Annotated in this window: 47 protein-coding genes, 2 tRNA genes, 2 rRNA genes, 5 pseudogenes and 1 riboswitch (2 of these 57 running past the window's edge); of the genes and pseudogenes, 26 read left to right on the forward strand and 30 right to left on the reverse strand. The window is 64.8% G+C overall.

All coding sequences use genetic code 11. The annotated features are described in order from the left end of the window. The 4 genes from ABIF91_RS12130 to ABIF91_RS12145 form a co-directional block, all read right to left on the reverse strand. A 23S ribosomal RNA gene (locus tag ABIF91_RS12130) occupies positions 1-197 on the reverse strand (it extends 2,649 nt beyond the left edge of the window). Positions 198-600: 403 nt separating this feature from the next. Next, positions 601-676, reverse strand: a tRNA-Ala gene (locus ABIF91_RS12135). Positions 677-709: 33 nt separating this feature from the next. After that, positions 710-786, reverse strand: a tRNA-Ile gene (locus tag ABIF91_RS12140). A 187-nt stretch (positions 787-973) separates the two neighbouring features. Next, positions 974-2,462: ribosomal RNA gene (locus ABIF91_RS12145) — 16S ribosomal RNA — on the reverse strand. Together the 16S and 23S rRNA genes with 2 tRNA genes alongside form the textbook arrangement of a ribosomal RNA operon. 991 nt (positions 2,463-3,453) lie before the next feature. Here ABIF91_RS12145 and ABIF91_RS12150 point away from each other — a divergent pair. From ABIF91_RS12150 to ABIF91_RS12160, 3 genes are all read left to right on the forward strand, one after another. After that, positions 3,454-5,517, forward strand: coding sequence for a M23 family metallopeptidase (locus ABIF91_RS12150; RefSeq protein WP_028178877.1), 2,064 nt, complete (start codon positions 3,454-3,456; stop codon positions 5,515-5,517). Positions 5,518-5,666: 149 nt separating this feature from the next. Next, the gene (locus ABIF91_RS12155) at positions 5,667-7,292 is read left to right on the forward strand and encodes an SMP-30/gluconolactonase/LRE family protein (protein WP_028178878.1); all 1,626 of its coding nucleotides are present in this window, start codon (positions 5,667-5,669) and stop codon (positions 7,290-7,292) included. Between the two features lie 85 nt (positions 7,293-7,377). Continuing rightward, a complete protein-coding gene (locus ABIF91_RS12160) occupies positions 7,378-7,644 on the forward strand; it encodes a hypothetical protein (protein WP_028178879.1) in 267 nt (88 codons plus the stop codon). Between the two features lie 201 nt (positions 7,645-7,845). Here the strand turns inward: ABIF91_RS12160 and clpB are convergent, their stop codons facing one another. Next, the gene (gene clpB, locus ABIF91_RS12165; protein ID WP_028178880.1) at positions 7,846-10,485 is read right to left on the reverse strand and encodes an ATP-dependent chaperone ClpB; all 2,640 of its coding nucleotides are present in this window, start codon (positions 10,483-10,485) and stop codon (positions 7,846-7,848) included. 240 nt (positions 10,486-10,725) lie between these two features. Between clpB and ABIF91_RS12170 the strand changes: the two genes are divergently transcribed. Continuing rightward, entirely contained in the window at positions 10,726-11,547 is an 822-nt protein-coding gene (locus tag ABIF91_RS12170) for an MOSC domain-containing protein (protein ID WP_050994933.1), read from the forward strand. A 91-nt stretch (positions 11,548-11,638) separates the two neighbouring features. Here ABIF91_RS12170 and ABIF91_RS12175 read toward each other — a convergent pair whose 3' ends face one another. After that, on the reverse strand, positions 11,639-12,319 hold the full coding sequence (locus ABIF91_RS12175) for a TIGR02594 family protein (protein ID WP_028178881.1): 681 nt from the start codon (positions 12,317-12,319) through the stop codon (positions 11,639-11,641). 215 nt (positions 12,320-12,534) lie between these two features. On the opposite strand from ABIF91_RS12175, the gene ABIF91_RS12180 reads away from it, so the two are divergent. Next, entirely contained in the window at positions 12,535-13,389 is an 855-nt protein-coding gene (locus ABIF91_RS12180; RefSeq protein WP_424579171.1) for an alpha/beta fold hydrolase, read from the forward strand. A gap of 114 nt (positions 13,390-13,503) precedes the next feature. Here ABIF91_RS12180 and metW read toward each other — a convergent pair whose 3' ends face one another. Further along, positions 13,504-14,166, reverse strand: a complete 663-nt coding sequence (gene metW / locus ABIF91_RS12185) for a methionine biosynthesis protein MetW (RefSeq protein ID WP_028178883.1) — start codon at positions 14,164-14,166, stop codon at positions 13,504-13,506. Positions 14,167-14,168: 2 nt separating this feature from the next. Further along, positions 14,169-15,371: a homoserine O-acetyltransferase MetX gene (gene metX / locus ABIF91_RS12190; protein WP_028178884.1), complete on the reverse strand. Its 1,203-nt coding sequence runs from the start codon at positions 15,369-15,371 to the stop codon at positions 14,169-14,171. 85 nt (positions 15,372-15,456) lie between these two features. Beyond that, positions 15,457-15,536, reverse strand: a riboswitch (SAM riboswitch). 236 nt (positions 15,537-15,772) lie between these two features. Between metX and ABIF91_RS12195 the strand changes: the two genes are divergently transcribed. From ABIF91_RS12195 to ABIF91_RS12205, 3 genes are read left to right on the forward strand one after another with little or no spacing between them, the layout of a single operon-like run. After that, complete coding sequence (locus ABIF91_RS12195) at positions 15,773-16,621, forward strand: chorismate mutase (RefSeq protein ID WP_028178885.1); 849 nt, start codon at positions 15,773-15,775, stop codon at positions 16,619-16,621. Positions 16,622-16,651: 30 nt separating this feature from the next. Beyond that, positions 16,652-17,749, forward strand: a complete 1,098-nt coding sequence (hisC, locus tag ABIF91_RS12200; RefSeq protein WP_028178886.1) for a histidinol-phosphate transaminase — start codon at positions 16,652-16,654, stop codon at positions 17,747-17,749. Continuing rightward, positions 17,746-18,681, forward strand: a complete 936-nt coding sequence (locus tag ABIF91_RS12205; RefSeq protein WP_028178887.1) for a prephenate/arogenate dehydrogenase family protein — start codon at positions 17,746-17,748, stop codon at positions 18,679-18,681. The genes hisC and ABIF91_RS12205 overlap by 4 nt, the downstream gene beginning before the upstream one ends. A gap of 121 nt (positions 18,682-18,802) precedes the next feature. Here ABIF91_RS12205 and ABIF91_RS12210 read toward each other — a convergent pair. Further along, positions 18,803-19,989, reverse strand: a pseudogene (locus ABIF91_RS12210) (DUF2125 domain-containing protein). Positions 19,990-20,099: 110 nt separating this feature from the next. On the opposite strand from ABIF91_RS12210, the gene ABIF91_RS12215 reads away from it, so the two are divergent. Continuing rightward, positions 20,100-20,702 carry a gamma-glutamylcyclotransferase gene (locus ABIF91_RS12215; protein ID WP_028178889.1) on the forward strand — a complete coding sequence of 201 codons (603 nt, stop codon included), beginning with the start codon at positions 20,100-20,102 and terminating at the stop codon, positions 20,700-20,702. Here the strand turns inward: ABIF91_RS12215 and ABIF91_RS12220 are convergent. The 4 genes from ABIF91_RS12220 to ftsE all read right to left on the reverse strand — a co-directional run bounded on the left by ABIF91_RS12220 (position 20,699) and on the right by ftsE (position 23,929). Then, positions 20,699-21,472 (reverse strand): lysophospholipid acyltransferase family protein, encoded by a 774-nt coding sequence (locus ABIF91_RS12220; RefSeq protein ID WP_028178890.1) that lies wholly within the window; start codon positions 21,470-21,472, stop codon positions 20,699-20,701. The two genes, ABIF91_RS12215 and ABIF91_RS12220, sit on opposite strands and share 4 nt — an antisense overlap. 11 nt (positions 21,473-21,483) lie before the next feature. Then, a complete protein-coding gene (locus tag ABIF91_RS12225) occupies positions 21,484-22,188 on the reverse strand; it encodes a YdcF family protein (RefSeq protein WP_028178891.1) in 705 nt (234 codons plus the stop codon). Positions 22,189-22,308: 120 nt separating this feature from the next. Beyond that, the gene (locus tag ABIF91_RS12230; protein WP_424579172.1) at positions 22,309-23,277 is read right to left on the reverse strand and encodes a cell division protein FtsX; all 969 of its coding nucleotides are present in this window, start codon (positions 23,275-23,277) and stop codon (positions 22,309-22,311) included. Continuing rightward, positions 23,270-23,929 carry a cell division ATP-binding protein FtsE gene (ftsE, locus tag ABIF91_RS12235; RefSeq protein WP_028178893.1) on the reverse strand — a complete coding sequence of 220 codons (660 nt, stop codon included), beginning with the start codon at positions 23,927-23,929 and terminating at the stop codon, positions 23,270-23,272. Before ftsE ends, ABIF91_RS12230 begins: the two co-directional genes overlap by 8 nt. A 203-nt stretch (positions 23,930-24,132) precedes the next feature. Here ftsE and ABIF91_RS12240 point away from each other — a divergent pair, with 203 nt between their 5' ends. After that, positions 24,133-25,011, forward strand: a complete 879-nt coding sequence (locus ABIF91_RS12240; protein WP_028178894.1) for an MJ0042-type zinc finger domain-containing protein — start codon at positions 24,133-24,135, stop codon at positions 25,009-25,011. A 106-nt stretch (positions 25,012-25,117) separates the two neighbouring features. Continuing rightward, entirely contained in the window at positions 25,118-25,492 is a 375-nt protein-coding gene (locus tag ABIF91_RS12245; RefSeq protein WP_424579173.1) for a response regulator, read from the forward strand. Between the two features lie 149 nt (positions 25,493-25,641). Here ABIF91_RS12245 and ABIF91_RS12250 read toward each other — a convergent pair whose 3' ends face one another. Beyond that, entirely contained in the window at positions 25,642-28,320 is a 2,679-nt protein-coding gene (locus tag ABIF91_RS12250) for a TIGR02302 family protein (RefSeq protein WP_028178896.1), read from the reverse strand. A gap of 169 nt (positions 28,321-28,489) precedes the next feature. Between ABIF91_RS12250 and ABIF91_RS12255 the strand changes: the two genes are divergently transcribed. Then, on the forward strand, positions 28,490-28,873 hold the full coding sequence (locus ABIF91_RS12255) for a carboxymuconolactone decarboxylase family protein (protein WP_028178897.1): 384 nt from the start codon (positions 28,490-28,492) through the stop codon (positions 28,871-28,873). A gap of 351 nt (positions 28,874-29,224) precedes the next feature. Here ABIF91_RS12255 and ABIF91_RS12260 read toward each other — a convergent pair. From ABIF91_RS12260 to ABIF91_RS12270, 3 genes and pseudogenes are all read right to left on the reverse strand, one after another. Further along, positions 29,225-30,070 (reverse strand): annotated as a pseudogene (locus ABIF91_RS12260) (IS110 family transposase); the annotation flags it as partial. A 9-nt stretch (positions 30,071-30,079) separates the two neighbouring features. Further along, positions 30,080-31,144 (reverse strand): IS630-like element ISRj1 family transposase, encoded by a 1,065-nt coding sequence (locus ABIF91_RS12265; RefSeq protein ID WP_026192128.1) that lies wholly within the window; start codon positions 31,142-31,144, stop codon positions 30,080-30,082. Between the two features lie 43 nt (positions 31,145-31,187). Further along, positions 31,188-31,391, reverse strand: a pseudogene (locus ABIF91_RS12270) (IS110 family transposase); the annotation flags it as partial. 228 nt (positions 31,392-31,619) lie between these two features. On the opposite strand from ABIF91_RS12270, the gene ABIF91_RS12275 reads away from it, so the two are divergent. Continuing rightward, entirely contained in the window at positions 31,620-32,528 is a 909-nt protein-coding gene (locus tag ABIF91_RS12275; protein WP_028182118.1) for an NAD(P)-dependent oxidoreductase, read from the forward strand. Positions 32,529-32,580: 52 nt separating this feature from the next. Here the strand turns inward: ABIF91_RS12275 and lysA are convergent, their stop codons facing one another. The 3 genes and pseudogenes from lysA to argH all read right to left on the reverse strand — a co-directional run bounded on the left by lysA (position 32,581) and on the right by argH (position 35,653). Beyond that, positions 32,581-33,846: a diaminopimelate decarboxylase gene (gene lysA / locus ABIF91_RS12280; RefSeq protein ID WP_028182117.1), complete on the reverse strand. Its 1,266-nt coding sequence runs from the start codon at positions 33,844-33,846 to the stop codon at positions 32,581-32,583. Continuing rightward, positions 33,843-34,163 (reverse strand): LPS translocon maturation chaperone LptM, encoded by a 321-nt coding sequence (gene lptM / locus ABIF91_RS12285; RefSeq protein ID WP_424579174.1) that lies wholly within the window; start codon positions 34,161-34,163, stop codon positions 33,843-33,845. Before lptM ends, lysA begins: the two co-directional genes overlap by 4 nt. 91 nt (positions 34,164-34,254) lie before the next feature. Beyond that, positions 34,255-35,653: pseudogene (argH, locus tag ABIF91_RS12290) on the reverse strand (argininosuccinate lyase). A 105-nt stretch (positions 35,654-35,758) separates the two neighbouring features. Here argH and tlpA point away from each other — a divergent pair. Continuing rightward, positions 35,759-36,424: a thiol:disulfide interchange protein TlpA gene (gene tlpA, locus ABIF91_RS12295; protein WP_028182114.1), complete on the forward strand. Its 666-nt coding sequence runs from the start codon at positions 35,759-35,761 to the stop codon at positions 36,422-36,424. 4 nt (positions 36,425-36,428) lie between these two features. On the opposite strand, the gene ABIF91_RS12300 is transcribed toward tlpA, so the two are convergent. The 6 genes from ABIF91_RS12300 to ABIF91_RS12325 all read right to left on the reverse strand — a co-directional run bounded on the left by ABIF91_RS12300 (position 36,429) and on the right by ABIF91_RS12325 (position 40,358). Then, on the reverse strand, positions 36,429-36,623 hold the full coding sequence (locus ABIF91_RS12300) for a hypothetical protein (protein ID WP_028182113.1): 195 nt from the start codon (positions 36,621-36,623) through the stop codon (positions 36,429-36,431). Between the two features lie 71 nt (positions 36,624-36,694). Continuing rightward, positions 36,695-37,576 (reverse strand): 3-hydroxybutyryl-CoA dehydrogenase, encoded by an 882-nt coding sequence (locus ABIF91_RS12305; protein WP_028178516.1) that lies wholly within the window; start codon positions 37,574-37,576, stop codon positions 36,695-36,697. A gap of 194 nt (positions 37,577-37,770) precedes the next feature. Then, a complete protein-coding gene (locus ABIF91_RS12310) occupies positions 37,771-38,715 on the reverse strand; it encodes an electron transfer flavoprotein subunit alpha/FixB family protein (protein WP_028178515.1) in 945 nt (314 codons plus the stop codon). Next, positions 38,715-39,464, reverse strand: coding sequence for an electron transfer flavoprotein subunit beta/FixA family protein (locus ABIF91_RS12315; protein WP_028178514.1), 750 nt, complete (start codon positions 39,462-39,464; stop codon positions 38,715-38,717). The genes ABIF91_RS12310 and ABIF91_RS12315 overlap by 1 nt, the downstream gene beginning before the upstream one ends. Positions 39,465-39,590: 126 nt before the next feature. Continuing rightward, positions 39,591-40,163 (reverse strand): cob(I)yrinic acid a,c-diamide adenosyltransferase, encoded by a 573-nt coding sequence (locus tag ABIF91_RS12320; protein WP_028178513.1) that lies wholly within the window; start codon positions 40,161-40,163, stop codon positions 39,591-39,593. Beyond that, the gene (locus ABIF91_RS12325; RefSeq protein WP_028178512.1) at positions 40,164-40,358 is read right to left on the reverse strand and encodes a twin transmembrane helix small protein; all 195 of its coding nucleotides are present in this window, start codon (positions 40,356-40,358) and stop codon (positions 40,164-40,166) included. Positions 40,359-40,667: 309 nt separating this feature from the next. On the opposite strand from ABIF91_RS12325, the gene ABIF91_RS12330 reads away from it, so the two are divergent. Further along, positions 40,668-41,561: a YihY/virulence factor BrkB family protein gene (locus ABIF91_RS12330; RefSeq protein ID WP_028178511.1), complete on the forward strand. Its 894-nt coding sequence runs from the start codon at positions 40,668-40,670 to the stop codon at positions 41,559-41,561. On the opposite strand, the gene ABIF91_RS12335 is transcribed toward ABIF91_RS12330, so the two are convergent. Next, positions 41,488-42,756, reverse strand: coding sequence for an ATP-binding protein (locus ABIF91_RS12335; RefSeq protein ID WP_028178510.1), 1,269 nt, complete (start codon positions 42,754-42,756; stop codon positions 41,488-41,490). The two genes, ABIF91_RS12330 and ABIF91_RS12335, sit on opposite strands and share 74 nt — an antisense overlap. A 101-nt stretch (positions 42,757-42,857) precedes the next feature. After that, the gene (gene gluQRS, locus ABIF91_RS12340; RefSeq protein WP_028178509.1) at positions 42,858-43,727 is read right to left on the reverse strand and encodes a tRNA glutamyl-Q(34) synthetase GluQRS; all 870 of its coding nucleotides are present in this window, start codon (positions 43,725-43,727) and stop codon (positions 42,858-42,860) included. A gap of 190 nt (positions 43,728-43,917) precedes the next feature. On the opposite strand from gluQRS, the gene ABIF91_RS12345 reads away from it, so the two are divergent. Then, positions 43,918-44,571 (forward strand): DNA-3-methyladenine glycosylase family protein, encoded by a 654-nt coding sequence (locus ABIF91_RS12345; RefSeq protein ID WP_028178508.1) that lies wholly within the window; start codon positions 43,918-43,920, stop codon positions 44,569-44,571. A 232-nt stretch (positions 44,572-44,803) separates the two neighbouring features. On the opposite strand, the gene ABIF91_RS12350 is transcribed toward ABIF91_RS12345, so the two are convergent. Then, positions 44,804-45,691: a LysR family transcriptional regulator gene (locus tag ABIF91_RS12350; RefSeq protein ID WP_424579175.1), complete on the reverse strand. Its 888-nt coding sequence runs from the start codon at positions 45,689-45,691 to the stop codon at positions 44,804-44,806. Positions 45,692-45,870: 179 nt separating this feature from the next. On the opposite strand from ABIF91_RS12350, the gene ABIF91_RS12355 reads away from it, so the two are divergent. The 6 genes and pseudogenes from ABIF91_RS12355 to ABIF91_RS12380 all read left to right on the forward strand — a co-directional run bounded on the left by ABIF91_RS12355 (position 45,871) and on the right by ABIF91_RS12380 (position 53,388). Then, complete coding sequence (locus tag ABIF91_RS12355; protein ID WP_424579362.1) at positions 45,871-46,845, forward strand: NAD(P)H-dependent flavin oxidoreductase; 975 nt, start codon at positions 45,871-45,873, stop codon at positions 46,843-46,845. Positions 46,846-46,876: 31 nt separating this feature from the next. Next, complete coding sequence (locus tag ABIF91_RS12360; RefSeq protein ID WP_424579176.1) at positions 46,877-48,055, forward strand: ABC transporter substrate-binding protein; 1,179 nt, start codon at positions 46,877-46,879, stop codon at positions 48,053-48,055. Between the two features lie 22 nt (positions 48,056-48,077). Continuing rightward, positions 48,078-49,604: an acyl-CoA synthetase gene (locus tag ABIF91_RS12365; protein ID WP_424579177.1), complete on the forward strand. Its 1,527-nt coding sequence runs from the start codon at positions 48,078-48,080 to the stop codon at positions 49,602-49,604. 160 nt (positions 49,605-49,764) lie between these two features. After that, a complete protein-coding gene (locus tag ABIF91_RS12370) occupies positions 49,765-51,597 on the forward strand; it encodes a flavin-containing monooxygenase (RefSeq protein ID WP_424579363.1) in 1,833 nt (610 codons plus the stop codon). A gap of 54 nt (positions 51,598-51,651) precedes the next feature. Then, a pseudogene (locus ABIF91_RS12375) lies at positions 51,652-52,627 on the forward strand (peptidyl-alpha-hydroxyglycine alpha-amidating lyase family protein). 203 nt (positions 52,628-52,830) lie between these two features. Then, complete coding sequence (locus ABIF91_RS12380) at positions 52,831-53,388, forward strand: HNH endonuclease (protein WP_028134115.1); 558 nt, start codon at positions 52,831-52,833, stop codon at positions 53,386-53,388. A gap of 17 nt (positions 53,389-53,405) precedes the next feature. Here the strand turns inward: ABIF91_RS12380 and ABIF91_RS12385 are convergent, their stop codons facing one another. Continuing rightward, a complete protein-coding gene (locus ABIF91_RS12385; protein ID WP_028178501.1) occupies positions 53,406-54,287 on the reverse strand; it encodes a DMT family transporter in 882 nt (293 codons plus the stop codon). 147 nt (positions 54,288-54,434) lie between these two features. Between ABIF91_RS12385 and ABIF91_RS12390 the strand changes: the two genes are divergently transcribed. The 4 genes from ABIF91_RS12390 to ABIF91_RS12405 form a co-directional block, all read left to right on the forward strand. Then, positions 54,435-54,656 carry a dodecin gene (locus ABIF91_RS12390; RefSeq protein WP_028178500.1) on the forward strand — a complete coding sequence of 74 codons (222 nt, stop codon included), beginning with the start codon at positions 54,435-54,437 and terminating at the stop codon, positions 54,654-54,656. A 31-nt stretch (positions 54,657-54,687) separates the two neighbouring features. Then, positions 54,688-55,143: a hypothetical protein gene (locus ABIF91_RS12395; protein WP_028178499.1), complete on the forward strand. Its 456-nt coding sequence runs from the start codon at positions 54,688-54,690 to the stop codon at positions 55,141-55,143. 45 nt (positions 55,144-55,188) lie between these two features. Next, positions 55,189-55,353, forward strand: a complete 165-nt coding sequence (locus ABIF91_RS12400; protein ID WP_424579364.1) for a hypothetical protein — start codon at positions 55,189-55,191, stop codon at positions 55,351-55,353. Between the two features lie 313 nt (positions 55,354-55,666). Further along, positions 55,667-55,986, forward strand: partial view of a TRAP transporter substrate-binding protein gene (locus ABIF91_RS12405; protein ID WP_028178498.1) — the 5' end (the start) only. The gene runs 808 nt beyond the window's last position; 320 of the gene's 1,128 nt are visible here — the first part of the coding sequence; it begins with the start codon at positions 55,667-55,669; the stop codon falls past the right edge of the window.

Below are 55,986 nucleotides of genomic sequence, written 5' to 3' on the forward strand. Positions count from 1 at the left end.
TCATGGTCCCGATCATTTCTGGTCAAACCCCAAAACCTAAGGTCTTGGAGTTCCGGCTATCGAAGGTGGGTTTCCCCATTCGGAAATCCGCGGATCAAAGCTTCTTCGCAGCTCCCCACGGCTTATCGCAGCGTAGCACGTCCTTCATCGCCTCTCAGCGCCAAGGCATCCACCGAACACCCTTAAGGCACTTGATTGCTCTCATTATCAATGTCCACACACTCGGCAGAATGTTGTCTGCAGAATTGCCTTGCGGCACGCGCCCTCGATGAACGCTATCTGCAACCGGACATTGACTAGAAAGACCAGCTTGCTTCGTAAGATCGTTCCGATAGCGAGGCGGCCAAGCTTCGCTAAAAGGATCATTCACAACTCACATGTCTTTCAGGCGCAGCCTTGTGAGCTACACTGAAAGGCGCGCGAGCGCCGAAATGATCCGGAGATAATGAAGTCTCGCGCGGATATTCTCCGCACGATCCAACTCGGATCGATCTCCTCTTTACGATGTCAGAAATCACGCAGCTTGCTGTCCATCCGGACTAGCAAGCGCGAAGTGATGTTTCGCGGACGACGGCACAGGATCTCGGTGATCAAACCATCTGGTGGAGCCAGACGGGATCGAACCGACGACCTCATGCTTGCAAAGCACGCGCTCTCCCAGCTGAGCTATGGCCCCGTAACCAGAAGACGAATGCACACTCGATGAAAGTGGTGGGCCTGGGAAGACTTGAACTTCCGACCTCACGCTTATCAAGCGCGCGCTCTAACCAACTGAGCTACAAGCCCCTAACGCATATCCAGTCAAGGACCAGGGATCTGCAAGCCTGCAGCCCCAGCGCGTGTTCGTCCGCGAAGAAAGAGAAACGAAGACGGCGAAATCCCGCCAATGCAGCTCAACGATCTGGCGATCTGTTGGCCACTGATGTTTCTAAAACGGTTCGATAGAAGCAAGCTTCTGAAGAACCATCCTTAGAAAGGAGGTGATCCAGCCGCAGGTTCCCCTACGGCTACCTTGTTACGACTTCACCCCAGTCGCTGACCCTACCGTGGCCGGCTGCCTCCCTTGCGGGTTAGCGCACCGTCTTCAGGTAAAACCAACTCCCATGGTGTGACGGGCGGTGTGTACAAGGCCCGGGAACGTATTCACCGTGGCGTGCTGATCCACGATTACTAGCGATTCCAACTTCATGGGCTCGAGTTGCAGAGCCCAATCCGAACTGAGACGGCTTTTTGAGATTTGCGAAGGGTCGCCCCTTAGCATCCCATTGTCACCGCCATTGTAGCACGTGTGTAGCCCAGCCCGTAAGGGCCATGAGGACTTGACGTCATCCCCACCTTCCTCGCGGCTTATCACCGGCAGTCTCCTTAGAGTGCTCAACTAAATGGTAGCAACTAAGGACGGGGGTTGCGCTCGTTGCGGGACTTAACCCAACATCTCACGACACGAGCTGACGACAGCCATGCAGCACCTGTGTTCCAGGCTCCGAAGAGAGGGTCACATCTCTGCGACCGGTCCTGGACATGTCAAGGGCTGGTAAGGTTCTGCGCGTTGCGTCGAATTAAACCACATGCTCCACCGCTTGTGCGGGCCCCCGTCAATTCCTTTGAGTTTTAATCTTGCGACCGTACTCCCCAGGCGGAATGCTTAAAGCGTTAGCTGCGCCACTAGTGAGTAAACCCACTAACGGCTGGCATTCATCGTTTACGGCGTGGACTACCAGGGTATCTAATCCTGTTTGCTCCCCACGCTTTCGTGCCTCAGCGTCAGTATCGGGCCAGTGAGCCGCCTTCGCCACTGGTGTTCTTGCGAATATCTACGAATTTCACCTCTACACTCGCAGTTCCACTCACCTCTCCCGAACTCAAGATCTTCAGTATCAAAGGCAGTTCTGGAGTTGAGCTCCAGGATTTCACCCCTGACTTAAAGACCCGCCTACGCACCCTTTACGCCCAGTGATTCCGAGCAACGCTAGCCCCCTTCGTATTACCGCGGCTGCTGGCACGAAGTTAGCCGGGGCTTATTCTTGCGGTACCGTCATTATCTTCCCGCACAAAAGAGCTTTACAACCCTAGGGCCTTCATCACTCACGCGGCATGGCTGGATCAGGGTTGCCCCCATTGTCCAATATTCCCCACTGCTGCCTCCCGTAGGAGTTTGGGCCGTGTCTCAGTCCCAATGTGGCTGATCATCCTCTCAGACCAGCTACTGATCGTCGCCTTGGTGAGCCATTACCTCACCAACTAGCTAATCAGACGCGGGCCGATCTTTCGGCGATAAATCTTTCCCCGTAAGGGCTTATCCGGTATTAGCACAAGTTTCCCTGTGTTGTTCCGAACCAAAAGGTACGTTCCCACGCGTTACTCACCCGTCTGCCGCTGACGTATTGCTACGCCCGCTCGACTTGCATGTGTTAAGCCTGCCGCCAGCGTTCGCTCTGAGCCAGGATCAAACTCTCAAGTTGGACTTGAACTTTGAACCGGCTGATCACAACGTTTGACGAGGTCCCACCATTTTTCGCCGACCGAAGTCGACGAGCTGCCCGCGATTCACATCGCTGGCAACGATGGTGTAACCTTTAAACGTGTACCGCCGAAGTCTTTCGTCCGGTCTCGATCAGAAAAGCCGAGGCTTTTCAGAAGCGAGACCCGCAAGGACTCCGCCGTCCACGTTTCTCTTTCTTCATCTTCACTTGTCAAACAGCCCGGGACCGCGGAGGCCCCAACCTTCCAGAGTGGAAGGGTTCCGATACCCTTACCGACGAAAAATGACTCCAACCGACTGGTGTCGATTGTTGTGTCACTCAACAAGGTGAGGAGCATCAGTGGCGCGTTCGCTCGCCTTGGTCAGTGACCCGGCGGCGCCGCGCTCAGTGGTTGGGGTTATAGTCCCCACCGATCGGGATTGTCAACGCCCATCGTCAACAAATCGTCGCACAGTGGATCGTCGGAAAAAATCACACGATTCCAGGCCCTTAGAGGGGCACAGGGCGAGCGAGCCGGCCCCGTGCGAAGAAAAAACTGAAAAAAAGTTTGCATCCCTAGGGGCTCCGGAGGGGCTCCAAAGGCGGCTTGCAGCGCCGCTCCGGGGAGGCCCCTCGCGCCGGCTTCTTGAGGAAGTTTTTTCCATATTTGGCGCCGTACTTGAGCCACAATCCCGCGGCGTTCTGGTAAGAGACGAGCTTGAATCGCGGGGATGCCTATGGGGGCTGCCGGCGATTTTCATGGGGTCAGGGGAAGGCATCTTGCAGATGACGCAACCTTCCTTCGACGTTCGAAAGACATCGAGAGAGTTTCATCCGTCCAGTTGTTCGTAATTTCGGCCAGCCCTGTTCCGGGGCTTTCTGAGCGCGGGCGCCTGTGCGGCTTGCCTTTTCCGGCGATCCCCGTTCAAGAGGGCCGCCAGGGACAAGGTTCGAAGCGGGCTTTCTTGGGTCGTTGATTGGGGGACTTGGGTTGAACCACAGGACGTCACGCGGCACCTACGGGCGTGAGACCGGGATCATCGATCTCGGCCACGAGCCGCCGCTGTCCGTCGATGGTTCTGAAGCCGCGGTGATCGACCGCCGCCGCGTCTCGGTGCAATGGTTCAGCGGGACAATTCTGACCGGACTCTGCGGCGCGGCCCTGATCGGCGGCGCCGTTTTCGCATCGCTCGACGGCGAGATGACCTTCGCCAAGGTGCCGGAGCGGGTCGAAGGCGCCTTGCGCGGCGCGTTCGGCGCCGCCGATCGCGCCGCCACGCTGCACAAGAGCGACCGGCTGCCGCCGCCGAGCGAATCCACCGCCTCGCGCAACATCATGCGCGTCTCGACGGTCGCCCGCGTCGGCAACCGTGACGTGATGCGGGTGCGCCCCTTCGTCCGGATCGCCGGCAACCTCTCGATGACGACGAGCGACCTGTCGGCGAAGATCCCGCCGTTCAACGCCCAGCGCCTGCTCACCGATGTCGGCTCCGATCCGAAGACGGCGTCCGACGATCCCAACAATCCGGAAGCCGTCGAGCCCGACGCGGAGGTGTCCTTCGTCACCAAGGATCTGTCGTCGGTGCTGCCGAAGGCCAAGATTTCCGCGGTGGTGGCGCTCGACGACATCCTGATGCGGGTCCGCGATGCCGCCAACTGGCGCGGCAATGGCGGGGTGCGCTACGCCTCGCTCGCCAATGCCACGGCCGACGTCTCCGGCACGACCGGCCCGTCCGACATCAAGATGGCCTACGCCGCCGAGGCGTCGTCCTCCGATCCCTATGCCGGTTTCGAGACGCGCGTGGTGCCGGAGAACGTCACGCTGCTGCCCAAGACCAAGGAGCAGATCACCGGAGGCAATCCCAATGGCGAGCGCGTCCATCTGGTCAGGAAGGGCGACAGCGTCGGCTCGGTGCTGCGCGATCTCGGCGCGACGGCTGACGAGATCAAGGCGATCACCGCAACGCTCGGGCCGCGCGGCCGTGACGGCGGCCTCAAGGAAGGCGAGAAACTCCGCATCCTGATGGCGCCCTCAAGCCCCGGCGCCCGGCTCCAGCCCTATCGCGTCGTGGTTGCAAACGACACCATGGTGGAGGCGATCGCGGCGCTGTCCGATCTCGGCAAATACGTCGCCGTCGACGTCTCCAGCATGAACACCGTCGCCGACGCCGCGGCCAACGCCAACAGCGAAGACGATGACGAGGATGACGGCAGCGGCGTGCGGCTGTACCAGAGCATCTACGAGACGGCGATGCGCAACAAGGTCCCGATGCCCGTCATCGAGGACATGATCAAGATCTACTCCTACGACGTCGATTTCCAGCGCAAGGTGCAGCCCGGGGATTCCTTCGACGTGTTCTACGCCGGCGAGGACGAAGGCGTGACGTCGAGCGAGAAGAACGAGGTGCTGTTCGCCTCCCTCACCGTCGGCGGCGAGACCAAGAAATACTACCGCTACCAGAGCCCCGACGACGGCGTCGTCGACTACTACGACGAGACCGGCAAGAGCGCGAAGAAGTTCCTGGTCAGAAAGCCCGTCAACAACGCCATCATGCGCTCTGGCTTCGGCGGCCGCCGCCACCCGATCCTGGGCTACGTGAAGATGCATACCGGCGTCGACTGGTCCACCGCCTACGGCACGCCGATCTTCGCCTCCGGCAACGGCATGATCGAGAAGGCCGGCCCCGAGGGCGGCTACGGCAAGTACATCCGCATCAAGCACGCCAACGGCTACGAGACCGCCTACGGCCATATGTCGGCCTTCGCCAAGGGCATGGAGCCCGGCAAGAAGGTGCGGCAGGGCCAGGTGATCGGCTTCGTCGGCTCGTCGGGCCTGTCGACCGGCCCGCACGTCCACTACGAGATCCTTGTCAACGGCCGCTTCGTCGACCCGATGCGCGTGAAGCTGCCGCGCGGCCGTTCGCTGGAAGGCCCGATGCTGGCCAGCTTCGAGAAGGAGCGCGACCGGCTCGACGGCATGATGAGCGGCCGCGGCGGCGCCATCGCCCGCATGTCGGACGCCACCGGCGGACCGCTGCAGGTCACCAACCGCTAAGTCGGGAATCGGCCGCCCCGGCGGACATCTCCAAACACGATCCGAATTCGACGTCGTCGCGAGGCCGCTTTGCGGCGTCACAACGTCAAGTTTTGTTTGCCAAAGCGGCATGAGGAGCGAATACTTCCCAAAAAACGGGAGGTCTCGCCATGAACAACAGGCTTGCCTGCGCAGCCTTGGTCGCTGCGCTGTTATCCGCCACGAGCCTGTCGGCTGAGACCTTGCCGGCAGCCTGGGAAGTCACCAAGCTCGTGCCGGGCTCGGCGTTCCACGGCGTGCACGGGCTCGCTGTCGACAAGGCCGGCCATCTGTTTGCCGGCAGCGTCGCAGGCGCGACGCTCTACGAGGTTGCGGGCAGTAGCGCCAAGGTTGCAATCCCGGCACCGGTCGGAATGGCCGATGACATCGCGTTCGCGCCCGACGGCACCATGGCCTGGACCGGATTCCTCGCAGGCGATCTCTATGCGCGCAAGGGCGACGGCCCGATCAAGAAGCTTGCTTCCGGCCTTCCCGGCATCAACTCGCTCGCCTTCCGCAAGGACGGCAGGCTGTACGCCACCACCGTCTTCCTCGGCGACGCGCTCTACGAGATCGATGTCGAGGGCGTCAAACCGCCGCGCCAGATCATGGAGAAGATGGGCGGCCTCAACGGCTTCGAGTTCGGTCCCGACGACAAGCTCTACGGTCCGCTCTGGTTCAAGGGCCAGGTCGCAAGGGTCGACGTCGACAAGGCCGAGCTGACCGTCGTTGCCGACGGCTTCAAGGTCCCGGCCGCCGTGAACTTCGATTCCAAGGGCAATCTCTTCGTGGTCGACACCGCGCTCGGCCAGCTCGTCCGGGTCGATCCGAAATCGGGCGCCAAGACCATGGTCGCGCAGCTGAAGCCATCGCTGGACAATCTCGCCATCGACGACAAGGACCGCATCTACGTCTCCAACATGGCCGACAACGGCATCCAGGAGGTCGATCCCGCGACCGGCCAGGCCAAGCAGATCATCATCGGCAAGCTCGCGCTGCCCGGCGGCATCGGTGTCACCTCGGAGAGCGGCAAGGATACGATCCACGTCGCCGACGTGTTCGCCTATCGCACGGTGAATGGAGCGACCGGCGAGGTCACCGAAAAGGCGCGCATGCACGCGGCCGGCGTCACGCTCGAATATCCGATGAGCGCGACGGCGAAGGGCAACGACGTGGTCCTGTCGAGCTGGTTCACCGGCACCGTGCAGGTGATCGACGGCAAGACCGGCGCGACGCGCGACATGCTGCACGACTTCAAGGCGCCGCATGACGCGGTGGTGCTTGCCGACGGCAGCATCCTGGTGGCCGAGCTCGGCTCCAAATCGCTGGTCAAGGTGAGCGGTGCGCACGGCAAGGATCGCACCACGCTGATCGGCGACCTCGAGGGCCCGGTCGGGCTCGTCGGTGGACCAGGCGGTGAGATCTATGTCACCGAAGCCTTTGCCGGCGCCGTCTCCCGGATCGACACAAACGGCGAAAAGACCGTGGTCGCCAAGGACCTGAAAATGCCCGAAGGCATCGCACGGGGCCCCTCCGGCCAGCTGATCGTGGCCGAGGTCGGCGCCAAACGGCTGATCGAGATCGCGCCGGACAGCGGCAGGGTCACCGAGATCGCCGCCAACCTCCCGATCGGCCTGACAGGCGCGCCCGGCGGCCTGCCGACGCACATTCCGACTGGCGTCGCGGTCGGTGCAACGGGCGTGATCTACTTCAGCTCGGACGTCGAGAACGCGATCTACAAGGCGGTGAAGAAGTAGCGTCCGCCGGCCAAGGCCTGGCCGCGGAACCCGCAGGCGGATTTTCGGTTAGCTGACGGAAGCCGACCAGCAGGAGGATCGCCCCATGACGCGCCTCTCACGCGACGATGTCGTCAAGGCCGTGGACCGGGCCGACGACGTCACCATTGCCCAGATCATCGGAACCGGCGCGACGGTCGAGGAACTCGCCGAAGCCCAGGCCTGGCTCGCCAATGACGAGCCCATGATCAACGACTTGCGCCCGCTGGCGCAGGGACGGGTGCGCGAGCTGGTGGACATCCTGTCCGAGCTGGAAGAGGACGACGAGGAGGTTGGACCGGCCGAACCGGGCTCCGGGTCTGCTGTCGGTTAGAGCGGGCTGGGTTCAGGTTTGAGGCGGTTGAGACGATGCGGGACCCATTTGACCACTCCCGCTTGCGGGAAAGGTCGGCGCACGCGCCGGGTGAGGCCCCTCTCGTCATCGCACTCCAACGCGCAAACCGACATAGCAAAGCGCCCCGGAGAGATTGCTCTCTCCGGGGCGCTTATCGTTTCAGGCGACGAGCGCCAGCGCTCAGTTCAATTTCCGCTTCGTCACCGGCGCCTCGAACTGGGTGATCTCGGCGGTTCGCGGCGCCTTGCCGTTGAAGGTCAGCACGTTGCCTTCGGACGAGATCGCAACCGTGTCGCCGTCCTTGACGTCGCCGGCGAGGATCATCTCGGCGAGCGGGTCCTGGAGGTGGCGCTGGATCACCCGCTTCAGCGGCCTTGCGCCATAGGCGGGATCCCAGCCCTTGGCAGCGAGCCAGTCGCGACCGGCAGTATCGAGCGTCAGCACGATCTTGCGATCGGTCAGCAGCTTCTGGAGCCGCGTGAACTGGATCTCGACGATCCGGCCCATCTCGCTCTTCTGCAAGCGGTGGAACAGGATGATCTCGTCGACGCGGTTGAGGAATTCGGGGCGGAAGTGCGCCCTCACCATTCCCATCACCTGCTCGCGCACGGCCGAGGTGTCCTCGCCCTCCGGCTGGTTCACCAAGAACTCCGAACCGAGATTCGAGGTCATGATGATCAGCGTGTTGCGGAAGTCGACGGTGCGGCCCTGACCGTCGGTCAGGCGGCCGTCGTCGAGCACCTGCAACAGGACGTTGAAGACGTCGGGATGCGCCTTCTCGATCTCGTCGAACAGCACGACTTGATATGGCCGGCGCCGCACCGCTTCGGTGAGCGCACCGCCCTCGTCATAGCCGACATAACCCGGAGGCGCGCCGATCAGCCGCGAGACCGAGTGCTTCTCCATGTATTCGGACATGTCGAGGCGGACCATCGCGGTCTCGTCGTTGAACAGGTACTCCGCCAGCGCCTTGGTCAGCTCGGTCTTGCCGACGCCGGTGGGCCCTAGGAACATGAACGAGCCGGTCGGCCGGTTCGGGTCCTGCAACCCTGCGCGCGAGCGGCGCACGGCGGTCGCGACCGCACGCACGGCCTCGGCCTGCCCGACGACACGCTTGCCGAGCTGCTCCTCCATCTTGAGGAGCTTCTCCTTCTCACCTTCCAGCATCTTGTCGACGGGCACGCCGGTCCAGCGCGAGACCACCTGCGCGATGTGGTTGGCGGTGACCGCCTCCTCCATCATCTCGCCGGAGTTCTCCTTGGCCTCGATGTCCGCGAGCTTCTTCTCGAGCTCCGGGATCCGGCCGTAGGCCAGCTCGCCTGCCTTCTGGAATTCGCCGCGCCGCTGCGCGTTGGCGAGCTCGACACGCAAGCCGTCGAGCTCGGCCTTCAGCTTCTGCGCATCGGAGAGCTTGTTCTTCTCCGCGCTCCAGCGCGCCGTCAGCCCAGCAGACTTCTCCTCGAGGTCCGCAAGATCCTTCTCCAGGGTCTGGAGCCGGGTCTTGGAGCCGGGATCGCTTTCCTTCTTCAGCGCCTCCTGCTCGATCTTGAGCCGGATGATCTCGCGGTCGAGCGAATCCAGCTCTTCCGGCTTGGAATCGACCTGCATCTTCAGCCGCGCCGCGGCCTCGTCCATGAGGTCGATCGCCTTGTCAGGCAGGAAGCGGTCGGTGATGTAGCGATTGGACAGCGTCGTGGCGGCGACGAGCGCGGAATCGGTGATCCGCACGCCATGGTGCTGCTCGTATTTGTCCTTCAGGCCGCGCAGGATCGAAATGGTGTCCTCGACCGAGGGCTCGCTGACGAAGATCGGCTGGAAGCGCCGCGCCAGCGCGGCGTCCTTCTCGACGTGCTTCTGGTACTCGTCGAGCGTGGTCGCGCCGATGCAGTGCAGCTCGCCGCGGGCGAGCGCCGGCTTGAGCAGGTTGGAGGCGTCCATCGCGCCGTCGCCCTTGCCGGCGCCGATCAGCGTGTGCATCTCGTCGATGAACAGGATGAAGCTGCCTTCGCTCCCCGTCACCTCCTGCAGCACGGCCTTCAGCCGCTCCTCGAACTCGCCGCGGTATTTTGCACCGGCGATCAGTGCGCCCAGATCGAGCGAGAGCAGCTTCTTGTCCTTGAGGCTCTCCGGCACGTCGCCGTTGACGATGCGCAGCGCCAACCCTTCCGCGATCGCGGTCTTGCCGACACCGGGCTCGCCGATCAGAACGGGGTTGTTCTTGGTCCGGCGCGAGAGCACCTGGATGGTACGACGGATCTCCTCGTCGCGGCCGATCACCGGATCGAGCTTGCCGTCGCGCGCGGCCTGGGTCAGGTCGCGGGCATATTTCTTCAGCGCGTCATACGCGTTCTCGGCGGTCGCCGAATCCGCGGTCCGCCCCTTGCGCAGCGCCTCGATCGCCGCATTGAGGTTCTGCGGGGTGACGCCGCCCTTGTTGAGGATCGTGCCGGCCTCGCTGGTCTTCTCCAGCGTGAGGCCGAGCAGCAGCCGCTCTACGGTGACGAAACTGTCGCCGGCCTTCTCGCCGGCCTTTTCGGCGGCATCGAAGGTGCGGGCGAGCTCGGGTGCGAGGTAGATCTGGCCGGCGCCGCCGCCGGAAACCTTCGGCACCTTGCCGAGGGCGTCCTCGGTCGCCTTCAGGATTGCACGGGAATTGCCGCCAGCGCGGTCCATCAGGCCGGCAGCGAGCCCCTCATTGTCGTCCAGGAGGACTTTCAGGAGATGCAGGGTGGAAAACTGCTGGTGCCCCTCGCGCATCGCGAGCGACTGCGCAGACTGGATGAAGCCCCTGGAGCGTTCGGTATACTTTTCGATGTTCATCTTTCTGTCCCTCGGCCTGCCCTTGGGGCCCTCTCAGGCACCCCAATACGGCATCTTCATTGGGTTTCCGCTCACCGCATTGAGGTTTCTCAAGCGGGAACGGTCGTGTTTTTGCCGACGTTGCCGCCAGCTTGAGGCAGATGTGGGAAGCGGGTTGCGGATGCGAAAGAGGCGAGTTCACAAATTCGTGCGCTCCTGGGCGGGCTTGGCGCTGGCGCGCCGAATCCCTTAAGTAGCGGCATGACAGCCAGCCACACTGCCGAGATCACCGGCCTCTATCGCTACCCGATCAAGGGCCTGACGCCGGAACACCTGTCGCGCGTCGCTTTGCGGGTCGGCCAGACCCTGCCAGCCGACCGCCGCTACGCCATCGAGAACGGCCCGAGCGGGTTCGACCCCGATGCGCCCGAGTGGAAGCCGAAGATCCAGTTTCTGATGCTCGCACGCAATGAGCGGCTGGCCGAGCTCGACAGCCGGTTCGACGACGCCACCAATCTGTTGACCATCCGCAAGGACGGCCAAATCGTCGCCAGCGGCGATCTCGAGACCGCCGCCGGGCGCGCCGCCATCGAGGCCTATTTCAGCGAGAACTTTCAGCCGGAGTTGAAGGGCCCGCCCAAGGTTCTGTCCGGCCGCGACCACAGCTTCTCCGACGTCGCCCGCAAGGTCGTCTCGATCATCAATCTCGGCAGCGTCCGCGCGATCGAGACCATGCTCGGCGGCGCCGCCGTGCACCCCCTGCGCTTCCGCGCCAATCTCTACGTCAAGGGCTGGCCGGCCTGGTCGGAGCTCGATCTCGTAGGCCAGACGCTCGCGGTCGGGCCGGCCCGGCTGAAGGTGATCAAGCGCATCGTCCGCTGCCCCGCCACCAATGTCGATCCTGAAACCGCCAAGCGCGATCTCGAAATCCCGCCCACGCTCTCGCGCCATCTCGGCCACATGGATTGCGGCATCTATGCCGAGGTGATCCAAAGTGGCGAGATCGGCATTGGCGATGCGGTCGCGGTGGACAGCCGAGATTGGTGTGACGAGGCACGCTGCCGTAGGGTGGGCAAAGCGTAAGCGTGCCCACCATTCCCGCTAGCGAACCGCGACGGACCGCCGGTGGGCACGGCGCTTCGCGCCTTTGCCCACCCTGCGGCGCCGTCACTCCTCAGTTCGGCATCGCATACGCATAGATCCTGCCGCGCGGGACCGGCGCTTCGCGGACGCGGTTGCCGCTATTGCCGGAGATCATGATCGGATTGCCCTGCGCATCGACGCCGGTGATGATGCCGACATGGCCGCCCCGGCGGCCGCGCGACATCACCGCAATGGCGCCGACCTGCGGACCGGAGATGCGCGTGCCGTAGCGCGCGAACGAGCTAGCCATGTCGGAGCCGGTGCCCTGATGGCCGGTGTGCTGCAGCACCATGTTCATGAAACGAGCGCACCACAGGCTGCCGCGCCCGGTCGGATTGCCGCCGAGATAGCGCCGCGCCTCGGACACGAGGCCCGATCCGCCACCGAACCCGCCGCTGCTCATGGCGTTGTTCGGCATTCCGTTGGTGGCCAGGCCGCCGCCATTGGCGTTCGGATCATAGCTCGCCTGTGTGTTGCCGAACCCGCTCGCCTGCAGCTGCGCCGCGCTACGCTCGAAGCGCGAGCTGCGGGCATGGTGCCGATAATGACGGTAGTGATGATGTCTGGCGTGGTGCACGTAAGCGTGCCGCTCTGCGCTATGACGATGATGGGGTCGCGCCGAGGCCGGAGAAACGAACACGGCGACCGCCGAAAAGAACAACGCCAGCGCGACGACACAACGCGACAGGCGAGACGCAAACAACTCAACCATTCTTCATCCTTCGTTACACCCCTACTTTCCGATCGGCCGGTGAAGTGGCCGACATAGGTCAGGCCGTTAAGCCGCCCGATGTGGCGAGAAAAAGACACCGCGTCGGCGAATAGCTGCGATGATTTTGTGTCGGTGCTGCTCCGATGCTGCCGCATTGCGGACAACAGCGTTAACTGCAATCCTGCAAAGGCGGCTTGAAGAGAGGGAAACGGTTAATGCCCCACGCCACGACCAGGGACGACGTCCGCATCTATTTCGAAGAGGCGGGTCAGGGAACGCCGATACTTTTTCTGCACGAGTTCGCGGCCGACTACACCAATTGGGAGCCGCAGATGCGCTACTTCTCGCGCGGCCATCGCTGCATCGCCTATTCGGCGCGCGGCTACACGCCTTCGGACGTACCTGATGGGGAAGTCTACACCTACACGCATTTCTACACCGATGCGCTCGCGGTGCTCGACCATCTCGGGATCGAGCGCGCGCATCTCGTGGGGCTGTCGATCTCATCGCTCCAGATCGGGCTCAACGCCCCGCAGCGCGCGTTGTCGATGACGCTCGCCGGCGTCGGCTCCGGCTCGGAGATCGAAAATCTGGACTCCTGGCGCCAGCAATGCCGCGCCAATGCCGAGCAGTTCGAGACATCAGGCTCCGCCGAGGTCGCAAAGGTCACGCGCGAGGCGCCGAGCCGGATTCCCTTCCTGGTGAAAGACCCGCGCGGCCACGCCGATTTCTATGCCGCGCTGGCACGGCACGACGCCAGGGGTTCGGCGCGCACGATGCGCGGCTTCCAGGGCGGACGTCCCTCGATCTACACGATGACGGACGCGATCGCGAAGGTGGCAACGCCCGCGCTGATCATCTGCGGCGACGAGGATGATCCCTGCATCGGACCGAGCTTGTTCCTGAAGAAGCACCTGCCGGCCGCGGGACTCGCGATGTTTCCGAAATCGGGCCACGTGCTCAACCTCGAAGAGCCCGCGCTGTTCAACGAGAGCGTGGAGCGGTTCGTCACGCTGGTGGAAGCCGGACGCTGGCCGGTGCGCGATTCAAGGTCGCTGGCTCCGCACTAGCCGTCATTCCGGGATGCGCCAGAGGCGCAGGCCCGGAATCCATCGGGCCGCAAACGCTGTGGCACGATGGATTCCGGGCTCGCGCTTTGCGCGCCCCGGAATGACGGAGAGATGCTATTTCCCCTCGCCCCTGCTCAGCAGAAACACCGCCTGTTCGCCGAACATGTTCCACACCCACCAGGGCAGGTTCAGCGGCACCGGGCGGCCGTAGAGATCGAGCGCGACGGAGCGCTCCATCTTGACGTTGATCTCGTCGCAGAGCTCGACGAAATCCTTGATGGTGCAGAAATGAATGTTGGCGGTGTCGTACCAGGTCGCCGGCAGGTTCTCCGTGCGCGGCATGTGGCCGCCGACCAGGAGCTGCAGCCGCATCTTCCAGAAGCCGAAATTCGGGAACGAGACGATGGCCCGGCGGCCGATGCGCAACAGGTTCTCCAGCACCACGCGCGGCTGCCGCGTCGCCTGCAGCGTCTGCGACAGGATCACGTAGTCGAAGGCGTCGTCGGGATAGTTGACGAGGTCGGTGTCGGCGTCGCCCTGCACCACCGCGAGCCCCTTGGCGACGCAGCGGTTGACGCCCTCGCGCGACAGCTCGATGCCGCGCCCGTCGATGCCGCGGGTCTCAAGCAGCTGAAGCAGGTCGCCCTCGCCGCAGCCGACGTCGAGCACCTTCGAGCCCGGCTTGACCATCTCGGCGACCAGCAGATGGTCGGCGCGAAACTGACCGGACTGTGCGGACGAAAGCCCCCCCAGCGGCAGCACTTCCTGGACAGACATGGCTAGCGGTCCTTGCCGGTGAGCCCGCGGGCCTTGCCTGCCGATTGCAGGAAGGCGCGGGAGATGTCGAAGAATTCGGGCACGTCGAGCAGGAAGGCATCGTGGCCGCGATCGGTTTCAATCTCCGCGAACGACACCCGCGCGCTCGACGCGTTCAGCGCGTGCACCAGCGCGCGCGATTCCGAGGTCGGGAACAGCCAGTCGCTGGTGAAGGAGACCACGCAGAAGCGGGTCTGGATTCCCGCAAACGCCTTCGCCAGCACGCCGCCATGGTCGGCCGCGATGTCGAAATAGTCCATCGCGCGCGTCAGATAGAGATAGGAGTTGGCGTCGAAGCGCTCGACGAAGGACGAGCCCTGGTAACGCAGATAGCTTTCGACCTGGAAATCCGCGTCGAACGAGAAGGTCGGCAGCTCGCGGTCCTGCATGCGCCGGCCGAACTTGCGATGCAGTGCCGCGTCCGAGAGATACGTGATGTGCGCCGCCATCCGCGCCACCGCGAGCCCGCGATGCGGATGGATGCCGTGATCGGCATAGCCGCCGCCGTGCCAATCGGGGTCGGCCATCACGGCCTGGCGCCCGAGTTCGTGGAAGGCGATGTTCTGCGCCGAGTGCCGCGTCGCGCAGGCAATCGCCAGCGCGGAGAACACGCGGGCAGGATAGGCCGAGGTCCATTGCAGCACCTGCATGCCGCCCATCGAGCCGCCAACGACGGCAAACAGCGTGTCGATGCCGAGCCGGTCGATCAGCATCGCCTGCGCGCGCACCATGTCGGGGATGGTGATGACGGGGAAATCCAGGCCCCAGACCTTGCCGGTGGCAGGATTGATCGACGCCGGCCCGGTCGAGCCCATGCAGCCGCCGATCACGTTGGAGCAGATGATGAAGTAGTGCTTGGGATCGATGGGCCGGCCGGGGCCGACCAGCGTCTCCCACCAGCCGGGCTTGCCGGTGACGGGATGCACATTGGCGACGTGCTGGTCGCCGGTCAGCGCATGGCAGATCAGAACGGCGTTGGAGCGATCGGCGTTGAGCTCGCCATAGGTCTGGTAGGCGATCTGGAACGGGGTGAGATCGACGCCGCAATCGAGCCGCAGCGGCTGCTCGGTGCCGAAATGCGCGACCTGCGAGCTCGGGTGATCCACCTCGTGCGACCGTTCGTCGGCGCTGATCGCAGGACTAGGTACTGACTTGACGCCAACCATCATCGACCTCGTTTGCGACCGCCGTCAGACCGCCGCTGGAATCAGGCCATGAAAAACCCGGCCTGAACGATAGGTTCGGCCGGGATCGGAAGCGTCCCCGGCCTGTTTAGCGAGTTTTTTAACGTGGCTGCAAGCCGGCCGGCTCAAATGACCACGGAACAGGCGAAAGTTACCGTCTTGGGCGGTTTTCGTCAAGTCACGGTCCGGATCGATCGAATTCGTCTCCGTCTCATCGGCCAAAAAGGCCGTCATTTCTCTTTGCTTTCGCCGCCCCGACTGCCTAATCAGGATTGATCGCAGCGGTGACGGCCTTGCGAGTTGTCTTGCCGAACCGCATTGGAACGTCCCTCAACAACCCAAGCTCTTAAACAGTCCAAGCTCTTCAACAGTCCAAGTCAGATATGACCCAACGTCCGCCCGCGCCACCATCGCTCCAGGAATTGCGCAAGGAGATCGACGCGATCGACGAGAGCATGCATCGCCTCCTGATGCAGCGCGGCGACATCATCGACCGCCTGATCCAGGTGAAGCAGACCCAGGAGGTCGGCTCTGCGTTCCGGCCCGCGCGCGAGGCTTCCATGATGCGCGAGATCGTGCAGCGCCATCGCGGCATCCTGCCGCTCGATACGGTCGAGAGCATCTGGCGGGTCATCATCTCGACGTTCACTTATGTGCAGGCGCCGTTCTCCGTGCATGCCGACATCTCGGTGAGCGAGCCGGCGATGCGTGACTCCGCGCGCTTCCATTTCGGCTTCACGGTGCCTTACGTCGCGCATTTCAGCGCGCAGGCCGCGGTCGAAGCGGTGGCGAAATCCAAGGGCGACCTGGCGCTGGTCTCGGCGACCTCCAGCCGCACGCCGTGGTGGCTCTCGCTGGAGGAAGCTGGCGCGCCGAAGATCATCGCGCGGATGCCCTTCGTCGAACGTGCCGATCATCCGGCGGCGATGCCGGTGTTCGCGGTCTCGCGCGTCCCCGACAGCGCCCTGGTGACGGAGGTCGAGACCTTCAGCGTGCGCGTCTCCGGGTGGAACGCCGAGGTCGCGCGCGCCCTGTCGCCGCTCGCCGAGATCGTAGCGGTGCCCGATACCGCCTTCGATGGCGCGGCGCTGCTGGTCTCGGTCACCAGCGCGACCAGCATCGACAAGATCAGGGCTGCCCTGATCGAGGCGGGGGCCTCGGTGCGCTCCACGGCCCTCGTCGGCAGCCACGCAACGCGCTATACGGTGCCCCCGACCGGGGCGAAATCGTAAATCGCGCGCCTCGCCATTTCGGAGTTGAAGATGTCCCGCCCCGTGCCGAATCCCGGCATTCTCGATATTGCGCCCTACACCCCCGGCAAGAGCCCGGTGCCGGAGCCGGGCCGCAAGGTGTTCAAGCTCTCGGCCAACGAGACGCCGTTCGGGCCCTCGCCCAAGGCGATCGAGGCGTTCAAGCGCGTGGCGGATCATCTGGAGGACTATCCGGAAGGCACCTCGCGCGTGCTGCGCGAGGCGATCGGCCGTTCTTTCGGGCTCGATCCCAACCGCATCATCTGCGGCGCCGGTTCGGACGAGATCCTCAACCTGCTCGCCCACACCTATCTCAGCCACGGCGACGAGGCGATCTCCACCACGCACGGCTTCCTGGTCTACCCGATCGCGACGATGGCGGTCGGCGCCAAGAACGTCGTCGCGCAGGAGACCAACCTCACCGCCGATGTCGACGCCATCCTGAAGGCCGTGACGCCACGGACAAAACTGGTCTGGCTCGCCAACCCCAACAATCCGACCGGCACCTATCTGCCGTTCGACGAGGTCAAGCGGCTGCGCGCCGGCCTGCCTTCGCACGTGCTGCTGGTGCTCGACGCCGCTTATTCCGACTACGTCTCGCGCAACGATTACGAGATGGGAATCGAGCTCGTCGCCACCACCGAGAACACGGTGGTGACGCACACCTTCTCCAAGATCCACGGCCTGGCTGCGCTGCGCATCGGCTGGATGTTCGGCCCCGAGCACATCATCGACGCGGTCAACCGCATCCGCGGCCCCTTCAACGTGTCGACGCCGGCGATGTATGCCGCGGTCGCCGCGATCGAGGACACCGCGCACCAGGCGATGTCGAAGCAGTTCACCGAGACCTGGCGCAACCGGCTCACCGAGGAGATCGGCAAGCTCGGACTGAAGGTGACGCCGAGCGTCGCCAATTTCGTGCTGATCCACTTCCCGACCGACAAGGGCAGGACCGCTGACGACGCCGACGCCTTCCTGACCAAGCGGGGCCTCGTGCTGCGCGCGCTGAAGAATTACGGCCTTCCGCATGCGCTGCGCATGACCATCGGCACCGAGGAGGCCAACCGTCTCGTGATCGAGGCCTTGCACGACTTCATGGGCGGCAAATGAATGCTGATCCACACTTCCAGCGCGTCGCGCTGATCGGCTTCGGCCTGATCGGCGGCTCGATCGCGCGCGCTGCGAAGCTCCAGGGCCTGGCCGGCGAGATCGTCACCACGGCGCGCTCGGAGAAGACACGCGCGCGGGTCACCGAGCTCGGCATCGTCGATCGGGTCGTGGCGACCAATGCGGAGGCCGTGAAGGATGCCGATCTCGTCATCCTCTGCATTCCCGTCGGCGCCTGCGGAGCGGTGGCGCAGGAGATCGCCACGCATCTGAAACCGGGCGCGATCATCTCCGACGTCGGCTCGGTCAAGGGCGCGGTGGTCAGGGACATGGCCCCGCATCTGCCGAAAGGCATCCATTTCGTGCCGGCGCATCCGGTCGCGGGCACCGAGCATTCGGGCCCGGATTCGGGATTTGCCGAGCTCTTCATCAACCGCTGGTGCATCCTGACGCCGCCGGAAGGCACCGAGACGGCGGCCACGGAGCATCTGCGCGCGTTCTGGGCGGCGATGGGCGCCAAGGTCGAGATCATGACGCCGGATCATCATGATCTCGTGCTCGCGATCACCAGCCATTTGCCGCATCTGATCGCCTACACCATCGTCGGCACCGCGGACGAGCTGGCGCAGGTGACGGAATCCGAGGTGATCAAGTTCTCCGCCGGCGGTTTTCGCGATTTCACCCGTATCGCCGCGTCCGACCCGACGATGTGGCGCGACGTCTTCCTCGCCAACAAGGAAGCCGTGCTGGAGATGCTCGGCACCTTCACCGAGGATCTCGCCAAGCTCACCCGCGCGATCCGGCGCGGCGACGGCGAGGCGCTGTTCGATCACTTCACCCGCACCCGCGCCATCCGCCGCGGCATCGTCGAGATCGGCCAGGATTCGGCCGCACCCGATTTCGGCCGGCCGCACGCGGCGCTGAAGAAGCCGTAGCTCTCTCCGTCATGGCCGGGCTTGTCCCGGCCATCCACGCGCATCCGCGATTGACGAAAGACGTGGATGCCCGGGACAAGCCCGGGCATGACGACGGAGTGTTTGGCCGGGCGTATCTCGTTCAATACAGCGGCGGGATCTGACCGACCTTGACCGGGCCGAGCAGCACGGCGCCGTCGACGAATTTCAGCGGGAAGCTTCGCGCCTTCCTGCCTTCGAGCGTGCTCTCGGTGCCGATCGAATTGATGCCGGCGGCGACGCCGGCATTGGCGTTCTGCTTAATGACCTTGCCGAGACCGGGCACGGCGCGGTCGAGCGCGCCGAACAGATTGTTGAGGTCCTGCGACTTCACGCCGGGGGCGACGCGGTCGAGCGTTGCCTGTGGCACGCCCTCCTCCAGCATCTTCTCGATGCCGAGCGCCGGGATCACGCGCTCGAGGCCCGTCACCGTCATCTGCAATTCGCCGTCGAGCCGGCCGTTGGCGGAAAGGCCGAGCTTGCCGGCGGCAACCGCGATCATCTCGCCCTGCTGGATCCGCGACTGGACGATCTCGATATGGCCGCCGGCGGCCTGGATCTCGCGGAAGCGCTCCGGCCAGGGTTTTGGCGTGAGATCGGAAAGGCCGGTGATCTTGGCGCGGGTGTCTGCCGCGAACGGCTCGGCGAGCAGCGGATGCACGCCCTGAATGCTGCCCTGCGCGACGTGCAGCACGGTCTCGATCACGGGACGATCCGACGAAGATCCCTCGGCGAGGCGCCCGTGCAGCTCGATCTGCTTGGCCTGCGCGAGCGGCACCTGCACGCTGCCGTCGAGACGGTTGAGGGTGGGGGGTCGTCGAACACGATGGAGGCGCGATCCGGCACGGCAGGCAGACCGGCCACGCTGGCGCGGCCCTTGCTCCAATTGACCGTGAAGGTGTTTTGCGTGATGCCGTCGATCAGCGTCGCCGGCGCGGAAAATTCGGCGATGATGCGCTTGGGATCATAGACCTGGGCGACGACCAGAATGTTGTCGAGCTTCGCCGTGAACGGCGTCTTGCTCGCGTTCTGCGACACCAGGGCGACGCTGGCGCCGGAACACTGGACCTCGAAGCGGAACGGGAAGCCCGCGATCGAGCGCTTGGCGCAATCATAGATCCGGCCGGACTTGGCCTCCTGCGCCCGCCAGGCGTCTGCGGCGATTTCGGCCTGCGACGCCGCGTAGAACCAGAAACCGCTCCACGCGACCGCGAGGATCAGGACGAGAACGGGTGCGATGAAAAGGCCCCAACGGGAGCGACGGCCTGCGGCAACGGTCATATTGGACATGCGGCGACCCTTTGATCCCGGATTTTGGCAAATGTAAGCGGGGACGACCTGCGACGAAAGGCGGAGAATTCGCTTCGCTTCGGGGCATGGTTCTGGTAGCCGTGCCCGAAATGTCGGAAATCACCGTCCCTTCCGTCACCACCGCCAAGGGCGACCTCTGGGTGTTCGGCTACGGCTCGCTGATGTGGCGGCCGGGCTTCGAGTTCGAGGAACGCATCCCGGCCCGGCTGGTCGGCGAGCATCGCGCGCTCTGCGTCTATTCGTTCGTGCATCGCGGCACGCCGGAAAAGCCTGGCCTGGTGCTCGGGCTCGACCGCGGCGGCGCCTGCCGCGGCATCGCCTTCCGCGTCGCCGAGAAAAACCGTGCCGACGTCGTCGCGTACTTGCGCGCACGCGAGCAGGTCACCTCGGTCTATCGCGAGGTGATGCGTTCGGTGTGGCTGGAGAACGATGCGCGCCAGCGCGTCTCTGCACTCGCCTACGTCGTCGACCGCGGCCATGCGCAATATGCCGGCCGGCTGTCGCTCGCCGAGCAGCACCGTCATGTCGTCCAGGGCCACGGCCAGTCTGGCGCCAATCGCGATTACGTGACCGCGACGGTGAAGGCGATCGAGGCCGAAGGCTTTCGCGACGTGCAGCTGCATCAGCTTGTATTGATGCTGCATGGTGATGCGCATTCGCTGCACGCCGCGGCTCCGAACGAAGATCGCTAGCCGCCCGTTGGCGCGTAGCTCGGCGCCGAGCCGATCAATTGCTCCTGCTCCCTGCGGCCGGCTTCGACGAGGCGGCCGGTCGCGTCCTCGATCGCGGCTTGCACGCGGGAGAGAAACTCGTCCTTCGGCAGGCCCGGCGGCAACGGTTCGAGAAACTCCACAACCAGCGTGCCGGGGTAGCGCATGAAGGTGCGGCGGGGCCAGAACAGGCCGGAGTTGAGCGCGATCGGCAGGCACGGCACGCCGCACGACGAATAGATCTGTGCAAAGCCGGTCTTGTAGTCGGGCGGCGCGCCCGGCGCCCGGCGCGTGCCTTCCGGAAAGATCACGAGCTGGCGTCCGCTGCGCACCGCCTCGCGCGCCCGCCGCGTCATCTCCAGCAGCGCCTTCACGCCGGCATTGCGGTCGATCGCAATCATCCCGGTCTTGACCAGGAACTGACCGAACACCGGGATCTGCATGAGCTGGCGCTTGAGGATGAAGATCGGCCGATTGAAGAAGCCCGGCAGCACGAAGGTCTCCCAGAACGACTGATGCTTTGCCACGATCAGCAGCGGGCCTTTCGGGATGTTCTCGGCACCGCGGAATTCCACCTTGATATTGCAGACCACGCGCATCAGGAACAGCGTTGCCTTGGCCCACCATTCCGCCACCGTCAGCATGGCGCGCGGCGGCAATGCGAAGGTCGGCAGCGCCACGATCGCAAGGCACACCAACACGGCGTAGAACAACACGTTGAAAACGAGCGAGCGCAGAAAAATTGGGAACATCGATAGTCCGATCAATTGGCCTGTGCGGTAGCGGGCCGCTTCGGCTGCTGACCTGCAGGCTGCTCCGATATCTCGGGCCAGAGGTCAATCCCGAAATGCTCCAGCCGCACCCTGAGCTCGGCCGCGATGTACTTGATATATTCCGACAGGAGCAGCCGCAGCGTCGATCCCGAGGTCCACCACGGCTCCTCGCGCCATTTGTCGCCGACCACCGCGAACGGGATCAGCGTCATCTGTGGCATCGCATGCGAGAATTCCACCAGCGCGCGCGGCATGTGATAGTTGGAAGTGACCACGATCAGCGATTTGAACCGGCGCCCCTCGGCCCAGCGCCGCGCTTCCGCTGCGTTGCCGCGGGTCGAGAGCGCGGTGCGGTCGAGGTCGACGCAACAGGTCATGAAGGACTGGTTCTCCGGCAAGGTCCGTGAGATGTCGCTCGCCCTCGAGGTCGGATGCACGCCGGAGATCAGGAGCCGCCTGCCGTAGCCCGCAGCGAGCAGCTCCATCGCGTCCGATACCCGCGAGGAGCCGCCGGTCAGCACCACGATGCCGTCGGCCTTGCGGTCGGGCACCGTCTCGGCGCCGCGCAAATGCGACAGGAATGCAACGAAGCCTGCGGCCGCGGCAACGAAGGCAAGCGCGATCGTCGACACGATTGTCGCGCGCAGCCAGCCGCGCGGCAGTTTCGGCGATCGATCGTCGGTCGGCGAGCTCATGCGATATCAGTGATCCCTTCCCTGAAGCGATTTTAAGACGTTTTGAGGCGAAGTGGAGTCCTGCGAATGGCTGCTCGGTCACCCCCTCCCGCTTGTAACGGGAGAAGGGAAGAAAAGAGCTCAATCGACATCATTCAATGTCGCAAACAGCGTCTGGCGCGAGGCCACCGCGGTGATGCCGCCGATCAGCACGGCCTGGATCGCGAGCACGATGTAGCCGGATGGCCGCAGCGAGAAGGTGCCGAGCAGCGCGGCAAACTGGTCGCCGACGGGGGTACCGGAAAACCAGCCTGCGATGGACTCTGAGAAGCCGAACATCAGCATGGCGGCGCCGCCGCCGATCACGCCGCCCTCCAGGCCCAGCCTGAGGAAATGGCGCAGGAAGTGATTGGCGATGTAACGGTCGCCGGCGCCGACGAAATGCAGGACCTCGACGATCGGACGATTCGCCGCCATGGCGCCGCGGGTCGCGAACGAAACCGAGATGATGGTGGCGATGATGACAAGTGCGAGAATGCCGAGGCCGGCCAGCACGATGGCGTTGGTCATCGAGCGCATGCGCTCGATCCAGGCACGGTGATCGTCGACGCTGGCGCCCGGCGCGACCTGCGTCACGCGCGCGCGCAGGGCGCCGAGATCGAGCGGCGTGCCCGGCTGCACGCGCGCGATGATCATGCGCGGCACCGGCAGATCGTCCATGGACAGGCCGGTGCCGAGCCAGGGCTCGAGCAGCTTGCCGCTCTCCTCCCTGGTGAACGGCCTGACCTCGACGATGCCGGCTTGCGTGCGCATCGCCTCCGTCACGGCCGCGGTGTCGCGATCGAGATCACGGCCGGCCTGCGGACGAACCTGGATGGTGATTTCGCTCGCGACGTCCGACTGCCATTCGGCGGCGGAGGCACTCACCAGCAGCACCGTACCCGTGGCCATCGAGGCGAGGAAGCTCATGATAGCGACGACGGCGACCAGCGCTCTGCCATGGATCGAGGCGCGCGGCACGATCGGCGACATGTTGCGTGCCCTGGCCGGAAGCTGCGGACGCTCCTGCCCGAGATCGACCAGCACGCCGCGCTCGTCGGTCCTACTCATAGACGTGCAGCCGTCCCTGGTGCAGCACCAGCCGCCGTGCTTCGTACTGGTCCATCAGGCCGATGTCGTGAGTGGCGATGATGACGGCGGTGCCTGACTTGTTGAGCTCGATGAAGAGCCGCAGCAGGCGCCGGCCGAGCGTCGGGTCGACACTGCCGGTCGGCTCGTCCGCGAGCAGCAGCTGCGGCCGCGAGATCACGGCGCGTGCGATCGCCGCGCGCTGCTTCTCGCCGCCCGACAGGATCGGAGGCAACGCATCCATGCGGTCGCCGAGGCCGACCCAGCGCAGGAGATCGATCACCTCCTTGCGGTAGCTCGACTCGCTGCGGCCCATGACGCGGAACGGCAGCGCGACATTCTCATAGGTCGTCATGTGGTCGAGCAGGCGGAAATCCTGGAGCACGATACCGATGCGCTTGCGCAGGTCCGCGATCTCGTCCTTGCCGAGCTGCGAGATGTCGTGGCCAAACAGAGTGACGAGGCCCCGCGTCGGCCGATGCGACAGAAACAGCAGGCGCAGCAGAGACGTCTTGCCGGCGCCGGACGGTCCGGTGAGAAACTGGAAGGAATGCGCCGGGATCTGGAAGCTGAGATCGCGCAGGATCTCCGGCCCCAGACCGTAACGCAATCCGACATTTTCGAACCGAACCAAGCTCAGCTCCGTTCGAGAGGGGGCGCGGGTCGCACTGCGGCGCTCCGCCACGCGCGATCAACGGGTTTTGCCGCCGTTATGGTTTCCGGTTCGTTAACGGTCGGCCAGTAGCATAGTTGGCAGCATCCCTGCCGCCCGGTTCGCCGCCACCGGCTGATCGTCAAGATTCGTCCAAGACCTCGTTCATGCATCAAGGCTCGTCCATGCATATCGTCTGCCCCCATTGTATGACATCCTACGCCATCAAGCTCGCGAGCCTTGGGGCCAACGGACGGGCGGTCCGCTGCTCCCGTTGCAAGGAGACCTGGATCGCCCATGCCGAGGATGCCATCGAGGAGGCGTCCGTTCCGGCCATGGCCGCTGCCAGCCGAGCCGACGACCAGTCCGACCTCGCCGAGCAATGGAACTCCTATGCCAAGGACGACGGCGCCGCGAATGCGCCTGTCGTCGACAGCCCGTCGATCGCCAGCGACTGGCCGGATGAAGAGGTTCGCGAGACCGAGGACGAATGGTCAGCGGCAGCCCGTCAGGCCGAAGAGGAGACCGCCGGCGCGCAGCACCAGTCCTGGTTCCGCGGCCTGTTCCGCCGCCGCGGCGCACGGGTGAGCCGCCCGGTCTCCACCACGGCTCCGCGGAGATCCTATTTTGGCCTGCCGACCGCCTGCACCGCGATGGGCGCGCTGGTACTGGCCCTTATGGTCTGGCGCGGCGACGTGGTGCGGCTGCTGCCCCAGACCGCGGCATTCTACAAGATGGTCGGGCTCGAGGTGAATCTGCGCGGCCTGGCCTTCAAGGACGTCAAGCTCTCCAGCGAGACCGTAGACGGTAAGCAGGTGCTGGTGATCGAGGGCGTGATCGTCGGGGAGGGCAAGAAGCCGCACGACATCCCGCGGCTGCGCTTTGCCGTGCGCGACGCCCAAGGAGCCGAGATCTACGCCTGGAATACGGTGCTGGAACAGACGGTGCTGCGGCCCGGCGAGCGCGCCTTCTTCCGCTCGCGCCTGGCCTCGCCGCCGCCGGAGGGCCGCAATATCGACGTTCGCTTCTTCAACCGGCGCGACATTGCCGGCGGCAGCGTATAACCGATCAGGCCATTTGTTGGAGCATGATCTTTGCGGGAAACCGCTACGCATTTTTCCGGATCATGCTCGAGGTCCGGCACGGAAGGTTGATCCCAAGGTTGGTCTCATGCCGAAAATCCTGATCGCCGACGACGAGGATTCGATGCGCCAGCTGGTGGCGCGCGCCATCGCCATGGACGGCCACGAGACCGTCACCGCCCAGGACGGCGCCGAGGCGCTGGAGATCCTGATCCGCGAGGACGGCGCTTTCGATCTGTTGCTCACCGACATCCAGATGCCGGTCATGGACGGCATCGCGCTGGCACTCTCCGCCGCCCGCGATTTCCCTGATCTGACCATTTTGCTGATGACCGGCTTTGCCGACCAGCGCGAGCGCGCCTCGAACCTGAATGCGCTGGTGCATGATGTCGTGACCAAGCCGTTCTCGGTCCCCGACATCCGCACGGCCGTGGCGGATGCGCTGGCGGCAAAGAAGGGCTAGCGCGGCGGCTACACTTCCCCTGTCATGCCCCGGCTTGACCGGGGCATCCAGTACGCCGCGGCGGATGTGGCAAGAGCGAGCTCTTCAACGCCGGTCTCTGGAATACTGGATCGCCCGGTCAAGGCCGGGCGATGACACCGAGTGTGGAGTTAAAACTCCTTCAGCAGCCGCTCGATATAGTCGAGCTCGATCTGCGGGCGCGAGGGATCGCCGAGACGACGGCGGAGCTCTTCGAGAATGCGGCGGACCCGCTGGGTGTCGATCTCGCCGGGAATCTTGACCGTATAATCGTCACCATATTCGCGCCCATGCAGCGGACGGCCCAGCGGGTCGGTCTGGTTGCCGCCGCTCTGCTGGCGGCCGGCGCGCTGGCCGGGGCCGTCGCCCTGGCCGTCGCCATCGCCCTGCTGCATCGCCTCGGCCATTTTCTGCGCACCCTTGCGCATCGCGTCGAGCGCCTTGCCCTGCGAGTCCACGGCGCCGTCGGCATTGCCCTCGCCGAGTTTTGATCCCGCATCGCCCATGGCGCCGTCGGCGGCGTCCAGACTGCCATCGCCATCGCCCTGGTCGCCGTCCTGATCGCCGTTCTGGCCGGGCTGGCCCTGGTCCCCTTGCTGACCCTTCTGTCCCTGTTGGCCTTTCTGCCCTTTTTCGCCCTTCTGCGTGAGGCCGCGCTTGGCAAGCTCGTCCTGCAGCTTCTTCAGGCGGTCGCGCAGCCCCTGCTGGTCCTGCTGCAGCTCCGACATGGACTGATCGCCCTGCTGCTTGCCGCGCGAGCGATCGCGCCGGGAATCCTGACCCTGCTTGAAGGTCTTGTCGCGCAATTGCTGCTGCTTGCGGATCATGTCGCCGAGCTCGTTGAGCGCCTGCTCCATGTCGCTCTCGCCGGACTGCCCCGGCTGCGCCATCTGCAGGCCCTCCAGCATCTGCTGGAGCTGCTCGAGCAACTGCTTGGCGGCATCCTTGTCGCCGGAGCGCGACAGGCGCTCCATCCGGTCGATCATGTTCTGCAGGTCCTGCTGGCGCAGGACCTTGGTGTTCGGATCGAGCGGCCGCGCCAGCTGCTGCGGGTCATTGTTGTTGCGGAACTGCTCGGCGAGCTGGCGCATGAAGTCGTTCAGCGCCTGACGCAGGTCCTGCGTCAGCTTCTTGATCTCTTCGTCGCTCGCACCGCGCTCCAGCGCCTGCTTCAGCGCGTCCTGAGCCGCGCGCAACGCCTTCTCGACATCCGAGATCTTGCCGTCCTCGATCGTCACCGCAAGCGCCCACAGGCTCGCCACGACCTCGCGCAGGGCATCATCGGTGCGTGCGGCCTCGAGCTGTCGCGCAACGCTGTGCAGGCCGAGATATTGTCCGGGCTCCGGCGTAAACATCTCGGGCGCGATCATCAGCGCGTCGAGCGCGGCATACACGTCCGAATTCTTGTTGGCGTCGAGCGCGAGAATGCGGCGCTGCTCGATCAGTGCACGGGCCAGCGGCTTGGTAAAGAGCCGTTCGGGCAGGCGCATGTTGAACGGTTCGCTTGTGGCCTCATTGCCGGCCTCGTCCTTGGCCGTGAGGGTCAGCGTGACCTCGGCGCCGGCATAGGGATCCTCGCTGAGATCCTTCACCGACTGTCCGACGCCGTTGCGGGTCCGCGCATTCGGCAGCGCGAGCGGGAAGTGCGGCGGCTGGAACAGCGGACGCGAAGCCGTCCTGGTGTCGCCATTGCCGGCAGCAGCCTTATCGCCGGGAGCAGCCTTCGCCCCGCCCTTGGCGTCGTCCTTGGCCCCATCCCGGGCATCGATCGAACGCAAGGCAAATTTCGCCTCGGCGCCGGTGACGCCGTAATCGTCCTCGATCTTGTAGGCGAGCTGGAGCGCGCCGCGCGCCTGGCGCTCCGGGTCCTTGGCGAGTGCAATCGTCGGCGCCCGATCCGGCGTTGCCGCAAACGCCCATTGCGGCTGGCCGGAAGGCGCGCGGACATGCGCCGTGCCGTCGCCGGAGATGGCAAAATGCCTTTCGTTGGTCCCCTTGGGGCTGGCTTCGGTGGGGGCAACCTCCTTGAGGCCGCCGGAGACGGCGACATCCAGGCTGCCGCCCGAGGAGCGCACGATCAGGGTCGAACCGGCGGGAACGGCGAGCGGACCGCTGGCGGGCAGGGCCGCAGCTTCCTTGTTGGCGGCCGACAGAATGACCGGAGGCCTGCCGGTGTACAGCGGCGGCGTGACCCAGGCATCGACGCGAACATTGCTCGGCGCCAGCACCCCGTTCCAGTCGAAGGCGGCGCCAAGCCGCATCGCACGCTCGTCGCCGGCGGCGAAGTAGGTCGCAACCAGCATCACCATGACCAGCGCGCGCAACGCCCAGGGGTCGTGAAGCGCGAGTCGCGGGTGCGGCAGACCGGCGCGGATGCGCTTGAGGGACGCCAGCGTACGCTCGCGCTGCGCCTGCCACAGCGCCTGCGCGACCGGATCTTGCGAGGTCAGCGTGTCCGTGAGCGTCGTGGCCGGGCGGTGACGGATGCCGGAGCCACGGTCGAGCCGGGCGAGCGCTTCCGCGCGGCTCGGCCAGCGGAAGCCAAGCAACGGGAACAGGGCGGCGGCCGCGATCGCGGCGAAGAGGGCGAGACCGATAGCCCTGGCAATGAACGGCAGTGCCAGCCAGAGACCGGCCCAGGACACCACTAGGAACAGGCCGGCGACGGTCAGAAGGCGCGCCACATTGGGCCAGGCACGCTCCCACGCGATGGCATAAGTGGCCCGATCGAGGGCCTGCGCCAGCTTCAGCCGCGACAGCGCATCACTGCTGCGGATCGGGTCTGACGGGTCGGGGGTGACGCCGTTCAATCAGCTCTCCAGGTTGCCCGGTAGAGAAGAGCCTATCACAACGGCAGCACTGAGGCATCCGTTCCTGTACGGGAGAACCCCCTTTTCCCGCATAACACGAGGACGTGACTGGCCCGGCGCAACCCCGTAATTTCCGCGCGCCATCCCTGAGGGACACGAAGGAAACGCCATGGACAAGAAGATGCACGACAAGGGCCTGGAAGTCCGCAAAGCGGTGCTGGGCGAAGCCTATGTCAACAACGCCCTGAAGAACGTCGACGATTTCAACCGCCCGTTCCAGGAGATGCTCAACGAATATTGCTGGGGCACGGTGTGGGGCCGCGACGAGCTGCCGCGCAAGACCCGCAGCATGCTCAACATCGCCATGATCGCGATCCTCAACCGCCAGCACGAGTTTCGCGCACATCTCAAGGGTGCGCTGACCAATGGCGTGACGCGCGAGGAGATCCGCGAGATCCTGATGCAGGTCGCGATCTACGGCGGCATGCCGGCCGCGGTCGACAGCTTCCGGATCGCGCGCGAGGTGTTCGCGGAGATCGACGGGAAGGCGTGAGGGGCGTGCGGTGAGTGAGGGACGCAACGCCCTCACCTCCGTCGTCCCGGACAAGCGAAGCGTAGCGCTGATCCGGGACCCATATGTGGACGGCCTCCGTGGCACAAGAGCTTTGTGAAGGTTTTGATCGGATCGCTTGCATCCATATGTCCGGCCTGTTGGTTCGGCGTGTTAGACCGCTGGCCAAGATGGTTTCCGCGACACGAGCTCCAATCAACCACGCGACCTTGATCGGCCAATGGGTCCCACGGATTTGCTCGCATCTTCGGTCGATCGATCGCACCATCTCCTCTGCTCTTGCAGCTCCGGTTCGGCCGGTGGGTGAACCCGCCGGTCGGCCGAATCTCTCAACTATGCGGCGGCTGGCGCTTGGTCGGCTCGGGCATTCAGCCGCGCGCTGTCATATTCCTGTGCCGTCGTCATCAGCTTCCAGGCGATGCGGGCCATCTTGTTGGCGAGTGCCACTGCGGCAAGCTTCGGTGTCTTGCGCTTCAAGAGCTCGACGAGCCAATGTGGACCGGAATCTTTCGCCATCGCTTGCTTGACCACCGAGGTCGCCCCGACCACCAGCAGTTGACGCAATCTCTCATCGCCAGCGCGGGTGATCTTGCCGAGCCTGGTCTTTCCCGCAGTGGAATGGTCCTTGGGGGTCAAGCCGAGCCAGGCCGCGAACAGTCTTCCTGAGCGGAAGGCATGCGGATCTGGCGCCTTCATGACCAGTGCCGCAGCGGTGACCGGACCGACCCCCGGGATTTGTGCCAATCGCCGGCTCATGGCATCGGCACGGTGCCAGGCCACAAGCTTGGCCTCGACCGCCTTCAGCTCGACTTGCACCTGGTCATATTGGCGGGCAAGCATTGCAAACAGCTCGCGAGCCAGCGCTGGAACACGATCGTCCTGTTTGATCGTCGCCAGGAACGCGGCAAGCTTGTCCAGCCCCTTGGCTGCTATCAAACCGAACTCCGCCGCATGACCGCGGATCGTATTGGAGAGCTGGGTGCGACGCGCGACCAATTGCTCGCGTACGCCAAGCAGCATCAGCGCCGCCTGCTGCTCGGCCGTCTTCACCGGAACGTAGCGCATCCGCGGCCGGCTCGCCGCCTCACACAGTCCTTCCGCGTCGCGCCCGTCGTTCTTGTTGCGCGGCACGTAAGGCTTGACCAGCTGCGGCGCGATCAGCTTGACCGTGTGCACTAGTACCCGGAATCAGAGCTGAGTGATACGGCGGCCTTTGAAACGGCGTTGACGGACCTTTTTCTTGGTCCAGACGAAGGGCTCGGCTCTGTCGTTGTATGCGTTGACGTAGGCATCGATGTGTTCCTGAAGCTGCTTGAGGCTCGTGAAGGAGGTGCCGCTGAGCGACTGCCCCTGCAAGATGGAAAACCATACTTCGACCTGATTGAGCCATGACGCACTTGTCGGCGTGAAATGAAATTGCACGTTGGGGTGGGCCTTGAGCCAGTCCTCGTTCTTTTTATGGGTGTTGAGGTTGTCGAGGATGACGTGAAGCTTGCGGTTCGGAAAAGCCGCGGTGACGCTGTTCATGAAATCGAGAAACTCGACGCGGCGCCGGCGTTTTGAATGGGTCGCGATGATCTTTCCGGTGGCGACTTCGAGCGCCGCAAACAATGTTGTGGTGCCATGCCGCTTGTAATCGTGGCTTTGGCCGGTCAAGGCGCGGCCATTGGGCAACTTCAGATAACCCTGCGCTCGCTCCAAAGCCTGGATCGAGGGCTTCTCGTCCACGCACAGCACAATGGCCTTCGCCGGCGGCGCGACATAGAGGCCGACAACATCGGCGGCTTTGGCCGTAAAGTTCGGGTCGTTGCTCTCGCACCAGGACTTGCGAGCCACCAGGTCAATCTTGTGGCTGCGCAGGAACCGCCAGACATATTGGACATCGACATCGCCCAGCGCCTCGGCCAGCAGGGGGCCGGTCCAGCGCGCAAACCCTTGCGGTGGCGGCTTATCCAGCAGCTTCAGAATCCGCTTGTCGGTCGTCTTCGTATAGATCGGCTGCTTGCCAGGCCGCGGCTTGTCTTGCAGCCCTTCAAGGCCATGGTCGGCATAGCGATGCCGCCAAAGGCTGACAATCCGCGGCTGGACCCCAACTTCCTTGGCGATCGACCGGGTGCTGCGCCCATCCGCCGCCAACAGAACTATCCGCGCCCGCTTCAAATCGCGCTGCAACGTCACCGGTGAGCGACAGCACGCCTCAAGCACCTTGCGATCTTTCCTCGAAAGGTGGACTTCTCTTGCTTCGGGTATCATCCCGACCTTGAATCACGACTCACGTTCCAAGAAAAGTGGGTACTAGCTTGCCAAGCTCCCGCGCCAGGTAGTGCGCCGCCCCGCAAGCCTCGATCACAATCACCGTCGCCGGCAGCTTGGTAAAAAACTCCAGCATCGCCTTGCGGCTCAGCCGCTTGCGCAACACCACTTGCTCCGAAGCGTCAACGCCATGGAGTTGAAAAATATGCTTCGACGTATCCATCCCAATGCGGATAATCTGGCTCATGGACGGCTCCTGTGAATGGGTCTTTGACAACCTCATTCTGGCACAACTGATGCCGTAGGGGCCGTCCACACCATCAACCACAGGACCACGTGGTTGCGGGGACTCGGAGCTAGCCTTACGCGCCACAACTCCTCCCTGGGGTTATGGGTCCCGGATCGGCGCGCGCTTTGGGCGCGCTTGTCCGGGACGACAGCGGGGATGGAGCAACAACCACCAAAAGGAAACACCATGGACATCGGATTCATCGGGCTCGGAAACATGGGCTTCCCGATGGCGCGGCGGCTGATCGAGGCGGGACACAAGCTCGTCGTCTTCGATACGCGCAAGGAGGTCGCAGACAAGCTGGTGTCGCGCGGCGCGACTGCGGCGGCGTCGCCGAAGGACGTCGCCGATCAGGTCGAGACCGTGATGGCGAGTTTGCCTTCGCTGCAGGCTTCACTCGACGTCGCAACGGGAGCGAACGGCGTGATCGAGGGAAGCCGCGCAAAACGCTTCATCGATCTGTCGACCGTCGGCTCGACGATGGCAAAGAAGATCCACGCCCTTCTGGCCGAACGCAACATCGTGCAGATCGACTGCCCCGTCTCCGGCGGCGTCGGCGGCGCCGAGAAGGGCACGCTGGCGGTGATGGTGTCAGGACCTAGGGCCGAGTTCGAGCTGCTGAAGCCCGCGCTCGACGTGATCGGAAAAGTGTTCTTCATCGGCGAGAAGCCCGGCGCGGCGCAGACCATGAAGCTCGCCAACAATTTCCTGTCGGCTACAGCGATCGTGGCGACCTCGGAAGCGGTGGTGATGGGCGTGAAGGCAGGGCTCGATCCCGCCGTGATGATCGACGTCATCAATGCGGGCTCCGGCATGAACACGGCGAGCCGCGACAAATTTCCGCGCGCGGTGCTGCCGCGCACGTTCGACTTCGGCTTCGCGACGGGGCTGATGGTGAAGGACGTGCGGCTGGCGCTGGAGGAGATGAAGCAACTCGGCCTATCGATGGAGGTTGCCGACGCGGTCGGGCGGCTATGGGAGACCGTGATCGGCTCGGAAGGCGCCGAGTCCGATTTCACCGCCGCGATCAAGCCGATCGAGAGGAAGGCGGGAGTTGTGGTTGGCGGCGCAAAGGGCGGATCGGCGGGGAAGTAGCGCCGCCCCTCCGCGGGGACGACACCGAGGTTGTTGAGTCGACGTCGTCAACTCACAGCCACGGCGCGGGCTTGTCCATCGCGATGAGCTGCTCGACCTCGATGCGCGGGCGCACCACGGCGTATTGATCGCCCTTCACCAGCACCTCGGGCACCAGCGGGCGCGTGTTGTAGGTGCCGGCCTGCACGGCGCCATAGGCGCCCGCGGTCATGATGGCGAGGAGATCGCCCGGCTTCGGCGCCGGCAGCGTGCGGTCCAGCGCGAGATAGTCGCCGGTCTCGCAGACCGGGCCGACGACGTCGGCCATGATGGTGGCCGCGCCCTTTTCCGGCTGCGTCACCGGCAGAATGTCGTGATAAGCCTCGTACAGCGTCGGGCGGATCAGATCGTTCATCGCGGCGTCGATGATCACGAAGTTCTTGCCGTCGCCGTGCTTCACATAGATGACCTTGGCAACCAGGATGCCGGCATTGCCGACGATCATGCGGCCGGGCTCGAACATCAGCGTGCAGCCGAGATTGTGGCTGACGCGCCTGACCATGGCGGCATAGGCGTCGGGCGCCGGCGGCGCCTCACGGTCCATGTAATATGGGATGCCGAGACCGCCGCCGAAATCGACGTGGCTGATGTTGTGGCCGTCGGCGCGCAGCGTCTGCACGAATTCGGCGAGGATGCGGAACGCGGTCTCCATGTTGGAGAGGTCTGTGATCTGGCTGCCGATATGCACATCGGTGCCGGTCACTTCGATACCGGGCAGCCTGGCGGCGCGCGCATAGACCTCGCGCGCATGCGCGATCGGGATGCCGAACTTGTTCTCGGACTTGCCGGTCGAAATCTTGGCATGCGTGCCGGCATCGACGTCCGGATTGACACGGAGCGAGATCCGCGCGGTCTTGCCCATCGCGGTCGCAAGGCGCGACAACAATTCGAGCTCGGGCTCGGATTCCACGTTGAGGCAGAGGATGTCGGCGGCAAGCGCGGCGCGCAGCTCCTCTTCCGTCTTGCCGACGCCGGAGAATACGATCTTGCTGGCCGGGAAACCGGCGGCCAGCGCGCGCTTCAATTCACCGCCGGAGACGACGTCGGCGCCGGCGCCGAGCTTGGCCAGCGTGCGCAGCACCGACTGGTTGGAGTTCGCCTTCATGGCGTAGCAGACCAGAGCCTTCTCGCCGGCGAAGGCATCGGCGAAGACGCGGTAGTGCCGCTCCAGCGTCGCGGTCGAATAGCAATAGAACGGCGTGCCGACGGTGGCGGCCAGCTCGGACAGGTTCACCGCCTCGGCGTGCAGTACGCCGTTGCGATAGTCGAAATGGTTCATGGCGCAGGCTCGCTTGTCCCGGCTTTTTTCCTGCCGGGAGGTTCGTCCAGGAGCGGGTCGAGAATAAACGGTTTCTTCCGGCCCCTGGCCGCCGCGGGCGCGGCATCCGCGCTGGAGGTAGGGTCGAACAGACTCGGCGTCTTCTGGGCCGCGGTCTCGGTATCGACGGGCGCGGCGCCGGTGGCTGCAGGCGCGTTGGAGGCGGTCGGCGGCAGATCCAGCGGGCCCTTTCGGCCGCAGCCGGCAAGCGCGAGCGCCGTCAGGCTCAAGACAATGATGGCCCACCCCGAGCCGGCCGGGCGAAACTTTGACGTCACGACGAAATCCCCACTACGCGGCGCACCATACAGAGATTGGCGCGCTCTGGCGAGAGCCGGATGACCATGAAACATAAGCGAAATTTTGCCCTCAGCCCAATTTTCGCTCTTTTTCCAGCCGCTTCGCCCAGGCCTTGGCCTGGGACGCGACGTTCTTCGGCGCGGTGCCGCCGAAACTGGTGCGGCTCTTCACCGACGATTCGACCGAGAGCACGCCGAACACGTCCTTGGTGATTTTGGGCTCGATCGCCTGCATATCGCTCAGCGACAGCTCGTGCAGCGCGACGCTCCCCTCGGCGGCCCTGGCGACGATGCGGCCGGTGACGTGATGGGCCTCGCGGAACGGCCATTTTCAGCGTCCGCACCAGCCAGTCGGCGAGGTCGGTCGCGGTGGCGTACCCCTCGCCCGCCGCCGCTTTCATCTTGGCTTCATCCGGCACAAGGTCGCGGACCATGCCGGTCATGGCGCGGATCGCCAGCGACAGCGCGGCGAAGCCCTCCATGGCACCCTGCTTGTCCTCCTGCATGTCCTTTTGATAGGCGAGCGGCAGGCCCTTCATGACGATCAGGAGGCCGTTGAGCGCGCCGATGACGCGGCCGGTCTTGGCGCGCACGAGCTCGGCGGCGTCCGGGTTGCGCTTCTGCGGCATGATCGAGGAGCCGGTGGTGAACTTGTCGCTGAGGCGGATTAGGCCGACCAGCGGCGAGGTCCAGATCACGATCTCCTCGGCAAAGCGCGACATGTGCACGGCGCAGATCGAGGCCGCCGACAGCGTCTCCAGCACGAAGTCGCGATCGGAGACCGCGTCGAGCGAGTTCGCCATGGGGCGGTCGAAGGCAAGCGCCTTGGCGGTGGCGTGGCGGTCGATCGGGAACGAGGTCCCGGCGAGCGCGGCCGCGCCGAGCGGTGATTCGTTCAGCCGCTTGCGCGCATCCTGGAAACGGCCGCGGTCGCGCGCGGCCATCTCGACATAGGCAAGCAAGTGGTGGCCGAAGGTGACGGGCTGCGCGGTCTGCAGATGCGTGAAGCCGGGCATCACGGTGCCGGCATGCTCCAGGGCACGCTCGACCAGCGCCTGCTGGAACGCCGCGAGCGCGGCATCGGTCTCGTCGATGACGTCGCGGACGAACAGGCGGAAATCTGTCGCGACCTGGTCGTTGCGCGAACGCGCGGTATGCAGGCGGCCGGCGGCGGGGCCGATCAACTCCGACAGGCGGCTCTCGACATTCATATGGATGTCCTCGAGCGCGCGCTTGAACGCGAAGCCGCCCTTGCCGATCTCTGACAAAATCGTGTCTAGACCCTTGCCGATATTTTTCGCATCAGAGGCCGTAATGATGCCCTGCGTGGCCAGCATGGCAGCGTGGGCCTTGGACGCGGCAATGTCCTGGGCGAAGAGGTGACGATCGACGTCGATGGAGACGTTGATCTCTTCCATGATCTCGTCGGGACGTTCCGAGAACCGGCCGCCCCACATCTTGTTGCTCATGATCCCCTGCTCACGCCTTGCCTGTCGCTAGCCACGTTTGCTGGCCTCGGCCAACCGTATTAAGAGGCCCCTGATAGCCATATCTGCGACCGGATGACAAACGTTATGCTCGACAAGAAGCCCTCCGCCACGCGCCGCATCCCCCTCGTCATCGCCACCGTGGCGATCGGAGGGCTGGCCGGCTTCGCCGCGCTGTACGGGCTCGGCCTGAGCCGGTCGCCTGGCGGCGATCCGGCCTGCCGGACGGCGGTGGCAACGGCACAGAAGATTGCCCCGCTCGCCCATGGCGAGGTGGCGGCACTGACCATGGCGAGCGCCCCCTTGAAGCTGCCCGACCTCGCCTTCGAGGACGCCGACGGCAGGCCGAAAAAGCTGTCCGACTTCCGTGGCAAGACATTGCTGGTGAACCTCTGGGCTACCTGGTGCGTGCCCTGCCGGAAAGAGATGCCGGCGCTGGACGAGCTCCAGGGCAAGCTCGCGGGCCCGAATTTCGAGGTGGTGGCGATCAATATCGACACCCGCGACCCGGACAAGCCCAAGAGCTTCCTGAAAGAGGCCAACCTGACCCGGCTCGGCTATTTCAGCGATCCGAAAGCCAAGGTGTTCCAGGACCTTAAGGCCATAGGCCGGGCACTCGGCATGCCGACCTCGGTGCTGGTCGACCCGCAGGGCTGCGAGATCGCGACGATCGCGGGGCCGGCGGAATGGGCGAGCGAGGACGCGCTCAAGCTGCTCCGCGCCGCGACGGGCAAGGCCGCCGCATCGCTTTAGGAATTCAGGCGGTGACGTTGAGATTGCCGCCGACGCCGGGGCCGACGTTGGCCAGCGAGGGTTGGCCAGCGCCCATCAGCGTCAGGACGGTCGACTTCTCCATGTCCATGTTCTGCTTCGTCAGCGTCGCCGCGATATTCGATTGCAGCGCGCCTTGCTGAGCGGCCAGCATGGTGCTGACCATCGCCATCATGTCCATTACGCGAACCCTCTTACCGGCCGTAACCGAGGCGCGAGAGGTTAACGCGACATGAATTGACACGAAGCGGATCAGCGCGTCGGAACCGGCTTGGCACCGCGGTAGTCGTAGAAGCCGCGCTGGGTCTTGCGGCCGAGCCAGCCGGCCTCGACGTATTTCACCAGCAGCGGGCACGGGCGGTACTTGGAGTCCGCCAGCCCCTCGTGCAGCACCTGCATGATGGAGAGGCAGGTATCGAGGCCGATGAAATCGGCGAGTTCGAGCGGGCCCATGGGATGGTGAGCCCCGAGCTTCATCGCGGCGTCGATCGCCTCGACGTTGCCGACGCCTTCATACAGCGTGTAGATCGCCTCGTTGATCATCGGCAGCAGGATGCGGTTGACGATGAAGGCCGGGAAATCCTCGGAGACCGCGACCTGCTTGCCGAGCTTGCCGACGAATTCCTTGGCGGTCTCGAAGGTGGAGTCGTCGGTTGCGATGCCGCGGATCAGCTCGACCAGCTCCATCAGCGGCACCGGATTCATGAAGTGAATGCCGATGAATCGCTCCGGGCGGTCGGTGGCGGCGGCAAGCCGCGTGATCGAGATCGAGGACGTATCGGAGGCGACGATCGCCTCCGGCTTCAACACCGCGCAGAGCTCGTGGAAGATCTTGCGCTTGACCTCTTCCTTCTCGACCGCGGTCTCGATGACGAGGTCGCAATCGGCGAGATCGTCCAGTTTTTCGGCGAGCGTGATGCGCGCCATCGCCTTGACCTTGTCGTCCTCGGAGACGGCCTTCTTGGAGACCTGGCGCGCCAGATTGCCGTTGATGGTGGCCATGCCCGACTTGAGACGGTCGGGCGAAACGTCGTTGAGCACCACGTCGAAGCCGGCCAGCGCCGCGACATGCGCGATGCCATTGCCCATCTGACCCGCGCCGATCACGCCGACCTTCTTGATCACTGCCGCCATCATGTCATCCACCGGAACGGCGCGCGACGAGCGCACCCTGCCTATCCCCTTGAGCCGGGAGGTCCGATTTAATCAGAACCTTGGCTCGAAACCTAGATTGGATCGCTTCGAAGGCGCGCCCACGCCAAAGAAAACGCCCCAGAAATGCAACACCGGCCGGAGTGTATACCTCCGGCCGGTGTTTTCGATGCCTTTTACTTGCCGAGCTTGCCGAGTTCGGCCGTCAGCTCCGGAACCGCCTGGTAGAGATCGGCGACCAGGCCGTAATCGGCAACCTGGAAGATCGGTGCGTCCTCGTCCTTGTTGATCGCAACGATCACCTTGGAGTCCTTCATGCCGGCCAGATGCTGGATGGCGCCGGAAATGCCGACCGCGACATAGAGCTCAGGCGCCACGACCTTGCCGGTCTGCCCGACCTGCCAGTCGTTCGGCGCATAGCCCGCATCGACCGCCGCGCGCGAGGCACCGACGCCGGCGCCGAGCTTGTCGGCGAGCGGCTCGATGTATTTGGCGAAGTTCTCGCGGCTCTGCATGGCACGACCACCGGAGACGATGATCTTGGCCGAGGTCAGCTCGGGACGATCGCTCTTGGCAACCTCCTCGCCGATGAACGACGACAAGCCCGGATCGGCGGCCGCCGCCACGTTCTCCACCGCAGCGCTACCACCCTCGCCTGCCGCGGCGAAGGTCGAGGTCCGCACCGTAATGACCTTCTTGGCGTCCTTCGACTTCACCGTCTGGATGGCGTTGCCGGCATAGATCGGGCGCTCGAAGGTATCGGGCGCGACCACCTTGATGATCTCGGAGACCTGCATCACGTCGAGCAGAGCGGCGACGCGGGGCATCACGTTCTTGAAGCGCGAGGTCGCCGGTGCGACGATCGCGTCATAGCCGGAAGCCAGCGAGACGATCAGCGCAGCCAGCGGCTCGGCGAGATCGTGCGCGTAGAGGTCGCCATCGGCGAGCAGCACCTTCTTGACGCCGGCGAGCTTGGCGGCGGCATCCGCCGCGCCCTTGGCGTTCTGGCCGGCGACCAGCACCTCGACATCCGCACCGAGCGCGGTGGCCGCGGTCAGGGCCTTGTTGGTCGCATCCTTGAGCGACGCATTGTCGTGTTCGGCAATCAGAAGCGTCGTCATCAGAGCACCCCGGCTTCGTTCTTGAGTTTCGACACCAGCTCGGCGACGTCCTTGACCTTGACGCCTGCCTTGCGGCCCGCCGGCTCCGTCGTCTTGAGAACCTCGAGACGCGCGGCGACGTCGACGCCGTAATCGGCGACGGTCTTCTCCGCGATCGGCTTCTTCTTGGCCTTCATGATGTTGGGCAGCGAGGCATAGCGCGGCTCGTTGAGGCGGAGATCGGTGGTGACGATCGCCGGTCCCTTCAGCTTGACGGTCTGGAGGCCGCCGTCGACTTCGCGCGTGACCTTGAAGTCGGACCCTTCGACCTCGAGCTTCGAAGCGAAGGTCGCCTGCGACCAGCCGAGCAGCGCGGCCAGCATCTGGCCGGTCTGGTTCGAGTCGTCGTCGATCGCCTGCTTGCCGAGAATGATCAGGCCCGGCTGCTCTTCGTCGGCAACCTTCTTCAGGATCTTGGCGACGGCGAGCGGCTCGACGGCGCCTTCAGCCTTCACCAGGATGCCGCGGTCGGCGCCCATGGCGAGACCAGTGCGGATCGTCTCCGATGCCTGCGCAGGTCCAATGGAGACCACCACGACCTCGGTGGCCTTGCCGCCTTCCTTCAGGCGCAGCGCTTCCTCGACCGCGATTTCGTCGAACGGGTTCATGGACATCTTGACGTTGGCGAGTTCAACGCCCGATCCATCGCCCTTGACGCGGACCTTGACGTTGTAATCGACCACCCGCTTTACCGGCACTAAGACCTTCATCGATCCTCTTTCACTCAATCTGGGAGGGGGGTTATCAACTGGCGCGGAACCTAAAGGCCTGATCTGCCCCGGTCAACGCGCGAACGGGTCTAATTTTGGCCTCCTGAAATGCGGGAGCGCGATGGGTCAGCGGTTCTGGCCGGGAACCCAGAGCACGTCGCCGGCGCCATTGCCGTTAGCCATCCGGCTCGCCACGAACAGGAAGTCGGACAGGCGATTCATATATTGGATGCCAGCCGCGCTGACCGGCTCGCCGGGCCGGGCCGCCAGTTCCACGATCGCGCGTTCCACCCTGCGGCATATCGTGCGCGCCACATGCAGATGGGCTGCGGCCGGCGTGCCGCCGGGAAGCACGAAGGAGGTCAGCGGCGCGAGCTTGTCGTTCAGCGTGTCGATATCGCGCTCGAGCCGCTCGACCTGGCTGGTCACCACCCGCAGCCGCTCAGCCTTACCCTCCCGTTCGGGCACGGCGAGATCGGCGCCGAGATCGAACAGATCATTCTGGATGCGGCCGAGCATCGCATCGAGTTCGGGCAGGTCTTGCGTGTAGAGCCGGACGACGCCGATCGCGGCGTTGGTCTCGTCGACGGTGCCGTAGGCTTCGATGCGAAGATCGTATTTCGGACGCCGCTCGCCGGTTCCGAGCGCCGTCGTGCCGTCGTCACCGGTCTTGGTGTAGATACGGTTCAACGTGACCATTTAGCGCCCCATCGCCCAGACCGCGAGCATCGCGATGATGATCGCCACGAACTGAAGCAGCACGCGCCAGCGCATCAGCTTCTGCGAGGTATTGGGCGAGCCGCCGCGCATCATGTTGATGAGCCCGAGCAGCAGCACCAATGCCACGGCGCCGGCGGCCGCCGGCAGGATGAAAGTACTCAAGAGAGATGCCATCGGACGTAGATAACACCGTGTGCGACGGTCCGCCATCTCCCCAGTGTCTCCATTCCGGGGCGATGCGGCGGGACCGAGCGAAGCGAAGCCGGCGCGTCGAGCCCGGAATCCATCGCGCCACTTGCGCTGCGGCTGGATGGATTCCGGGCTCGCGCTTCGCGCGCCCCGGAATGACGGCGGGGCGCTTCGCGATCTGGCTTTTGAGCCAATAATGTCAGAAGCTGCCTAAATGATTTCCGATTTGTGTCCCTCGCCGACCGTCTTCCCCTCCCCCCGCAAGCGGGAGGAGGGAGCAGTACAGGACAAGCCGTGAAAGCGATCCGCTACATCTACGTCGTCGTGATGGACGCGTTCTACACCTTCCTTGCCGATGACGGCTGGGCGATCGCAAGCCACATCGCACTGTCGACGCTGATGGCGCTGTTCCCGTTCCTGATCGTGCTGACCTCGCTCGCCGGCGTCTTCGGCTCCAAGGAACTCGCCGACCAAGCCGCCAGCCTGATGCTCCAGATCTGGCCCAAGCAGGTCGCCGATTCGATCTCGGGCGAGGTGCATGACGTGATGACCACGACCCGCACCGGCATTCTCACCATCGGCGCGGCGCTGTCGGTCTATTTCGCCTCCAACGGCGTCGAGGCGCTGCGGGTCGCGCTCAACCGCGCCTATGCGGTGGTGGAGATGCGAAGCTGGTATTGGCTGCGGCTGGAATCGATTGCCTATACGCTGATCGCAGCTTTCACTGCGCTCGCCATGGCGTTCCTGATCGTGCTCGGTCCGCTGATCATCGAGGCCGCGCGACGCCACATTCCGCTGTTCGTCGAATCGAACGAAAGCATCCTCACCTGGCTGCGCTATGGCATCACCATCGGCGCGCTCGTGGTTGCGCTGTTCATCCTGCACGCCTGGCTGCCGGCGGGACGGCGCAGCTTCCTCCAGATCATGCCGGGCATCATCTTCACGGTGATGGCGTCGCTGGTCTCCGGCGTCGTCTTCGGACAGTATCTGGCGCGCTTCGCCAACAACTACGTGACCATGTATGCGGGGCTCGCCTCGGTGATCATCGCGCTGGTGTTCCTGTATTTCATTGCCGCGATCTTCGTTTACGGCGGTGAGCTCAACGCCGCGATCATCAAGTCGCGGCTTCCTCATGGCGTGTCGCTTCAAGCAGCGCAGTCGCTAAAGCCCGCGGAGACACAGGCTTGACCAGGAAGGCGTCGGCGCCGGCCGCGCGCGAAGCTGCCTCGTCCTCGCCGCGACCGGACACGCCGATGATCGGGATCCGAGCCAGCGGCGTCGACAGCGCGCGGATCCGCCTGATGGCCTCGATACCGTCGATGCCCGGCAGCACCATGTCCATCAGCACCGCGTCGAACGCGCCCTGCTCCAGCCGTCCGACCGCGTCCTCGCCGCGTCCGATGAACTCGGCTTGATGGCCGAGCTCGGTCAGGATCGTGTTGAGCACGACGCGGCCGAACGGATTGTCCTCGACGCTGAGCACGCGAAGGCCCGCGACCGCCTCGGGCTCGCCGCCGCCCTTCGCCTTGCTGCTCTTGCCCGATCCCGTGGCGTCCAGCGACACCGTCAACGTGAAGGTGGCGCCACCACCGTGGCGCGGAGCGACCGTGATATCGCCGCCCATCGCACGCGCCAATTGCTTGACCGAAGAGAGCCCCAAGCCGGCGCCGCCGAAGCGCGAGGCGATGGTGACATTGGCCTGGGTGAACGGGCGGAACAGCCGCTTGATCTCCGCCATGGTCAGGCCGATGCCGCTGTCGGACACCGCAAAGAAGACACCGACCCTGCCCTTGCCCTTTGCTTTGGCTTTGGCGGGACGCCACGGCTTGACTGCGAGCGCCACGCCGCCCTGGTCTGTGAACTTCACGGCATTGTCGATCAGGTTCTCGAGCGCCGCGCGCAGGCGGACGGGATCACCGACCACGAGTCCAGGCAGCTTGTCGGAGATCTCGACCTCGGCCTGGAGACCTTTGGCCGCGGCGCGGCCGGCCAGCGAATCGCCGGCGCTGCGGGCGAGCGTCCGTAGATCGAACAGGTCCTGCCGCAGCGTACTGCCGCCCTTCCCCGTTCCCTTGCCGGTTCTGGCGGCATCCACGAACAGCGTGGCAAGGCTCGCCAGATGCTCAGCACCGGCCTTGATGGTATCTGCCCACCGCCGCTCCCGTTCACCGAGATCGGAAGTCGCGAGCAGATCGCTGATCGCCAGAATGCCGGTCAGGGGGGTGCGGACCTCATGGGCAAAGGCGGCCAGCGCCGCCTGGACCACGTCGGGCGCGACCACCTTGGTGCTGCGCTTGCGCACCTTTCCGGCCGTCCCGGACCGCTTCCGAGGCAGCCGCCTGGACGTCCGCGTGGTGCGCACTGGACGCGTTTTCGCCGCCATGAATCCCCTTCGAAGTACTCTCTTCGAACCCCGCGCGGACCAAGCATGGCACGGAGGAACACCCGGAGTCACGGCGACGTTTTGCTAACCCCCAGAGAAACTTAACCTAATCCCACCAGCTGGCGGACGCCGGCCGGCGTGATGCCGGCCGCGCGCAAGGCGCGCAGGCCGGTCGACCGGCTCGATTTCGACAGCTTCCGGCACGCCTCATCGCGAATCAGCCGGTGATGGCGATAGGCGGGCTCGGGCAGGCCGAGCAGGACCTGGAGCAGGCGGTGCACCGAGGTGGCGTAAAACAGGTCCTGGCCCCGCACGATCTCGCTGACGCCCTGGAGCGCGTCGTCGACGACCACCGACAGATGGTAGCTGGTCGGCGTCTCCTTGCGGGCCAGGATCACGTCGCCCCACGCCTCCGGCCGCACTGGAACGATGCCGCGCTCGCCGTCCGGTCCCTCGCCGCGCTCATTCCAGCTCAGGCGGGCGGCACGGCGGCAGGCGGCCTGCATGTCGAGCCGCAGCGCATAAGGCGCGCCTGATGCGATCAAATGCGACCGTTCGTCAGCCGACAATGATTTGGCGTCGCCGGGATAAAGCGGCGCACCGTCGGGATCGCGCGGCCACGGCCCGTCCACCTCGCGCGCGGCGACGAGCCTTGCGATCTCGGCGCGGCTTTCGAAGGCGGGATAGACGAGACCGAGCGCAGAGAGCCTTTCCAGCGCGGCACGATAATCACCGAGATGCTCGGACTGCCGGCGCACTGGCGTTTCCCAGGCAATTCCGAGCCAGGCGAGATCCTCGTAGATCGCCGTCTCATATTCCGGCCGGCAGCGCGTCGCATCGATGTCCTCGATCCGCAGCAACAGCCGCCCGCCGGTCTCCCGCGCACGATCGAAGTTGAGCAGCGCGGAATAGGCGTGGCCGAGATGCAGCAGGCCGTTGGGGCTGGGGGCAAATCGGAAAACGGGTGGCATCATGCGACATATCTCGTCATGGCCGGGCTCGCCCCGGTCATCCACGTTCTTCGGTGCCGCCTGCCGATCATGTCAAGGTGCCGGACAAACACCACGACCACCGCTCGTGCTAGACAATACGTCGCGGTTAGAAAGACGTGGATGGCCGGGACACGCCCGGCCATGACGTCGGAGAGCTTGTCGGACCATCATGACCATCCACCTCGAAACCCAGTCCGATCTCGAAGAGGCCGTCCACGCGCTGATCAAGCGCGATCCGCGCCTCAAGCCCGTGCTCGAGATCGCGGGCATGCCGGCGCTGCGGCGGCGCGAGCCGGGCTTTACCGGCCTTGCGCACATCGTCTGCGGACAGCAGCTCTCGACCGCGAGTGCCGCGGCGATCTGGGGGCGGCTGTCGGCCGCGTTCGATCCGTTCGACCATGACACAGTGCGCCGCGCCCGCACCGACCGGCTGGGGCGGCTCGGCCTTTCCGCCGCGAAGATCAAGACGCTGAAGCATCTGGCACGCGAAATCGCCGCCGAGCGGCTGAACCTCGACGTGCTCGCGGAGGAAGATGCCGATGCCGCCCATCACACGTTGATCGCGCTGCCCGGCATCGGTCCCTGGACCGCCGACGTCTACCTGCTGTTCTGCCTCGGCCACGGCGATGCCTGGCCGGCCGGCGACCTCGCCGTGCAGGAGGGCATCCGCATCGGACTCGGTCTGAAGGCGCGGCCGACCGAGAAGCAGATGGCGCCGCTCGCCGAGCCCTGGCGCCCGCTGCGCGGCGCGGCCGCGCATCTGTGGTGGAGCTATTATCGCGCAGTGAAGAAGCGCGAGGGCGTGCTCGCGGGATCGGGCTAAAGTGCGATGAGATTGGGTTTGATTGCCACAACGCAGGTACACTCCCTCTCCCGCTTGCGGAGAGGGTTGGGGCGAGGGTGCTTCCGCAATGCGACAATCCCTAAGAGGAGAAAGCCCTCACCCGGCGCGTCGGACGATGCTTCGCATCACCCGGAACGCGCCGACCTCTCCCGCAAGCGGAAGAGGTGAACGAGCCGCCGCAGTCATCGATTCGACCTACAGCGATTCTGTTTTAACCGCGCAGCCTCGCGCGGTCGGCCCGGGCGCATTCGGCGACGAGATCTACCACGGCGCGCACCGCCGGAAGCTCGACGAGGTCGGGATGGGCCAGCAGCCATAGATCCGCGACGCTGGCGAGCTTCTGCGGGGCGACGCGAACGAGATCGGAATAGGCTTCGGCGACGAAGCACGAGAGCGCGGAGATTCCGATCCCGGCGCGGACCGCCGCCAGCATGTCCCCCTGGGACGAGCAGCGCATCACCACCCTCGCCTGCCGCGTGACGACGTCGCTCCAGCGCGCGAGTTGCGCATTGGACGTCTGGTCGGCGAAGCCGATGACGCTGTGCTCCTTCCACTCGCCACGCCGTTCGGGCAAGGACCGCCCGGCGGCATAATCGCGCGAAGCATAGAATCCCGTGCCGAGACGGCCGATCTTGCGGCCGACCAGGTTCTCCTCGCCGCTGTCGAAGGGCCGCAGCACAACGTCGGCCTCGCGACGGCGGACGCTTGCCGGAAACGGATGGGTGATGATCTCGAGCTGGATATGATCGTGTGCACGCAGGAAGACGGGCAGTCGCGGCATCAGCCAATGCGAGGCCAGCGTCGCGCCGATCGACAGCTTGACGATGCCGCGCGCCTTGTGCCCACCAGCCGCGACCGCGGTCTCGGCCCGTAGCGCCGCGGCCGCCATTGCCTCGGCGTGCTCACGCAACGTCCTTCCATCCGCGGTCAGCGCCAGGCCGTCGGCGGCGCGCGCCACCAGTCGGGTGCCGAGCTGGGCTTCCAGCGCCGCGATCTTGCGGCTGACGGTGGGATGGCTGGTGTGCAGCCTGCGGGCGGCGGCGGTGAAGCTGCCGGTATCGGCCACCGCGACAAAGGTCTTGCAAAGGTCCCAGTCCATCGGACGCCCTGTTCATAACTGAATGATGATCCGTTCATTATTGAACGGCCGGAGCGCGCCGTCCAACCTTATAGTGGGATCAAATCCGCAAACGCGGGCGGCAGTCCGCCCGTGCGACAATCAACAGGGAAACGCCTCGTCATCCGCCCGCCGGCGGGGCCGCGTTTCAGGAGGACATGATGGCGCTGCCCACTCTCTTGAAGGATTCGCTCGAGCTGCCCGTGGTCGGCTCGCCCCTCTTCATCGTTTCCGGACCGGAACTGGTGATCGCCCAGTGCAAGGCAGGCGTTGTCGGCTCGTTTCCCGCGCTCAATGCCCGCCCGGTCGAGAAGCTGGACACGTGGCTGAGCCGCATCGAGGACGAACTCGGCGAATACAGATCGCGCAATCCCGGCAAGAAGGTTGCGCCCTACGCCGTCAACCAGATCTACCATGCCTCCAACGACCGGCTGATGAAAGACATGGAGACCTGCGTAAAGCACAAGGCGCCCATCATCATCACCTCGCTGCGGCCGCCGGCGGAGATCGTCGAGGCCGCGCACTCCTATGGCGGGCTGGTGTTCCACGACGTCATCAACGTCAAGCACGCCCGCAAGGCCGCCGAGCAAGGCGTCGACGGGCTGATCCTGGTCTGCGCCGGTGCGGGCGGACATGCCGGCACGCTGTCGCCGTTCGCGCTGGTACGCGAGGTCAAGCAATGGTTCGACGGCGCGATCCTGCTGTCGGGCGCGATCAGCGACGGCTTCGGCATCGCCTCCGCGCTGACGCTGGGCGCCGACCTCGCCTATATGGGCACGCGCTTCATCGCGACGCAGGAAGCCAATGCCGACGCAGCCTACAAGTCCGCGCTGACGCAGCACGCCGCGCACGACATCGTCTACACCAACCTGTTCACCGGCGTGCACGGCAACTATCTCGGCCCCTCCATCGCCGCCGCCGGATTGGACCCGGACAATCTGCCGGCCGCCGACAAATCGAAGATGAACTTCGGCTCCGGCGGCAACATGAAATCGAAAGCGTGGCGCGACATCTGGGGATCGGGCCAAGGCATCGGCCAGATCACCGATGTCCCTCCCGTCGCGGGGCTCGTCGATCGGATGAAGGGTGAATTCGATCAGGCCCGGCAGGATTTCCTGATGCGCGCGAGCGCCTGACGTCTCGGACTGGCAAAAAAGGGAGGATGCAATGAAGCTGGCAGCCGCACTGATCGGCCTGTCCCTGCTGGCGCTGGCCAGCGGGAGCGCCCATGGCAGCGACGAGATCCGTATCGGACAGACCCTGCCCTACAGCGGGCCGGCATCCGGCTTCGGCGCGATCGGGCGGACGCAGGAAGCCTTCTTCGAGAAGATCAATGCCGATGGCGGCATCAACGGCCGCAAGGTCAAGTTCATCACGCTGGACGATGCCTACTCGCCGCCGAAGACGGTCGAGCAGACCCGCAAGCTGGTGGAGCAGGACGAGGTGCTGATGATGTTCGGCTCGCTCGGCACCGCCACCAACAGCGCCGTGCAGCGCTACCTCAACGGCAAGAAGGTGCCCCAGCTCTTCGTGCTCTCCGGTGCGACGAAATGGGTCGATCCGCAGAAATATCCATGGACCATGCCCGGCATGGCCGCCTACGAATCCGAGGGCGTGGTCTATGCCAAGCATGTGCTGCGAACCAAGCCCGGCGCCAAGATCGCCATCCTGTCCCAGAACGACGATTTCGGCCGCGACTATGTCGCCGGCTTCAAGCGCGCGCTCGGCGACAAGGCCGCCAGCATGATCATCGCCGAGCAGACCTACGAGACCAGCGCACCGACGATCAGCTCGCAGCTCTCGACCCTGAAGTCATCGGGCGCGGACGTGCTGTTCGGCGCCGTGCTCGGAAAGTTCACCTCGCAGATGATCAAGGGCGTCGCCGAGATCGGCTGGAAGCCTGAGCTGTTCTTCGTGCCGACCTCGGCCTCGTCGATCTCGTTCCTGGAGCCGGCGGGGCTCGACAACGCCGTCGGCCTGATCTCGTCGAGCAATCAGAAGGACACGATGGACCCGCAATGGGCCAGCGATCCCGGCGTGAAGGAATACTTCGCCTTCATGAAGCAATACATGCCGAACGCAGACCTCTCCAACTCCAACTACGGGGCCGGCTACCACTACGCGACGCTGCTGATGACCGTGCTGAAGGCGTGCAAGGGTGATTTCAGCCGCGAGAACATCATGCGCCAGGCGGCCTCGCTGAAGGAGGTGAAGCTGCCGCTGCTGCTGCCGGGCATCACCGTCTCGACCGGGCCAGACGACTATCTGCCGTTCCAGCAGCTTCAGCTCCGGCGCTTCAACGGCAAGAGCTGGGTCGGCTTCGGCGACGTGCTGGACGATCGCTGACCAGAACGGAACAGGACAGATCATGATCATCAGCGGCGAACGCCAGATCGGCTATGCCGAGATCCAGGCGCGCATCAGACGCGCGGCAAGCGGCCTTCGCGCCCTCGGGCTTGCCGAGGGCGCACCCGTCGCCATGATGCTACGCAACGATTTCGCCTTGTTCGAGGTGGTTGCGGCCTCGGCCGCGCTGGGCAGCCCGGTGGTGCCGATCAACTGGCATCTCAAGGCCGAGGAGGTCCGCTACATCCTGTCCGACAGCGGCGCGAAGATCCTGGTCTGCCACGCCGACCTGCTGCCGCAGATCCACGGCGGCATTCCGGAGGATGTCCGCCTGCTCGTGGTCGCGACGCCGCCCGAGCTCGCGGCGACCTTCGCCATTTCCCCGGAGCTGACGGCCGTCCCGGCCGGACTGGCTGATTGGGACCGTTGGCGCGACGGCCATGCGGAAACGCAGGCGCCGCCGCGCCGTGCCGCGGCGATGATCTACACCTCGGGGACCACGGGCATGCCGAAGGGCGTCCGGCGCATGCCGATGCAGCCCGAGCAGGCCGCCGCCTCCGAACGCGTCGGCGCGATTACCTACGGCATCAAGCCGCGCGAGGACCAAATCGTGCTGATCAACGGTCCGATGTATCATTCGGCCCCGCATTCCTACGGCATGATGGCGTTCCGCAACGGCTGCACCATCGTGCTCCAGCCGCGGTTCGCCGCCGAGGAGCTGCTGGCGCTGATCGAGCGCCACCGCGTGACCCATATCCACATGGTGCCGACCATGTTCGTGCGCCTGTTGCGCCTGCCCGAAACAGTCAGGCAACGATACGACCGGTCGTCGCTGCGCTTCGTTGTGCACGGCGCGGCGCCCTGCCCGCCCGAGGTGAAGCGGGCCATGATCGAGTGGTGGGGACCGGTCATCAACGAATATTTCGGCTCGACCGAGACCGGCATCCCGGTGTGGCACTCGGCCGAGGAGGCCCTGAAGAAACCCGGCACGGTCGGCCGCGCCATCGAAGGCGGCATCGTCAAGATCTTCCGCGAGGACGGCAGCCTCTGCGGCGCCAATGAGATCGGCGAGATCTACATGCGCCAGACGGCGGTGCCCGATTTCGACTATCACGGCAAGGCGCAGGCGCGCGCCGAGGCGGGGCGCGACGGTCTCGTCAGCGTCGGCGACGTCGGCTATCTCGACGAGGACGGCTACCTGTTCCTGTGCGACCGCAAGCGCGACATGGTGATCTCGGGCGGCGTCAACATCTACCCGGCCGAGATCGAGAACGTGCTGATTACCATGCCCGGCGTGCGCGATTGCGCCGTGTTCGGCATCCCGGACGCGGAATATGGCGAGCGGCTGTGCGCCTGCATCGAGCCCGATTTGGCCGAGCGGCTCTCCGCCGCCGCGGTGCAGGCTTTTCTGCGCGAGCGGCTGGCCAATTTCAAGGTGCCGAAGGAGATCCAGTTCCTGGATGCGCTGCCCCGCGAGGCAACCGGAAAGATCTTCAAGCGCAAGCTGCGCGATCCCTATTGGGCCGACCGGAGGCCGGGCGGGCCTTAGCCGGCCGCCACCGAATCCGCGCTTGAAGCATCGCCCGGCATATTCCGTCCGAGCAGGGCCGCATGCCTGCCTCGCTCGGGTCGCCCGCTTTTGGCGGTCCGCGAAACCGTATAGCGTCGGCCCCAGAGGAAACGCCGCGAAGACGGCCATGAGGTCGCGCATGCTGGACAAGACCAAGGATATTTCCGTCTCCGCACAAGCCTGGCTTGATGAATTCGAGCGCGCCCTGGGCAAGCCTGATAGCGCCACCCTGAGCCGCCTCTTCCTCGCCGACGGTTTTTGGCGCGATGTGCTGGCGTTGAGCTGGAACCTGCAAACAATCGCAGGCAGCGATACGATCGTGCAGCAGCTGACGGCGCTCGCGCCCAAAGCGCCGCCGTCTCATTTCACGATCGCGCCTAACCGCGCGCCGCCGCGCTGGGTGACGCGCGCCGGTACCAACACCATCGAAGCCATCTTCGATTTCGAAACCGCGCTCGGCCGCGGCAGCGGTATCCTGCGGCTCGTACCTGACAGCACCGACGGCGACCGGTTGAAGGCATGGACGCTGCTGACCGCGCTCGATGAGCTCAAGGGATTCGAGGAGCAGCTCGGCACCTCGCGGCCCCGCGGCCAGGCCTATTCGCGCGACTTTCGCGGGCCGAACTGGCTCGACCTGCGCAACGCCTCGCGCGACTATGCCGACCGTAATCCAGCCGTGCTGGTGGTCGGCGGCGGCCAAGCCGGGCTCGCGATTGCGGCGCGGCTGAAGCAGTTGAAGGTCGACACGCTGATCGTCGATCGCGAGGCGCGGATCGGCGACAACTGGCGCAGGCGTTACCACGCGCTGACGCTGCACAATCAGGTGCAGGTCAATCACCTGCCCTACATGCCGTTCCCGCCGAGCTGGCCGACCTATATTCCAAAGGACAAGCTCGCCAACTGGTTCGAAGCCTATGTCGATGCCATGGAGCTGAACTTCTGGACCGGCACCGAGTTCGAAGGCGGCGCCTATGACGAGGCCGGCGGCCACTGGACCGTGACGCTGCGCCGCTCCGACGGCAGCAAGCGCATCATGCATCCGCGTCACGTGGTGATGGCGACCGGCGTCAGCGGCATCGCCAATGTGCCCGATATCCCGACCCTCGACAATTTCAAGGGCGCGCTGCTGCATTCCAGCCGCTACGAGGACGGCGAGAACTGGACAGGCAAGCGCGCCATCGTCATCGGCACCGGCAACAGCGGCCACGACATCGCGCAGGATCTCTATTCTAGCGGCGCCGAGGTGACGCTGGTGCAGCGCTCGCCGACACTGGTCACCAATATCGAGCCGTCGGCGCAGCTCGCATACGCGACCTACAATGAAGGCACGCTCGAGGACAATGACCTGATCGCGGCCTCGATGCCGACGCCGCTGGCGAAGAAGACGCATGTGATGCTGACCGAGCAATCCAGGGAGCTCGACAAGGAACTGCTCGACGGCCTCCGTCGCGTCGGCTTCAAACTCGACTTCGGCGAGGCCGGCACCGGCTGGCAGTTCAAATACCTCACCCGCGGCGGTGGTTATTATTTCAATGTCGGCTGCTCCAACCTGATCGTCGAGGGCAAGATCACGCTCAGGCAGTTTTCCGACATCGAAAGCTTCGTCACCGAAGGCGCGCGGATGAAGGACGGCTCGACCATTGCAGCCGACCTCATCGTGCTCTCGACCGGCTACAAGCCGCAGGAATATCTGGTGCGTCAGCTGTTCGGCGATGCCATCGCCGACCGGGTCGGTCCGATCTGGGGCTTCGGCGACGGCTTTGAGCTCCGCAACATGTATGCACGTACGAAGCAGCCCGGCCTCTGGTTCATCGCCGGCAGCCTCGCACAATGCCGGATCAACTCGAAATATCTTGCGCTCCAGATCAAGGCGGTCGAGGAAGGGATTTTTGGGGCGAACCTAGCCACAGCCGTCATTCCGGGGCGCGCGTCAGCGCGAACCCGGAACCCATTCATCCGCGAAAGGCCGTAAGACGGATTCCGGGTTCACGCTTCGCGTGCCCCGGAACGACAAGAGGAGAAATCAATGCCAGCCATTCTAGGCAGCGGCGAGCACCGCTACCGCGTCGTCGAAAACTTCGCGAAACTTCCCGACGGCTGGCAGCTCACCGACGTCGCCTCGGTCGCAGTCGACAGCAAGGATCGCGTCTACGTCTTCAACCGCGGCGCCCATCCGATGGTGGTGCTGGACCGCGACGGCAATTTCCTGCGCAGCTGGGGCGAAGGACTGTTCTCCCGTGCGCATGGCCTGCACATCGATGCCGATGACAACCTCTATTGCACCGATGACGGCGACCACACGGTGCGCAAATGCACCACCGACGGCAAGGTGCTGCTCACGATCGGCATCCCCGCAAAGCCGGCGCCGTTCATGAGCGGCGAGCCGTTCCACCGCTGCACCCACACCGCACTGTCGCCGAGGGGCGAGATCTACGTCTCCGACGGCTACGGCAATGCGCGCGTGCACAAATTCCCCTGACGGCAAGCTGATCAAAAGCTGGGGCGAGCCGGGCACCGACCCCGGCCAGTTCAACATCGTGCACAACATCGCCACCGATGCCGACGGCTGGGTCTATGTCGCCGACCGCGAGAACCATCGCGTGCAGGTGTTCAACGGCGAGGGCAAGTATGAGGCGCAGTGGAACAATCTGCACCGGCCCTGCGCGCTGTGCTGCTGCGGCGGGGCCAAGAGCCCGACCTTCGTCATCGGCGAGCTCGGCCCCGGCCTCGCCATCAACCGCAAGGTGCCCAATCTCGGCCCGCGACTGTCGATCATGGACGCCAAGGGAAATCGCGTCGCGCGGCTGGGCGGCGAGGAGGGCCCGGGCGTTGCCAGCGGCAAATTCCTGGCGCCGCACGGCATCGCGCTGGACTCGAAGGGCGACATCTATGTCGGCGAGGTCGGCGTCACCAACTGGGAGACCAGCTTTCCAGACGAGGAGATGCCGGCCGCGGTGCGCATGACGCGGTGCCTGCAGAAGCTGGAGCGGGTACGGGAGTAGCTGTCGCGAAAGGGCGATCACGACGTTAGGGCGGGCGGTTCCGCGCCCCCCGGATCGCGGCATTTTGAGCGCTTTTGCCACCCCGCCGCCGCATTGCTTGCGCCTGAATAAGTCGCTCAACGGGCTTCACAATCCCGTCACGCTGCATGTAGTATGTCAGTACATGCTGCTTCGCAGCGTATATTGGAGGCCGGGAGCGTTACTTGAACGCACATGTCTCGCAAGGCAGTTGGCCGGTGTTGGTGCTGAATGCGGACTTCCGGCCGCTGAGTTACTACCCACTGTCGTTGTGGTCGTGGCAGGACGCGATCAAGGCGGTGTTCCTCGATCGCGTCAACATCGTCGCTCACTACGATCAGGCGGTCCACAGTCCCACCCTGCAGATGCAGCTGCCGAGCGTCGTCTCGCTCAAATCCTTCGTCAAGCCGACCACGCACCCCGCCTTCACCCGGTTCAACGTCTTCCTGCGCGATCGTTTCGCCTGCCAATATTGCGGCTCGCCCGAAGACCTCACTTTCGATCACATCATCCCGCGCAGCAAAGGCGGCCAGACCACCTGGGAGAACGTGGTCGCGGCGTGCTCGCCGTGTAACCTGCGCAAGGGCAATCTCACCCCGGCCCAGGCAAAGATGTTTCCGCGCCAGAACGCGTTCGCACCCACCGTGCACCAGCTGCACCGCAACGGCCGTCTCTTCCCGCCGAATTACCTGCACGACAGCTGGCTCGACTATCTGTACTGGGATACGGAGCTGGATCCGTAAGGGCGAGCCTCCGCGCCTTATCCCCGCTGCAAGGCGAGCGTCACGCCGCCGAGCGTGAGCGCCATCGCCGTCCATTCACGCAGGCCCAGCGGCTCGCCCAGGATGATGGCGGCGGAGACCACGCCGATCACGGGAACGATCAGCATACCGGTCGAGGCCGTGGTCGGTGGCAGACGGCGCAGCGTCTCGAACCAGGTGACGTAGCAGATGCCCATCGGCACCAGCGTCATATAGACGAAGCAGCCGAACCCCAGCGGGGTAATCGCGGTGATATCAGGACGCTCGAACAAGACGCCGAGGATCAGCATCGCGGCGCAGCCGAGACCGACCTGCCAGGCGACGACGACCAGCGGCGGCATCGGCAGCGGCTTTCGGTTGAGCACGTTGCCGAGTGCGAACAGGATGGCGCAGAGCAGCGCCAGCACTATGCCCAGCAGCTTGTCGGCGCCGAACGCAAAGCCGTTGCCGCTCAGAAGCAGCGTGACGCCGGCAACGCCAAGGACCAGCCCGAAAATATCCCGTGCGGCCGGCCGCGTATGCAGCACCGGCCAGGCAAACAGCATCGCCCAGATCGGCATCGTATAGGCGAGCAGAGCGCCCTCGCTCACGGTCACATACTTCATGGCGACCGTGCCGAGACCCATCCAGGCAAAGACGTTCGTGAAGGTCGCAAACAGCAGCCGCGGGACCGCCTCGCGCGGCACGGCGAATGATTCCTTCCGGCTCAGCACCAGGGCGCCGAGAATGAGCGAGGCGCAGATCCCGGCAAGGCCACGTGCGAACAGGGGCGGCCATTGCTGGAGCAGCAGCTTCATCAGCGGCCAGTTCAACGCCCAGCCGAACGCCGTCACGCCGAGGCAGAGAGAGCCGATCGTCCTGTCGCGCCGCGCCGAATCCATGGATAGCGCTTAGCAGGCGGACGCCGACCGCTCCACCTCGGCTGGTGCATGCGGGCCATCGCGCAGGACGGAACCGGACCGCCTGGCGCTCGTTCAGATGGGAGCCCACGCGACGACGCGTGCCGCAGCGCAACCAGGGAGGCCATCATGCCTGCAGCCGAGAAAGACCATGTCTACAAGATCCTGGACCTGGTCGGATCGTCCGAGACCTCGATCGAGGACGCGATCAAGAACGCGATCAGCCGCGCGTCGAAGACCATTCGCGAGATGAAATGGTTCGAGGTGGTGCAGACGCGCGGCCACATCGAGAATGGCACTGTCCGCCACTATCAGGTGACCTTGCGCGTCGGCTTCACGCTGGAAGAATGATCTCGTCTTCGCTGTTCCGGCCGACTTCACCATGCTGACCCAGATCTACGAAATTTCCAGCCCGGACGAAGCACGCGCCGTCTCGGAGATCGGAATTGATCACGTCGGTATCCTGGTCGGCGACGGCGAATTTCCGCGCGAGCAGCCGCTCGCCCTGGCGGCGGAGATCGCCGCTGCGATCGTGACGCCGGCAAGATTTTCGGCGCTGTTTCTCGCGGCGCGAGCGGCGTCGATCATCGAATGGGCAAGGATGTTGAAGCCTCCGATCGTTCATCTCGGATCGGCACCCGAACTGCTCGGGCCCGCAGAGGTCGCCATGATCAAGGCCGCGCTGCCCGATAGTCTGATCATGCGGAGCGTGCCGGTTTATGGCGAGGAGAGCGTCGAGATAGCCCGGAGCTATGAGCACATTGCGGACTATCTTCTGCTCGACAGTCATCGCCCCTCCGACAGGCAGATCGGTGCGATCGGCGTGCCGCACGACTGAAGCATCAGCCGCCGGATCGTCGAGCTGGTCGGCATCCCCATCATCCTGGCCGGAGGCTTGGGTCCTGACAACGTCGCACAGGCTATCCGCGTGGTCGGGCCGGCCGGCGTGGATTCGAAGACGAGGACAGACAAGGAAGGCACGCACGCCAAGGATCTGGCGCGCGTGCGGCTATTCCATGAAGCTGCACAAGCGGCCGGGGAAAATTAGTCAACCAACCCTTCCGTCCTGCCTGCCGCGCTTGCCGGCTTCTCTTCGGCGGTGCACGCAGCTTTCCGAAGCTGAGAGTCCGAAGGTTGAGAGAACGTCTGCATATTTGCTGCGTTGCGACACGCGACGACTGTGCGGCTCCTGCAAACCAAAAGCTCGCCGACATCCAAAATGCGACATCGCGCAGCTTGTCGGATGCCGACAATGCGTCCAAACTGTGATCAAAGTCGCTGGATTGCGGCATACCCCCAGCGGTTAAAAACGAAGCGCACCGAAACGCGTTCGAACAACCAGGCCGCCAGGGAGGACGTCCATGACTGCAAAGTCTGAAAAGACCAGAACAACTCGTCGCAAATTCCTGCTGGCCGCCGGCGCGACCGGCGCTGCTGTTATCGCCATGCCGCAAGTCAGCCGGGCGCAGACAGTGACCATGAAGATGCAGGGCTCGTGGGGCAAGGCCGATGTCTTCAACGAGATGGCCGAAGACTATGTGAAGCGCGTCAACGATATGGCCGGGGGCCGGCTCCGCATAGACTATCTGGTCGGCGGCTCGGTCGTGCATCCGTTCCAGGTGTTCGACGGCGTTCATGGCGGCCAGATCGACGCGGCACACACGGTGACAGTCTACTGGTA

The organism is Bradyrhizobium sp. USDA 241, assembly GCF_049739505.1.
Lineage (GTDB): Bacteria > Pseudomonadota > Alphaproteobacteria > Rhizobiales > Xanthobacteraceae > Bradyrhizobium > Bradyrhizobium liaoningense.

Bases quoted from the DNA above. Each gene is read 5' to 3' on its own strand.
- ABIF91_RS12155 (WP_028178878.1), top strand. From the start codon at position 5,667: ATGAACAACAGGCTTGCCTGCGCAGCCTTGGTCGCTGCGCTGTTATCC.
- ABIF91_RS12160 (WP_028178879.1), top strand. From the start codon at position 7,378: ATGACGCGCCTCTCACGCGACGATGTCGTCAAGGCCGTGGACCGGGCC.
- clpB (WP_028178880.1), bottom strand. From the start codon at position 10,485: ATGAACATCGAAAAGTATACCGAACGCTCCAGGGGCTTCATCCAGTCT.
- ABIF91_RS12170 (WP_050994933.1), top strand. From the start codon at position 10,726: ATGACAGCCAGCCACACTGCCGAGATCACCGGCCTCTATCGCTACCCG.
- ABIF91_RS12175 (WP_028178881.1), bottom strand. From the start codon at position 12,319: ATGGTTGAGTTGTTTGCGTCTCGCCTGTCGCGTTGTGTCGTCGCGCTG.
- ABIF91_RS12180 (WP_424579171.1), top strand. From the start codon at position 12,535: ATGCCCCACGCCACGACCAGGGACGACGTCCGCATCTATTTCGAAGAG.
- metW (WP_028178883.1), bottom strand. From the start codon at position 14,166: ATGTCTGTCCAGGAAGTGCTGCCGCTGGGGGGGCTTTCGTCCGCACAG.
- metX (WP_028178884.1), bottom strand. From the start codon at position 15,371: ATGGTTGGCGTCAAGTCAGTACCTAGTCCTGCGATCAGCGCCGACGAA.
- ABIF91_RS12195 (WP_028178885.1), top strand. From the start codon at position 15,773: ATGACCCAACGTCCGCCCGCGCCACCATCGCTCCAGGAATTGCGCAAG.
- hisC (WP_028178886.1), top strand. From the start codon at position 16,652: ATGTCCCGCCCCGTGCCGAATCCCGGCATTCTCGATATTGCGCCCTAC.
- ABIF91_RS12205 (WP_028178887.1), top strand. From the start codon at position 17,746: ATGAATGCTGATCCACACTTCCAGCGCGTCGCGCTGATCGGCTTCGGC.
- ABIF91_RS12215 (WP_028178889.1), top strand. From the start codon at position 20,100: ATGTCGGAAATCACCGTCCCTTCCGTCACCACCGCCAAGGGCGACCTC.
- ABIF91_RS12220 (WP_028178890.1), bottom strand. From the start codon at position 21,472: ATGTTCCCAATTTTTCTGCGCTCGCTCGTTTTCAACGTGTTGTTCTAC.
- ABIF91_RS12225 (WP_028178891.1), bottom strand. From the start codon at position 22,188: ATGAGCTCGCCGACCGACGATCGATCGCCGAAACTGCCGCGCGGCTGG.
- ABIF91_RS12230 (WP_424579172.1), bottom strand. From the start codon at position 23,277: ATGAGTAGGACCGACGAGCGCGGCGTGCTGGTCGATCTCGGGCAGGAG.
- ABIF91_RS12240 (WP_028178894.1), top strand. From the start codon at position 24,133: ATGCATATCGTCTGCCCCCATTGTATGACATCCTACGCCATCAAGCTC.
- ABIF91_RS12245 (WP_424579173.1), top strand. From the start codon at position 25,118: ATGCCGAAAATCCTGATCGCCGACGACGAGGATTCGATGCGCCAGCTG.
- ABIF91_RS12255 (WP_028178897.1), top strand. From the start codon at position 28,490: ATGGACAAGAAGATGCACGACAAGGGCCTGGAAGTCCGCAAAGCGGTG.
- ABIF91_RS12265 (WP_026192128.1), bottom strand. From the start codon at position 31,144: ATGATACCCGAAGCAAGAGAAGTCCACCTTTCGAGGAAAGATCGCAAG.
- ABIF91_RS12275 (WP_028182118.1), top strand. From the start codon at position 31,620: ATGGACATCGGATTCATCGGGCTCGGAAACATGGGCTTCCCGATGGCG.
- lysA (WP_028182117.1), bottom strand. From the start codon at position 33,846: ATGAACCATTTCGACTATCGCAACGGCGTACTGCACGCCGAGGCGGTG.
- tlpA (WP_028182114.1), top strand. From the start codon at position 35,759: ATGCTCGACAAGAAGCCCTCCGCCACGCGCCGCATCCCCCTCGTCATC.
- ABIF91_RS12300 (WP_028182113.1), bottom strand. From the start codon at position 36,623: ATGGACATGATGGCGATGGTCAGCACCATGCTGGCCGCTCAGCAAGGC.
- ABIF91_RS12305 (WP_028178516.1), bottom strand. From the start codon at position 37,576: ATGGCGGCAGTGATCAAGAAGGTCGGCGTGATCGGCGCGGGTCAGATG.
- ABIF91_RS12310 (WP_028178515.1), bottom strand. From the start codon at position 38,715: ATGACGACGCTTCTGATTGCCGAACACGACAATGCGTCGCTCAAGGAT.
- ABIF91_RS12315 (WP_028178514.1), bottom strand. From the start codon at position 39,464: ATGAAGGTCTTAGTGCCGGTAAAGCGGGTGGTCGATTACAACGTCAAG.
- ABIF91_RS12320 (WP_028178513.1), bottom strand. From the start codon at position 40,163: ATGGTCACGTTGAACCGTATCTACACCAAGACCGGTGACGACGGCACG.
- ABIF91_RS12325 (WP_028178512.1), bottom strand. From the start codon at position 40,358: ATGGCATCTCTCTTGAGTACTTTCATCCTGCCGGCGGCCGCCGGCGCC.
- ABIF91_RS12335 (WP_028178510.1), bottom strand. From the start codon at position 42,756: ATGGCGGCGAAAACGCGTCCAGTGCGCACCACGCGGACGTCCAGGCGG.
- gluQRS (WP_028178509.1), bottom strand. From the start codon at position 43,727: ATGCCACCCGTTTTCCGATTTGCCCCCAGCCCCAACGGCCTGCTGCAT.
- ABIF91_RS12345 (WP_028178508.1), top strand. From the start codon at position 43,918: ATGACCATCCACCTCGAAACCCAGTCCGATCTCGAAGAGGCCGTCCAC.
- ABIF91_RS12350 (WP_424579175.1), bottom strand. From the start codon at position 45,691: ATGGACTGGGACCTTTGCAAGACCTTTGTCGCGGTGGCCGATACCGGC.
- ABIF91_RS12355 (WP_424579362.1), top strand. From the start codon at position 45,871: ATGGCGCTGCCCACTCTCTTGAAGGATTCGCTCGAGCTGCCCGTGGTC.
- ABIF91_RS12360 (WP_424579176.1), top strand. From the start codon at position 46,877: ATGAAGCTGGCAGCCGCACTGATCGGCCTGTCCCTGCTGGCGCTGGCC.
- ABIF91_RS12365 (WP_424579177.1), top strand. From the start codon at position 48,078: ATGATCATCAGCGGCGAACGCCAGATCGGCTATGCCGAGATCCAGGCG.
- ABIF91_RS12370 (WP_424579363.1), top strand. From the start codon at position 49,765: ATGCTGGACAAGACCAAGGATATTTCCGTCTCCGCACAAGCCTGGCTT.
- ABIF91_RS12385 (WP_028178501.1), bottom strand. From the start codon at position 54,287: ATGGATTCGGCGCGGCGCGACAGGACGATCGGCTCTCTCTGCCTCGGC.
- ABIF91_RS12390 (WP_028178500.1), top strand. From the start codon at position 54,435: ATGCCTGCAGCCGAGAAAGACCATGTCTACAAGATCCTGGACCTGGTC.
- ABIF91_RS12395 (WP_028178499.1), top strand. From the start codon at position 54,688: ATGCTGACCCAGATCTACGAAATTTCCAGCCCGGACGAAGCACGCGCC.